Annotated in this window: 48 protein-coding genes (1 of these 48 running past the window's edge); 28 read left to right on the top strand and 20 right to left on the bottom strand. The window is 64.2% G+C overall.

Annotated elements, in window-relative coordinates:
- Positions 1-21 precede the first annotated feature (21 nt).
- Both AC5ZGW_RS14775 and AC5ZGW_RS14770 read left to right on the top strand, forming a co-directional pair.
- Positions 22-2,187, top strand: coding sequence for an anthranilate synthase component I (locus AC5ZGW_RS14775; protein ID WP_130228193.1), 2,166 nt, complete (start codon positions 22-24; stop codon positions 2,185-2,187).
- 117 nt (positions 2,188-2,304) lie between these two features.
- A complete protein-coding gene (locus AC5ZGW_RS14770) occupies positions 2,305-2,844 on the top strand; it encodes an adenine phosphoribosyltransferase (protein ID WP_028167448.1) in 540 nt (179 codons plus the stop codon).
- A 135-nt stretch (positions 2,845-2,979) separates the two neighbouring features.
- On the opposite strand, the gene AC5ZGW_RS14765 is transcribed toward AC5ZGW_RS14770, so the two are convergent.
- From AC5ZGW_RS14765 to AC5ZGW_RS14730, 8 genes are all read right to left on the bottom strand, one after another.
- Positions 2,980-3,648, bottom strand: coding sequence for a P-loop NTPase family protein (locus AC5ZGW_RS14765; RefSeq protein WP_130228194.1), 669 nt, complete (start codon positions 3,646-3,648; stop codon positions 2,980-2,982).
- A gap of 60 nt (positions 3,649-3,708) precedes the next feature.
- Positions 3,709-4,458 carry a P-loop NTPase family protein gene (locus tag AC5ZGW_RS14760; RefSeq protein ID WP_130228195.1) on the bottom strand — a complete coding sequence of 250 codons (750 nt, stop codon included), beginning with the start codon at positions 4,456-4,458 and terminating at the stop codon, positions 3,709-3,711.
- A gap of 167 nt (positions 4,459-4,625) precedes the next feature.
- Positions 4,626-5,843, bottom strand: a complete 1,218-nt coding sequence (locus AC5ZGW_RS14755) for a M48 family metallopeptidase (protein ID WP_130228196.1) — start codon at positions 5,841-5,843, stop codon at positions 4,626-4,628.
- Between the two features lie 149 nt (positions 5,844-5,992).
- Positions 5,993-6,553, bottom strand: coding sequence for a LemA family protein (locus AC5ZGW_RS14750; RefSeq protein ID WP_028167444.1), 561 nt, complete (start codon positions 6,551-6,553; stop codon positions 5,993-5,995).
- A 107-nt stretch (positions 6,554-6,660) separates the two neighbouring features.
- Positions 6,661-7,629 carry a small ribosomal subunit Rsm22 family protein gene (locus AC5ZGW_RS14745; RefSeq protein ID WP_130228197.1) on the bottom strand — a complete coding sequence of 323 codons (969 nt, stop codon included), beginning with the start codon at positions 7,627-7,629 and terminating at the stop codon, positions 6,661-6,663.
- A gap of 119 nt (positions 7,630-7,748) precedes the next feature.
- A complete protein-coding gene (smc, locus tag AC5ZGW_RS14740) occupies positions 7,749-11,210 on the bottom strand; it encodes a chromosome segregation protein SMC (RefSeq protein WP_496113928.1) in 3,462 nt (1,153 codons plus the stop codon).
- Between the two features lie 202 nt (positions 11,211-11,412).
- A complete protein-coding gene (locus AC5ZGW_RS14735; RefSeq protein ID WP_130231715.1) occupies positions 11,413-12,069 on the bottom strand; it encodes a DsbA family protein in 657 nt (218 codons plus the stop codon).
- Positions 12,070-12,188: 119 nt separating this feature from the next.
- A complete protein-coding gene (locus tag AC5ZGW_RS14730; protein WP_028167440.1) occupies positions 12,189-12,668 on the bottom strand; it encodes a DUF721 domain-containing protein in 480 nt (159 codons plus the stop codon).
- A gap of 129 nt (positions 12,669-12,797) precedes the next feature.
- On the opposite strand from AC5ZGW_RS14730, the gene mutY reads away from it, so the two are divergent.
- The 3 genes from mutY (at position 12,798) to AC5ZGW_RS14715 (ending at position 15,073) form a co-directional block, all read left to right on the top strand.
- Complete coding sequence (gene mutY, locus AC5ZGW_RS14725) at positions 12,798-13,898, top strand: A/G-specific adenine glycosylase (protein WP_130231707.1); 1,101 nt, start codon at positions 12,798-12,800, stop codon at positions 13,896-13,898.
- A 60-nt stretch (positions 13,899-13,958) separates the two neighbouring features.
- The gene (locus AC5ZGW_RS14720; protein WP_130231709.1) at positions 13,959-14,378 is read left to right on the top strand and encodes a PaaI family thioesterase; all 420 of its coding nucleotides are present in this window, start codon (positions 13,959-13,961) and stop codon (positions 14,376-14,378) included.
- Between the two features lie 77 nt (positions 14,379-14,455).
- Positions 14,456-15,073: a glutathione S-transferase family protein gene (locus AC5ZGW_RS14715; RefSeq protein ID WP_130231711.1), complete on the top strand. Its 618-nt coding sequence runs from the start codon at positions 14,456-14,458 to the stop codon at positions 15,071-15,073.
- Between the two features lie 991 nt (positions 15,074-16,064).
- On the opposite strand, the gene AC5ZGW_RS14710 is transcribed toward AC5ZGW_RS14715, so the two are convergent.
- Entirely contained in the window at positions 16,065-16,979 is a 915-nt protein-coding gene (locus AC5ZGW_RS14710) for a LysR family transcriptional regulator (protein ID WP_130225616.1), read from the bottom strand.
- A 94-nt stretch (positions 16,980-17,073) separates the two neighbouring features.
- On the opposite strand from AC5ZGW_RS14710, the gene AC5ZGW_RS14705 reads away from it, so the two are divergent.
- Positions 17,074-17,517, top strand: a complete 444-nt coding sequence (locus AC5ZGW_RS14705; protein ID WP_130225615.1) for a nuclear transport factor 2 family protein — start codon at positions 17,074-17,076, stop codon at positions 17,515-17,517.
- Between the two features lie 128 nt (positions 17,518-17,645).
- Here AC5ZGW_RS14705 and AC5ZGW_RS14700 read toward each other — a convergent pair whose 3' ends face one another.
- Both AC5ZGW_RS14700 and AC5ZGW_RS14695 read right to left on the bottom strand, forming a co-directional pair.
- The gene (locus AC5ZGW_RS14700) at positions 17,646-18,509 is read right to left on the bottom strand and encodes a tetratricopeptide repeat protein (protein WP_130225620.1); all 864 of its coding nucleotides are present in this window, start codon (positions 18,507-18,509) and stop codon (positions 17,646-17,648) included.
- A 112-nt stretch (positions 18,510-18,621) separates the two neighbouring features.
- Positions 18,622-19,281, bottom strand: coding sequence for a FecR family protein (locus AC5ZGW_RS14695; RefSeq protein WP_130225614.1), 660 nt, complete (start codon positions 19,279-19,281; stop codon positions 18,622-18,624).
- Positions 19,282-19,725: 444 nt separating this feature from the next.
- Between AC5ZGW_RS14695 and AC5ZGW_RS14690 the strand changes: the two genes are divergently transcribed.
- On the top strand, positions 19,726-22,794 hold the full coding sequence (locus tag AC5ZGW_RS14690; protein ID WP_130225613.1) for a VCBS domain-containing protein: 3,069 nt from the start codon (positions 19,726-19,728) through the stop codon (positions 22,792-22,794).
- Between the two features lie 100 nt (positions 22,795-22,894).
- On the opposite strand, the gene AC5ZGW_RS14685 is transcribed toward AC5ZGW_RS14690, so the two are convergent.
- From AC5ZGW_RS14685 to AC5ZGW_RS14675, 3 genes are all read right to left on the bottom strand, one after another.
- Entirely contained in the window at positions 22,895-23,581 is a 687-nt protein-coding gene (locus AC5ZGW_RS14685; protein WP_130225612.1) for a glutathione S-transferase family protein, read from the bottom strand.
- A gap of 135 nt (positions 23,582-23,716) precedes the next feature.
- A complete protein-coding gene (locus AC5ZGW_RS14680; protein ID WP_130225611.1) occupies positions 23,717-24,043 on the bottom strand; it encodes a hypothetical protein in 327 nt (108 codons plus the stop codon).
- A gap of 277 nt (positions 24,044-24,320) precedes the next feature.
- On the bottom strand, positions 24,321-25,454 hold the full coding sequence (locus tag AC5ZGW_RS14675) for a site-specific DNA-methyltransferase (protein ID WP_028166887.1): 1,134 nt from the start codon (positions 25,452-25,454) through the stop codon (positions 24,321-24,323).
- Positions 25,455-25,520: 66 nt separating this feature from the next.
- Between AC5ZGW_RS14675 and AC5ZGW_RS14670 the strand changes: the two genes are divergently transcribed.
- From AC5ZGW_RS14670 to moaB, 3 genes are all read left to right on the top strand, one after another.
- A complete protein-coding gene (locus tag AC5ZGW_RS14670; protein ID WP_130225610.1) occupies positions 25,521-25,790 on the top strand; it encodes a hypothetical protein in 270 nt (89 codons plus the stop codon).
- 66 nt (positions 25,791-25,856) lie between these two features.
- Positions 25,857-26,783, top strand: a complete 927-nt coding sequence (gene ypfJ, locus AC5ZGW_RS14665) for a KPN_02809 family neutral zinc metallopeptidase (protein ID WP_130225609.1) — start codon at positions 25,857-25,859, stop codon at positions 26,781-26,783.
- Positions 26,784-26,802: 19 nt separating this feature from the next.
- The gene (moaB, locus tag AC5ZGW_RS14660) at positions 26,803-27,366 is read left to right on the top strand and encodes a molybdenum cofactor biosynthesis protein B (protein ID WP_130225608.1); all 564 of its coding nucleotides are present in this window, start codon (positions 26,803-26,805) and stop codon (positions 27,364-27,366) included.
- A 152-nt stretch (positions 27,367-27,518) separates the two neighbouring features.
- Here moaB and AC5ZGW_RS14655 read toward each other — a convergent pair whose 3' ends face one another.
- The 3 genes from AC5ZGW_RS14655 to AC5ZGW_RS14645 form a co-directional block, all read right to left on the bottom strand.
- On the bottom strand, positions 27,519-27,665 hold the full coding sequence (locus AC5ZGW_RS14655) for an RSP_7527 family protein (protein ID WP_165435188.1): 147 nt from the start codon (positions 27,663-27,665) through the stop codon (positions 27,519-27,521).
- Between the two features lie 2 nt (positions 27,666-27,667).
- The gene (locus tag AC5ZGW_RS14650) at positions 27,668-28,591 is read right to left on the bottom strand and encodes a bifunctional helix-turn-helix transcriptional regulator/GNAT family N-acetyltransferase (RefSeq protein WP_130225607.1); all 924 of its coding nucleotides are present in this window, start codon (positions 28,589-28,591) and stop codon (positions 27,668-27,670) included.
- A 203-nt stretch (positions 28,592-28,794) separates the two neighbouring features.
- Positions 28,795-29,376, bottom strand: a complete 582-nt coding sequence (locus AC5ZGW_RS14645) for a glycosyltransferase (RefSeq protein ID WP_130225606.1) — start codon at positions 29,374-29,376, stop codon at positions 28,795-28,797.
- 162 nt (positions 29,377-29,538) lie between these two features.
- Here AC5ZGW_RS14645 and AC5ZGW_RS14640 point away from each other — a divergent pair, with 162 nt between their 5' ends.
- The 3 genes from AC5ZGW_RS14640 (at position 29,539) to AC5ZGW_RS14630 (ending at position 33,243) form a co-directional block, all read left to right on the top strand.
- Positions 29,539-30,702: a PA0069 family radical SAM protein gene (locus AC5ZGW_RS14640; RefSeq protein WP_130225605.1), complete on the top strand. Its 1,164-nt coding sequence runs from the start codon at positions 29,539-29,541 to the stop codon at positions 30,700-30,702.
- A gap of 204 nt (positions 30,703-30,906) precedes the next feature.
- The gene (gene rnhB, locus AC5ZGW_RS14635; protein WP_035691520.1) at positions 30,907-31,650 is read left to right on the top strand and encodes a ribonuclease HII; all 744 of its coding nucleotides are present in this window, start codon (positions 30,907-30,909) and stop codon (positions 31,648-31,650) included.
- 87 nt (positions 31,651-31,737) lie between these two features.
- Complete coding sequence (locus tag AC5ZGW_RS14630) at positions 31,738-33,243, top strand: glycosyltransferase family 39 protein (RefSeq protein ID WP_130225604.1); 1,506 nt, start codon at positions 31,738-31,740, stop codon at positions 33,241-33,243.
- Between the two features lie 173 nt (positions 33,244-33,416).
- Here AC5ZGW_RS14630 and AC5ZGW_RS14625 read toward each other — a convergent pair whose 3' ends face one another.
- Entirely contained in the window at positions 33,417-34,250 is an 834-nt protein-coding gene (locus tag AC5ZGW_RS14625; RefSeq protein ID WP_130225603.1) for a uracil-DNA glycosylase, read from the bottom strand.
- Positions 34,251-34,393: 143 nt separating this feature from the next.
- Here AC5ZGW_RS14625 and AC5ZGW_RS14620 point away from each other — a divergent pair, with 143 nt between their 5' ends.
- The 3 genes from AC5ZGW_RS14620 (at position 34,394) to AC5ZGW_RS14610 (ending at position 39,062) form a co-directional block, all read left to right on the top strand.
- Positions 34,394-36,052, top strand: a complete 1,659-nt coding sequence (locus tag AC5ZGW_RS14620; protein ID WP_130225602.1) for an electron transfer flavoprotein-ubiquinone oxidoreductase — start codon at positions 34,394-34,396, stop codon at positions 36,050-36,052.
- A gap of 308 nt (positions 36,053-36,360) precedes the next feature.
- On the top strand, positions 36,361-38,145 hold the full coding sequence (locus AC5ZGW_RS14615; RefSeq protein WP_130225601.1) for a tetratricopeptide repeat protein: 1,785 nt from the start codon (positions 36,361-36,363) through the stop codon (positions 38,143-38,145).
- Positions 38,146-38,174: 29 nt separating this feature from the next.
- Positions 38,175-39,062 carry a 4-(cytidine 5'-diphospho)-2-C-methyl-D-erythritol kinase gene (locus tag AC5ZGW_RS14610; protein ID WP_130225600.1) on the top strand — a complete coding sequence of 296 codons (888 nt, stop codon included), beginning with the start codon at positions 38,175-38,177 and terminating at the stop codon, positions 39,060-39,062.
- Between the two features lie 196 nt (positions 39,063-39,258).
- Here the strand turns inward: AC5ZGW_RS14610 and AC5ZGW_RS14605 are convergent, their stop codons facing one another.
- Complete coding sequence (locus AC5ZGW_RS14605; protein WP_130225599.1) at positions 39,259-40,269, bottom strand: polyprenyl synthetase family protein; 1,011 nt, start codon at positions 40,267-40,269, stop codon at positions 39,259-39,261.
- Between the two features lie 169 nt (positions 40,270-40,438).
- Between AC5ZGW_RS14605 and AC5ZGW_RS14600 the strand changes: the two genes are divergently transcribed.
- The 7 genes from AC5ZGW_RS14600 to AC5ZGW_RS14570 all read left to right on the top strand — a co-directional run bounded on the left by AC5ZGW_RS14600 (position 40,439) and on the right by AC5ZGW_RS14570 (position 47,578).
- Entirely contained in the window at positions 40,439-40,666 is a 228-nt protein-coding gene (locus AC5ZGW_RS14600; RefSeq protein ID WP_028166900.1) for a putative signal transducing protein, read from the top strand.
- Positions 40,659-41,435 (top strand): methyltransferase, encoded by a 777-nt coding sequence (locus AC5ZGW_RS14595; RefSeq protein ID WP_130225598.1) that lies wholly within the window; start codon positions 40,659-40,661, stop codon positions 41,433-41,435. Before AC5ZGW_RS14600 ends, AC5ZGW_RS14595 begins: the two co-directional genes overlap by 8 nt.
- A gap of 234 nt (positions 41,436-41,669) precedes the next feature.
- Complete coding sequence (locus AC5ZGW_RS14590) at positions 41,670-42,581, top strand: S49 family peptidase (protein WP_130225597.1); 912 nt, start codon at positions 41,670-41,672, stop codon at positions 42,579-42,581.
- A 214-nt stretch (positions 42,582-42,795) separates the two neighbouring features.
- Entirely contained in the window at positions 42,796-42,987 is a 192-nt protein-coding gene (locus AC5ZGW_RS14585; RefSeq protein WP_028166903.1) for a hypothetical protein, read from the top strand.
- Between the two features lie 215 nt (positions 42,988-43,202).
- On the top strand, positions 43,203-44,138 hold the full coding sequence (locus AC5ZGW_RS14580) for a glycine--tRNA ligase subunit alpha (RefSeq protein ID WP_130225596.1): 936 nt from the start codon (positions 43,203-43,205) through the stop codon (positions 44,136-44,138).
- Positions 44,138-46,252: a glycine--tRNA ligase subunit beta gene (gene glyS / locus AC5ZGW_RS14575; RefSeq protein ID WP_130225595.1), complete on the top strand. Its 2,115-nt coding sequence runs from the start codon at positions 44,138-44,140 to the stop codon at positions 46,250-46,252. Before AC5ZGW_RS14580 ends, glyS begins: the two co-directional genes overlap by 1 nt.
- A 234-nt stretch (positions 46,253-46,486) precedes the next feature.
- Complete coding sequence (locus AC5ZGW_RS14570) at positions 46,487-47,578, top strand: hypothetical protein (RefSeq protein WP_130225594.1); 1,092 nt, start codon at positions 46,487-46,489, stop codon at positions 47,576-47,578.
- A 124-nt stretch (positions 47,579-47,702) separates the two neighbouring features.
- On the opposite strand, the gene AC5ZGW_RS14565 is transcribed toward AC5ZGW_RS14570, so the two are convergent.
- On the bottom strand, positions 47,703-48,065 hold the full coding sequence (locus tag AC5ZGW_RS14565; RefSeq protein WP_028166907.1) for a DUF1236 domain-containing protein: 363 nt from the start codon (positions 48,063-48,065) through the stop codon (positions 47,703-47,705).
- Between the two features lie 351 nt (positions 48,066-48,416).
- Here AC5ZGW_RS14565 and AC5ZGW_RS14560 point away from each other — a divergent pair, with 351 nt between their 5' ends.
- The 5 genes from AC5ZGW_RS14560 to AC5ZGW_RS14540 all read left to right on the top strand — a co-directional run.
- Positions 48,417-48,572 carry a DUF3096 domain-containing protein gene (locus AC5ZGW_RS14560; RefSeq protein WP_080663951.1) on the top strand — a complete coding sequence of 52 codons (156 nt, stop codon included), beginning with the start codon at positions 48,417-48,419 and terminating at the stop codon, positions 48,570-48,572.
- Positions 48,573-48,683: 111 nt separating this feature from the next.
- Positions 48,684-51,623, top strand: coding sequence for a pyruvate, phosphate dikinase (gene ppdK, locus AC5ZGW_RS14555; RefSeq protein WP_165435187.1), 2,940 nt, complete (start codon positions 48,684-48,686; stop codon positions 51,621-51,623).
- 344 nt (positions 51,624-51,967) lie between these two features.
- Positions 51,968-54,529: an ATP-binding protein gene (locus tag AC5ZGW_RS14550; protein WP_130225592.1), complete on the top strand. Its 2,562-nt coding sequence runs from the start codon at positions 51,968-51,970 to the stop codon at positions 54,527-54,529.
- Positions 54,530-54,874: 345 nt separating this feature from the next.
- Positions 54,875-56,272, top strand: a complete 1,398-nt coding sequence (locus tag AC5ZGW_RS14545) for a cell wall hydrolase (protein ID WP_130225591.1) — start codon at positions 54,875-54,877, stop codon at positions 56,270-56,272.
- 266 nt (positions 56,273-56,538) lie between these two features.
- A protein-coding gene (locus AC5ZGW_RS14540) for an MFS transporter (RefSeq protein WP_130225590.1) crosses the window boundary here: on the top strand, positions 56,539-56,896 show its beginning. It continues 893 nt past the right edge of the window; 358 of the gene's 1,251 nt are visible here — the first part of the coding sequence; it begins with the start codon at positions 56,539-56,541; its stop codon lies beyond the right edge, outside the window.

The following is a 56,896-nucleotide window of genomic DNA, read 5'->3' as shown; positions in this document are numbered from 1 at the left end:
TAAGTCTCGTAAGAGGAACACATGAACAGGACAGTCTTCTCCCTGCCGGCGAAAAGCGAGTACCGCACCAGTGGCGGGCTTGCGGTCACCCGTGTGGTCGAACAGTTCACCGGCAATGCCGGCCGCCTCGATGACCTCATTGATCTGCTCGACCGCCGCCGCGGCGTCGTGCTGTCCTCGGGCACAACCGTGCCGGGGCGCTACGAGAGTTTCGATCTCGGCTTCTCCGATCCGCCGCTAGCGTTGGAGACGTCAGGCACGAACTTCTCGCTAGCAGCGCTGAACAAGCGTGGCGAGGTGCTGATCGCCTTCCTCGGCGACGTCCTGCGCGAGCCCTGCATCGTCATCACCGAAAAGAGCGCGGCGCGCCTCGCCGGCCATATCATCCGCGGCGAAGCCCCAATCGAAGAAGACCAGCGCACCCGGCGCGCCAGCGTGATGTCGCTGGTGCGCGACCTCGTGGCGGCCTTCTCGTCCAATGCGGATCCGCTGCTCGGTCTGTTCGGCGCCTTCGCCTACGACCTCGTGTTCCAGATCGAGGACCTCGTGCAGAAACGGCCGCGCGAGGCCGACCAGCGCGACATCGTGCTGTACGTGCCCGATCGGCTGCTCGCCTATGACCGCGCCACCGGCCGTGGCGTGGTGCTGACTTACGATTTTGCCTGGAACGGCAAGTCGACCGAGGGCCTGCCGCGCGAGACCGCCGAGAGCCGTTACGTCAAGACGGATCGGCAAGGTTTTGCGGATCACGCGCCCGGCGAGTATCAGGCGACGGTGGAGGTCGCGCGCGCGGCGTTCGCCCGCGGCGATCTGTTCGAGGCGGTGCCCGGCCAGCTCTTCGCCGAGCCCTGCGAGCGTTCCCCGGCGGAAGTGTTTCAGCGGCTGTGCCGCATCAACCCGTCGCCCTATGGCGCGCTGATGAATCTGGGCGAGGGCGAATTCCTGGTGTCGGCTTCGCCGGAAATGTTCGTTCGCTCCGACGGCCGGCGCGTGGAGACCTGTCCGATCTCGGGCACCATCGCCCGCGGCAGCGACGCGATCGGCGATGCCGAGCAGATCCGCCAGCTCCTGAACTCGGAGAAGGACGAGTTCGAGCTCAACATGTGTACCGATGTCGACCGCAACGACAAGGCGCGCATATGCGTGCCCGGCACCATCAAGGTGCTGGCGCGCCGCCAGATCGAGACCTACTCAAAACTGTTCCATACGGTCGATCACGTCGAGGGCATGCTGCGTCCGGGCTTCGACGCGCTCGATGCCTTCCTCACCCATGCCTGGGCGGTGACCGTGACCGGCGCGCCGAAATTGTGGGCGATGCAGTTCGTGGAAGACCACGAGCGCTCGCCGCGGCGCTGGTATGCCGGCGCGATCGGCTGCGTGAATTTCGACGGCAGCATCAATACCGGGCTCACCATCCGCACCATCCGCATGAAGGATGGGCTGGCGGAGGTTCGCGTCGGCGCCACCTGTCTGTTCGATTCGGACCCGGCGGCCGAAGACCGCGAATGCCAGGTGAAGGCCGCAGCCCTGTTCCAGGCGTTGCGTGGCGATCCGCCGAAGCGGCTCTCCAGCATTGCCCCCGATGCCACCGGCTCCGGCAAGAAGGTGCTTCTGATCGACCACGACGACAGCTTCGTGCATATGCTGGCGGATTATTTCCGCCAGGTCGGCGCCGCCGTCACCGTGGTCCGGCACATCCATGCCCAGGAGATGCTGAAGCAGAAGAGCTGGGACCTGCTGGTGCTCTCGCCCGGTCCGGGGCGGCCGGAGGATTTCGGGATCGGAAAGACCATCGGCACCGCGATCGAGAAGAAGCTGCCGATCTTCGGCGTGTGCCTGGGCGTGCAGGCGATCGGCGAATATTTCGGCGGCCAGCTTGGCCAGCTCGGCCAGCCCGCCCATGGCCGCCCCTCGCGCATCCAGGTGCGGGGCGGCCGGTTAATGCAAAATTTGCCGAACGAGATCGTGATTGGCCGCTACCATTCGCTTTATGTCGAGCGCCAGAGCGTGCCTGATGTATTGTCGGTGACGGCGACCACGGAGGACGGCATCGCGATGGCGATCGAGCACAAGACCTTGCCGGTCGGCGGCGTGCAGTTCCATCCGGAATCGCTGATGTCGCTCGGCGGCGAGGTGGGCCTGCGCATCGTGGAAAACGCGTTCCGGCTGGATGCGGAGGCGAATTGAGGGGACCGGTCATTGCGAGCGAAGCGAAGCAATCCATATCTCCACCTGCGGAGACATGGATTGCTTCGTCGCTATCGCTCCTCGCAATGACGGTGGAGACACGAAAGCGAGACAGCAATGACATTTGACCTCGACCTGAAGGCCGCCGTTCGTACCATTCCGGACTATCCGAAGCCCGGCATCCTGTTCCGCGATATCACCACGCTGCTTGCGGACGCCCGCGCGTTCCGACGGGCGGTGGATGAATTGGTGCATCCATGGGCCGGCTCGAAGATCGACAAGGTCGCCGGCATCGAAGCCCGCGGCTTCATCCTCGGCGGCGCGGTGGCGCACCAGGTCTCGGCCGGTTTCGTGCCGATCCGCAAGAAGGGCAAGCTGCCGCACACCACAGTGCGGATCGCCTATTCGCTGGAGTACGGCCTCGACGAAATGGAGATGCATGCCGACGCCGTGCATCCCGGCGAGCGCGTGATCCTGGTCGATGATCTCATCGCCACCGGCGGCACCGCGGAGGGCGCGGTCAAGCTCCTGCGCCAGATCGGTGCCAACGTCGTCGCCGCCTGCTTCATCGTCGACCTGCCCGAACTCGGCGGCGCCGCCAAGCTGCGCGCGATGGATGTCCCGGTGCGGACGCTGATGGCTTTCGAAGGGCATTGACGCTGCCCTCGCGTAGAGGCCGTAGGGTGGGCAAAGCGAAGCGTGCCCACCATCGCGAGCGCGGTGCTGGATGGTGGGCACGGCGCCAGTGCGCCTTCGCCCACCCTACGGCACTGTAGCCCTACGGCTACGAAGCTACGACCGCTGCAGCATCACGCTTAGTTCGAGATCGCGGAAGATCGTGTAATTGCGCCGGATCCACTGATGCAACTCGGTGGACGAGTCCTTCTCGTGCCGGAGATAGCCGGTGAAGGAGAAGTTCAGCCGGTCGATATAGGTCTTCAGGAACACCGGCAGCGCGCTGAAGCGGAGCACCCGGCCTTGGCCCATGGCCGCGGGCAGTTCGCCGCGCACCACGAATTCGTTGTCAATGGTCATCAGCGCCCGCGGCGGGATCTGCTGGCGCAGCATCTCGTAGCTGCGTGCGGAGGCACGGTCGGTATCGGCGACGAACAGGATGACCGGCGCGACGTGGCGGCGCAGCGCTTCCTTCATGAAGCCGATTTCGTCGATCATCTTGAAGAATTCGTCGAAGGCGTGGTAGCCGAGGTCGATCACCTTCGCCAGCCCGTCATTGACGATCAGCCGGTCCATCAGCTGCATCTTGCCGTAGGTGTCGATGACATCTGCCGTCTCGGTGGTCCTGGGCAGGTAATCGAGCAGCGACGGCTCCTTCAGGTTGATGTCGAAGGACATCACATCGCCGTTCTTCAGCAGCAGAAATTCGCTCAAGAGCCGCGCGACCAGGGTCTTGCCGACCTGGGGGCGGGGCGAGCAAATGATGTAGACGGGCGTAGCTGACATCGCCTGCTATATCAGGCGATTTTCCTGCCTAATCCAGCCCCGCATCCCCCGGAGGCGCGACTATTTTTCGCCGCCGCGCGTCACCGACTTGGCACCGACCAGATCGGTCAGCTTGATGCGGTCGAACTCGCTCCAGACATTGGCGAGCCAGTGCCGGACATAGCCGCGGAGCACGAACGAATAGTTCGCGGCTTCGTCGTGCGGGCCCTTGTTGGCGACGAATTTGAGGAACGGGACGGAAGCGACCTCGACCTGCTCATAGGCCATCTCGTTCAGCTTCGGGATGGTCAGGTCGGTGGCATCCTTGATGCGGTGGAAATAGGAATTGTAGGTCGACTGGTCCCACTGGAAGAACTGGGTGTCGTTGATGAAGTTCTTCACCAGGAAGTATTTCGCGCCGTTCATGAAATTGGCGGTCTCGGCGATCTCGTCCAGCGAGGCGATCGAGGGGCCGAGGATATGGAACACCGCGAAGGTGATCTGGCCGGACCGGGCCGCATCCAGGAAGCCGATGTCGCGGAGCGAGGCCAGCGCCGGCGATAGCAGGCCGGCGCGGACGTCGATCACGGTGACCATGGAGCCGGCGTTAAGCGTGTCGAAGATCTTCATCTGGTCCGCGGTCGTCGTCATATCGACGATCTCGGTGATCTCAGGATGGAAGCGCTTCAGCGTTCCCCGCGGGGATTCGGTGTCGAAGGCCCGAGTCCCGACGTTGTTCGCGTTGAAATAATCCAGAAGCGTCCGAGATACGGTCGTCTTGCCGACCCCACCCTTGTCCGCGCCCACCACAATCACGACTGGCTTTGCCATGGAAATCCCTTAAGACACGCCCCCGACCGCGAGGGCGCGATCGGCAAGTCCCCATTCCTGCTTTGGGCGCGAACATGGCAGAAACAAGGGAGAATTCAATTCCTTGAATGCCAAGTGACGCGTTTGGTAGGAATTTTCTTAATGAGTTGAAGGGCGTTAGGCCACAATCAAAAATGTCGGCCCCAAGGCCCCTGAAGCGGACCCTGACCAGGCTGTTGCTGCGAGTGGCCGGCCGGCTCGGCTGCGTCGTCCCAGGGGCCGCGCGAAGGGCCGCGCGGAGCGGGAGGCGGAAGTTCGCCTTGTGCCGACGGTTCCTGTGCACCTTCTTCGGGACTAGCTGCGGGATCGTCCGGCAGGGCGGTCGGCCCGGGATCATGGCCGCCGGCGAACTTCACCAATGCGTCCACCCGCGATTGTACCGACGGATGGGTCGCAAACAGGTCGGCGAAGCCCTCCCGCGGATTGTCCACGCATAGTTCCATCACCGCCGAAGTCGCACCCGGCAACTCGCCGCGATTTTCGATCTTGCGCAGGGCCGAGATCATCGCATCGGGGTTCTTGGTCAGTTCCACCGACCCGGCATCCGCCAGATACTCGCGCGATCGCGACAGCGCCAGCTTGACGACCTGCGACAACAGCCACGCCGCCACGATCAGGACAATGGCGATGATGATCACGATGATGGCGCCGCCACCGGAGCCCTTGCGGTCGGATGAAGACGACGAGGACGAGGATGACGAAGACGAAGAAGACGACCAGCCGCCGCCGGTTGAATTCCAGGACAGGTTGGTGAACATCCGGAAGAACAGTTCGCCGAAGAAGCCGACCGCGCCGGCGATGATGACCGCGATCACCATCAACTGCACGTCGCCGTTGCGGATGTGGGTGAGTTCGTGGCCGAGCACGGCCTCGATCTCCTGGTCGTTCAACGCCTGCAACAGCCCCGTGGTGACCGTGACGGAATATTGGCGCCGGTTCAGCCCGCTCGCGAAGGCGTTCAGCGCGGGGCTGTTCATGATCTTCAGCTTCGGCATCGGGATGCCGCGCGAGATGCAGAGATTTTCCAGGAGATTATAGAGCCGCGGCTCTTGCTGCCGCGTCACGCTCTGGCCGCCGGTGACGGCGTCGATCATGTTCTGGTGGAAGAAATACGCGATCGCGATCCACAGCGCCGCGCCGATCGTGGCATAAGGGGAAGCCGAGATCAGGTCGTGCAGCGCCCGCGTCAGGTAATCGTCGACTGAGCGGCCGCCGTCGATCATGACCTCCGCGACCAGCGCGCCGGCATAGACCAGCACGTAGATCAGGACGAACAGCCCGGCGAGCAGAAGCATCGAACGAAACTTGTTCGACGCGATATGGGTGTAGAGACCGTAGGCGGCCATGCTGGACGTCCGCTAACCACCGTCATTCCGGGGCGCGCGAAGCGCGAGCCCGGAATCCATCGTGCCGCAGGCGATGCGGTGAAATGGATTCCGGGCCTGCGCCTTGCGGCGCATCCCGGAATGACGGAGAAGATGTAGTGTCATCTCGCCTAGAACTTCACGCTCGGCGCGGTCTCGACTTCGGCGCGGCTGGCGCCTAGGTCGAAGAAATCCTTGCGGGTGAAGCCGAACATGCCGGCGAACAAAGCGGCCGGCATCTGCTGGATGCCGGTGTTGTACTCCTGGACCGCGTTGTTGAAGAAGCGGCGGCTGGCCGCGATCTTGTTCTCGAGGTCGGAGAGCTCGCTTGCGAGCTGCTGGAAATTGGCGTTGGCCTTCAGGTCCGGATAGGCTTCCGACAGCGCGATCAGGCGGCCGAGGGCGCCGCTTAGCTGGTTCTCGGCGGCGGAGACCTGCGCCGGTCCCTGCGCTGAGATCGCGGAGTTGCGCGCCTTGATCACATCATCCAGCGTGCCGCGCTCGTGCGACGCATAGCCCTTTACGGTCTCGACCAGATTCGGCACCAGGTCGTGGCGCTGCTTGAGCTGGACGTCGATGTCGGCGAAGGCTTGGTTGACGCGCTGGCTCAGCGCCACCAAACGGTTGTAGGCGGCAAACGCAAACAGCACGAGGACGACGATGACGCCGAGAACGATCCAGCCGGTCGACATGGAAAAACTCCTGATGGGATTGCGCGCAGAGCCTAGACGAAAATCGTGGCACGCGTCAGCCTGCCCAGCGACAGGCATGCTTTGGTCGGATCGGGCAGGGAATTAGTTCAAGCGTTCGGCACGGCATCGCCCCATCGCCAGCGCCGGGCGTGGGCATAGTCGGCCTTGGCGCGGCGGGGGATCTTTGCAAACGAGAGGCCGGCCGGTGTGCAGAGCTTTGCAGTCACTTCCGCTTTGCCGACTACGGGTTGCGCCAGTACGCGGGACGGGCGGTTCGCGCTGGGTGTCCGCGTCAGCGCGACATAGGCAAACCGCTCGTCCTCGAACGGCACCTCGGCGCCCTTTACCTGCATGTGCGCGCGCGAGCGGGAGAGCCGCTGGCTGAAATGGCACCAGTCTGGCGCCTGAAGCGGGCATTGTTCGTCGTGCGGGCAGGGCGCTGCGACATGTGCGCCGGCCGCGATCAGTTCCGCCCGCAGCGCGATGATCCGCGCATAGCCCGCGGGCGTGCCAGGTTCGACGATCACAAGCGCCTCGCCCGCCTTTTCCCACATCAGGCGTGCGAGCGCGGCTCGCTCGGTCTCATCGATCTCGCCGACCATGTAGCTCGCGACGACAATATCCGCCGGTTCGGCGTCGGCGAGCAGCTTCCGCGCCGGCCCCAACTCATAGCGCGCGTCGCGCAGCCGCGTGCCGGCGAGCCCAAGCGCCAGTGCGCGCAAGCTGGCGTTGGCATCGAGCAGGGCGAAGCGTTGCAGCGACGAGAAGGCTTGCGCCGCCGCCCAGCTCGCCGTAGCCGGCCCGGCGCCGATATCGAGCAGCGACGTCGGCGCGAAATCCGGCCTGATTTCGACGAGCGCATTCAGGCTGGCGGCGACGGCCGCGTAGGTCGCGGGCATCCGCGCCAGCGCATAGGCGAGCGCATCGGTCTCTGATTTGATCGTGCCCGAGCCGCCGCCGTCGCGGTAGGTCCGCGAGATCGCGGCGGCGCGACTTGCTGCCTCATTGCGCGAAACCCCCTGCAGCCTCGCGTCGAGTGCCGCTTTCAGTTCGGCGGGAAGGTCGGGCGAGATCATTTCTAGCGCACCATCCCTCCGTCATTGCGAGCGAAGCGAAGCAATCCATGGCGCCGCTTGCGGAGAGATGGATTGCTTCGTCGCTGTCGCTCCTCGCAATGACGAAGCTGACGCTCCGCTCACGCCACGTGCTGATCCAGGATGCCGACTGCGCCTTCGAGGTCGACCGAGACCAGTTGCGACACGCCGCGCTCGGCCATGGTGACGCCGAACAGCCGGTTCATGCGCGCCATGGTGATCGGGTTGTGCGTGATGACGATGAAGCGCGTCTCGGTCGAGGCCGTCATCTCGTGCAACAGGTTGCAGCAGCGCTCCACGTTGTGGTCGTCGAGCGGCGCGTCGACCTCGTCCAGCACGCAGATCGGCGAAGGGTTGGTCAGGAACACCGCGAAGATCAGCGCCAGCGCGGTCAGCGCCTGCTCGCCGCCCGAGAGCAGCGACAGCGACTGCGGCTTCTTGCCAGGGGGCTTTGCGATGATCTCGAGACCGGCCTCGAGCGGATCGTCGCTCTCGATCAGGTGCAGCGCGGCCTCGCCGCCGCCGAACAGCTCGACGAACAAGCGCTTGAAGTGGCTGTTGACGGTCTCGAACGAGGTGAGAAGCCGCTCGCGTGCTTCGCGGTTGAGGCTCTGGATGCCCTGGCGCAGGCGCTTGATCGCTTCGACCAAGTCGTCGCGCTCGGTGGTGAGCCCGGTGTGCTGGGTCTCCACCTCGCGTAGCTCTTCCTCGGCGCGCAGATTGACGGCGCCGAGGCGTTCGCGATCGCGGCGCATCTTTTCGAGCTCTTCCTCGATCTGGCCGACCGGCGGCAGTTCGGCGCCCGGCTCGATCTCGGCGAGGCCGGCCAACGCCTGCGGCTCAACCTCGAGCATGTCATGGACCTCGCGCTCGATATCGGCGAGCCGACGCCGAGTTCCTTCCATCCGCTCCTCGGCGCGGGCGGTCGCCTCGCGGGCGCTCGACAGCGCTTCCAGCGAGGCCTTGGCGGTGCGGTCGGTCTCCGCCATCGCGGTCTCGGCAGCGGCGAGCGCGTCGGCGGCGCCGCGGCGATCGTTCTCGGCGTACTCGATCTCGCTGATCAGCGCGCTGCGCTTCTCCGCAAACACCTCCGGCGCATTGACGAGCTCCTCGCGCTCTGCGGTCAGCTCGGTGATGCGGGCCTCAATCGTTCCGATCTGCGAGGCGCCGCTTGCTTTGCGGTTCTGCCACTCGCTGCGCTCGGCGAGGATCGCCTGCACGCGGCGGTCGGCGAGCTCGGCTTCACGAGCCAGCGCCTGCGCTTCGGCGCGCACCTGGGCGGCCACGCGGCGCCGGTTCTCGATCTCGCTGCGGACCGCGCCAAGTTGGCTTTCAGCCTCGATGCTCGGCGGTAATTCGGCGAGCGCCGCATCGGCATTCTCGTGCGCGGCCTCGGCTTCGGCACGGTCGGCGGCGAGGCGGTTGTGCGCTTCCGTCAGCGCGGATTTGCGCGCGGCGTGGCGGTTGATCTCGCGCTCGGCTGCGGCATGGCGCTCGCGCGCGGCATCGCCCTCGCGACGCGCGGCACGCACCGCCTCGCGCGAGGCGGTCTCGGCGGCGGAGGCGGCGCGCAATTCGGCTTCCGCATTCTCCAGCGCCTGCCGCTTGGTGATCACCTCGTTGCGCGCCTGCTCGAGTTCATGCTCGATGTCGACGAGGCGGGCACGCTCGGCGAGGCGCCGCGCCGCGCCGGTCGGCGCGTGAGCGGCGGTGACAAAACCGTCCCAGCGCCAGACGTCGCCCTCGAGCGACACCAGCCGCTGGCCGGTCTTCAATTGCGACACCAGCTCCGCGCCGCGCTCCTTTGCCACGACGCCGATCTGGGCGAGGCGGCGCGCCAGTTCCGGCGGTGCCTGCACATGATTGGCAAGGCAATCGACGCCTTCGGGCAGCGCCGGGTCCTCGCTAGCGGGGACATTGGTCCAGCGCATCGGTGCCGAGGGATCGACGGGAGCATCGAGATCGTCGCCGAGCGCGGCGCCGATCGCCTTCTCATAACCCTTGGCGACCGTGATGCCGTCGATGATCGGTGGCCACAGATTCTTGGTCTCGCCATTGAGGATCTTGGAGATGGTGCGCGCCTCGGTCTCGAGCCGCTGCACGCGCTTCTCTGCTTCGGTCAGCGGGCTGCGCGAAGCTTCGAGCGTCTGCCGCGCGACCACGTGACCGGTTTCGCTCGCCTGCACGGTGGCTTCGGCCTCGGCCAGCGTCTGCTGCGCGGTCTCGACCGCGGCGGCGAGCACATCGATATCGCCCAGCGAGCCGGTTTCCTGCGCGAGGCGCTCCTCCTCGGCCTGGACGCTTGCGATCTCATGGTCGAGCCGGGCGAGCCGGTCGCGATGGGTGCGCACGCCGGCTTCGAGCTGGTTGCGCTTGGCGGTGAGGTCGGCAAGCTCCGTGGTCAGCTCGGCGAACCGGCGCTCGGTTTCGGCAAGCATGGCTTCCGCTTCCGCGACGCGCTCGTCGACGCCGGAGCGCTGCTCGACCCGAGACTTGATCTCTTCCTTCAGCTCGGCGTCCTCGGTGTCGAGCCGCTGCAGCGCGACGTCGGCGTCTGCCGTCTGTTGTTGCTCGCGCGCGATGTCGGCAACGAACTGCGCCAGGCGCCGGTCGAGTTCGGAAACGCGTTCCTTGGCACGCTCCTCCTCGCGATCGAGCATCTCGCGCGCATTGTTGAGCCGCTGCAGGCCCGCGGCGGCGCGGGCTTCCGCCTCGCGTAGCGCCGGCAGTTCGGCCGCGCGGATTGCCTGGATGCGCGCGGATTCCGCCTGCTCGCAGGTGCGCTCGGCCGCCTCGCGAACGGCGAGATCATGCGTCTGCGCGGCATCGTTGACGTCAGCGTGAGCCTCGATCCAGCGCAGGTGGAACAGCATCGCCTCGGACTTGCGGACCTTCGCGGCGACCTCGCGGTAGCGGATTGCCTGCCGCGCCTGCTTCTTCAGCCCGTCCATCTGGCCGGTGAGCTGGCCGATCACGTCCTCGACGCGGGTGAGGTTGGTCTCGGCTGCCTTCAACCGCAGTTCCGCTTCATGGCGGCGGGCATGCAGGCCGGCGACGCCGGCGGCATCTTCGAGGATGCGGCGGCGCTGTTCCGGCTTGGCCTGGATGATCTCGCCGACCTTGCCTTGGTGCACCAGTGCCGGCGACCGCGCGCCAGTCGCGGCATCGGCGAACAGGAGCTGCACGTCGCGCGCGCGCACGTCACGTCCGTTGATGCGATAGGCGGAACCCGCCTCGCGCTCGATGCGGCGGGAGATTTCCAGGAGCTGGCTGTCATTGACCGCGGCCGGCGCCGTGCGATCGGAATTGTCGATCGTCATCACGACTTCGGCGTGGTTGCGCGCCGGGCGATTGCCGGAACCGGCGAAGATCACCGCGTCCATGTCGGCGGCGCGCAGTGACTTGTGCGAGGTTTCGCCCATCGCCCACCGCAGCGCTTCCACCAGGTTGGACTTGCCGCAGCCGTTCGGTCCGACCACGCCGGTCAGGCCCGGCTCGATCATGAAGTCAGTGGGTTCAACGAACGATTTGAAACCGTGGAGGCGTAGGCGCGTGAGCTTCATGAACACAAATCTCTGTTGGCCGGGCGCGAATCTCCCAGCCGTGACAGTACCATGAAAGGCAATGTCGGTAATGCAGGCGGACCGCTCGCTGCGGCTGTGGCCGCGACAATGGCGAGGCCGGAGCGCACCGGCAACCGCCGCCTCGGGCTTTTCCCAAGGCTTTTGCTTGGTTTATCTGATGTTGCGAATAGCTGTGGACGAATCAGCTTTTCAACAATGAATTGATGCGCTTGCTGAATTCATCGAACGAGGTCTCGCCCTTCAGCATCTCGCCGTTGATGAAGAAGGTCGGGGTCGAATTCACCTTCAGCACGTCGTTGGCGTATTTCTGGTCAGCGGCGATCTTGTCGAGCAGCGCCTGGTCCTTCAGGCAATCCTCGACCTGCTGCTGGCTGAGGCCCGCCTGCTTGCCGATTCGCGTCAGCGTCTCCGTGGTGTTCTTCATCACCCAGTCGTTCTGCTGGCGGAACAACAGGTCGATGACTGCGAAATATTTCGGCGCGTCATCCTTGGCGATGCAGCGCGCCAGCATCGAACCGGCGGCGGCCTTGATGTCGAGCGGGAATTCGCGGAACACGTAGCGGATCTTGCCGGTGTCGATGAATTCCGACTTGATCTTCGGGAATACCGTGTCGTTGAAGTTCGCGCAGTGCGGGCAGGTCATCGAGGCGTATTCAGTGATTGTCACCGGGGCGTTCTGCGGGCCGAGCGCCATGTCCGGTAGTGATTGCGGCTTGGCGACATCGGCGGCGGTCTGCGCCATCGCCTCCGAAATCAGGCGCAGCGGCGAGAGACCGATCAGGGCGGCAAGACCAGTCAGTGACAGAGCGGCGGTAAAGGCGCGGCGCGTGATGATCAAGGTCGGCTCCCGGATTGGCGCATGCACGCCTAAAAGAGGTCTAAAAAAGCGAGCTTTCGCTAGCTTGAAATGGTGATTGTGGCAATGCTGCGCTCCAAGGCCCGCCACGCAAAAAAGTCTCAATTTCGCTTGATCGAGGCCCCCAATCGCGCCAGTGCGGCACGCAGCGCCTCGTCCTCCACGGCGGACAGGGTCTTTTCGACCGCCGCCACCGCCTTGGGGTCCGGCGGCCGCGGCCGCACCGGGCGCTCCCGCCGGGACAGAGGCGCCTGCCGCAGCGCCAGCCGGCCGACCGCGTGCCAGCCGAAGAAGCGGTTGACCCGCTCCAGAATGCGGTCGGAGGAATGCTGGATCTCCAGCGCCATCGGCCCCTCGACCCGGAGCACCAATGTTGCCGGCTCCTGCGGCTGCCCCTCCACCGGCCGCGGCCATTGCATCTTCATCGGCTCCGAATACCGCGCGATCTCGGTCCCCGCGATCTCCGCCCACCGCGTTACCAGCTCGCGCGCGGCGAATCCCTGCTTGGCATAGGCGTCGGAGAAGACGTCGTTGAGCAGGATAGAGAGCGGCTTTGCGCTGATCGGGCCGGGTTTTGACATGGGTCCTTATAGCACTTTGGGATTGACCCCAGGAACCACCCCGATTCCGGTACGAAGAAAGGCGTGGATGGCCGGGCCAAGCCCGGGCATGACGTGGAGAGATTCGGGCGCCAACATTAAAGTCATCGCATGAGGTCTCGCGCAGCCACCACGACAAAATCACGACAACCGCCTGACGCGGTCGCCGCACGTCCCGCCCTGCTGCTGGCCTGGTATGACCGGCATCGCCGCCGGCTGCCGTGGCGCGCGCCTGCCGGTGAGCGGGCCGATCCGTACCGGGTGTGGCTGTCGGAGATCATGTTGCAGCAGACGACGGTCAAGGCGGTCGGGCCGTACTTCGAGAAATTCGTCTCGCGCTGGCCGGATGTCGGTTCGCTGGCGCGCGCCTCGCTGGACGATGTGCTACGGATGTGGGCCGGGCTCGGCTACTATTCCCGGGCGCGCAACCTGCACGCCTGCGCGGTGGCGGTGCTGCGCGATCATGGCGGCATCTTTCCCGATGATGAGGAGGGGCTTCGCACGCTACCGGGGATCGGGCCGTACACGGCCGCCGCAATCGCTGCGATCGCCTTCGACCGCCGCACCATGCCGGTCGACGGCAATATCGAGCGCGTGGTATCGCGGCTGTTCGCGGTCGAGGAGGCGTTGCCGCAGGCCAAGCCGCTGATCCAGCAATTGGCGAGCACGCTGCTCGGTCCTTCTCGCGCCGGCGACAGTGCACAAGCGCTGATGGATCTGGGCTCCTCGATCTGCACGCCGAAGAAGCCGGCCTGCGCGCTGTGCCCGCTCAACGACGATTGCGCAGCGCGCGCCCGCGGCGACCAGGAGAGCTTTCCGCGCAAGACACCGAAGAAGACCGGCTTGCTGCGCTCTGGCGCGGCCTTTGTCGTCACCCGCGGTGATGAGCTCCTGGTCCGCACCCGCCCCGAGAAAGGCCTGCTCGGTGGCATGACGGAAGTGCCGACCTCCGAATGGCTGGCCGGACAGGACGACGCGGCTTCACTCGAGCAGGCGCCATCTCTGAAGGGCGTGACGCGCTGGCACCGCAAGGCCGGCGTCGTCACTCACGCCTTCACGCATTTTCCACTCGAGCTTGCGGTCTATACCGCAACCGTTCCGCCGCGCACGCGGGCGCCAGAGGGGATGCGCTGGGTCCCGGTCGCCACCCTCGCGGACGAAGCGTTCCCGAACGTGATGCGCAAGGTCGTCGCGCATGGGCTCGGCACGTGAGTTGCTGACAGCATGCTGGCAGTAGCCTTGCGTTAGGGAGGAGCACCAACGGAGGCTCCCATGATCGCGACCGCGCTTGACCGACTTGCCACGCCGCCCTGCTCGAAGCTGCTTGGCTGGCACCTGCTCGATGCGCGCCCGGACGAAGGCTGGATCCGGATCGGCTTCGAGGGCAAGCTGGAGTTTTGCAACCCGGCCGGCTTTATCCAGGGCGGCATGTTGTCGGCGATGCTCGACGACACGATGGGCCCGGCGGTGTTCGTCATGACCGATGGCAAGCTCTACACTGCAACCATCACGATGACGGTGAATTTCCTGGCGCCGGCGAAGCCGGGACCGATCATCGGCGAGGCCAGGGTCACCCAGCTCGGCAAGACCGTCGCCTTCGTGGAGGGCAGGCTGATGGCCGAAGACGGCGTCGTGCTCGCGACGGCGTCGACCAGCGCGCGCCTCGTGGAGGCGGCAAAGGCCGTTCGCTGAGCCAGCCAGTCGGCGCGGGGATGGACGGGGCAAGAGCGCGCCGTTAACTTCGCATCCCTCTGAATGAGGGATGACACATGCTCAAGCTCTATTACACCCCCGGCACCTGCGCGCTCGCCTCGCACATCGCGCTCGAAGAGTCCGGTGCGCCCTATACGATCGAACGGATCGACTTCAAGACCAACCAGCAGAACAGCCCGGAATATCTCAAGGTCAACCCGAAGGGACGGGTGCCGGCGCTGGTCACCGATCATGGCGTCCTCACCGAGACACCCGCCCTGCTCGCTTTTATCGCGCAGAGTTTTCCGCAGGCGAAACTGGCGCCGCTCGAGGACGCCTTTGCGTTCGCGCAAGTGCAGGCGTTCAACAGCTATCTCTGCTCGACGCTGCATGTCGCGCATGCCCACAAGATGCGCGGTTATCGCTGGGCTGCGGACGAATCCTCCTTTGCCGACATGAAGCGCATGATCCCGAAAACGGTCGGCGCCAGTTTCGCGCTGGTCGAACGCGACATGCTGAAAGGCCCGTGGGTGATGGGCGAAACCTTCACGATCTGCGACATCTATCTCTTCACGATGGCGCAGTGGCTGGAGGGCGACGGCGTCGATCTGGCGGCATTGCCGAAAGTGGTCGATCACCGGAGCCGCATGGCCGCGCGGCCCGCGGTGAAGAAGGTGCTGGACGCGGAGGCGTGAGCGGTTTGTAAGAGTGGCGAGGCTTTGTCGTAGGATGGGTAGAGCGCAGCGAAACCCATCGCGACGGAGCAAGCCGCGCGAATGATGGGTTTCGCTCCGCTCCACCCATCCTACGATTCCAGTGAACCTCGCACCGGTGTCGTCCCCGCGAAGGCGGGGACCCATAACCACAGGGAGTTGTTGTGGGGCGAGCAAGCGGTTGCAGCGGAGCACAATACAAAGGCCTGCGGTTATGTGTCCCGGCTTCCCGGCTACGCCAAGGGGCTTCGCCGCGGCGCGCAAGCCCGGGACGACGGGGGTGAGTGCTGATTCAAATGTCAAACAGCAGTGAGGATGTGAGGTCGCGTTCTCGCGGCGCGTTGCGTCCGAGCTTTGCGCTACTTTCCGTCCTCCTCGATATCAGAGGGCGCAGGGAAAGCCGGGTGCCGGTTGCACCCATGGGTCCCGTGCAACAAAAAGCACGGGGGTAGGACCACAGGTTCAACCGAAGCATTCCGGCTTTCCCTGCGCGATGGTTTACGGCTTCCTTCGTGCTCTCCCCGGTGACCGGGCTTTTTTGCCACCGTCACTCTGCGGATGCTTGATCCACAAAACTTAGCGCCGGCGTCGGGGCGCCAGGACCACACGACTTCGCCGTCCGTGATGTGTGCGCTCGTCAGTCGCACGCATCGCGTCCACCGCATCTCACCGCAACGTTCGTGACGATCGCGAGCCGCCCCTCATTCGGATAAGACGCGCGGAGTTAAATCATTGATTTGCCCGACGGCGGAAGCGGAATGTTTTTCGCGCGAGGGCTGGACGAGGCAAATCACGTTGATTGGATTAAGGAAAATCGCGCCACTGCACTCGTCATTCCGGGGCGCGCGAAGCGCGAGCCCGGAATCCATTTCTCCTCCTCCGCCTGCGGCCCAATGGATTCCGGGCTCGCGCCAAGGGGCGCGCCCCGGAATGACGGAGGGCGGGGTGACTCGCTGCGTTCCCCAATGCGGACCTACATTTTTCGCCTGTCCAACTCCCGTCCCGTCTCCAGCATCAATTGGCGGAGCCAGATCGAGCCGGGGTCCATCTGGGCGCGGGTGGGATAGAACATGTATTGTTCGTCCATGCCGGGATCGAGCGGCGGCGTCACGGCCAGCAATGACAATTGCCGGGCGAGCGCTGCGATCAGGCGGCGCGGCACGAAGGCGACGAGGTCGGTGCGGGCTGTGACATGCAGTGCCTCGATGTAGCCTGGCACCACGAGCGCGATGCGCCGCTCGATGCCTTTGGAGCGCAGCCAGCTATCGATCAGGTCCTCGTTCTGGCCGCGGATCACGACGGCGACATGCCTTGCTGAGAGGAACGCTTCGCGCTTCTTCAATCTCGCGCCGACCGGATGGCCGCGGCGCACCGCGAGTGCGTCGCTGTCGACATAGAGGCGCTGGCGGTGAAAGCCCTTGAAGGCGTCGCCGATCGAGATCACGAGATCGATGGTGCGGGCGAACTCGGCGGTGAAGATCGCGGGCCCCCGCCACGGCACCACGTCGATCGTCACATGCGGCGCAACGCGCGTGATCTTCTCCATCAACGGCGGCATCAATAGTTCGACCGCAAGGTCCGGCATCATCAGCCGGAAATGCCGATCGCTGCTGATGGCGTCGAACGCGTCGGGAACGAACAGCGCGCGCACCTGGTCCAGCGCCTGCGCCAGGGGCGCGCGCAACGCCTGCGCCCGCGGCGTCAGCTCCATCCGCGCGCCGCTCCGCACCAGGAGTGGATCGCCGATCAGGTCGCGCAGGCGCTGCAGCGCGTGGCTTGCGGCCGGCTGCGACAGACGAAGCCGCATCGCAGCGCGGCTGACACTGGCGTCCCGCAGCAGCGCGTCGAGCGCGATCAGGAGATTGAGGTCGAGCGAATTCAAATTCATCCGACGAATAGATATCATATCGGCTATCGATTTGAAGAATGATCTCTATCGCGGCACAAGGAGGCGTATTCAGTCAGCCACCGGAGAAGCCGCCATGAGCGCAGCCGATAACAAGAAATTGATGCAGCGGATCTTTGCCGCCGCCGGAAATCCCGATCCCGCGGCGCGCGACCGCGCGCTGTTCGCCGCGAGCCTTGCCGAGGATGCGACATGGACGGTGACCGGACAGTATTCCTGGTCGCGCACCTTCAGCGGCAAGCAATCGATCCTCAACGATCTGCACGGCCACGTCCGTTCGCTATTGGCGGAACGGGCGCGCACCGTCGCCCACCGCTTCATCGCCGACGGCGACCATGTCGTGGTCGAAGCCAAGGGCGACAACGTCACCAAGGACGGCGTTCGCTACGACAATGACTATTGCCTGGTGTTCCGGCTCGAGGACGGCAAGATCAAGGAGATCAGGGAATATTGCGATTCGGTGTTGACCGAGAAGGCGTTGGGGCAGTTTCCGGCGCCGCAGGTTCGTGCCGTGCGTTGAGGCTTCCTCCGCCGTCATTCCGGGTTCTCGCTTCGCGAGCCCCGGAATGACGGAAGCAATTGGTTGGGGTGGCAGGGCACGGCGCGGTGCGCCTTTGACCACCCTACGATGCTAACCGTCGCTGGTGCCTACCGCACACCATAGCGCGTGAAGTCGCTGCCGATCTTGACCTGGATCGTCTTTGCCGATGCGATATCGGCGTTGCTGCCCGCTTTGTCGCCGGTCTTCAGCCTGGCCAGCCCGCGCCCATAGAGTGCGCTCGCCAGCTTCGGATCGAGTTGCAGCGCGGAGCTGTAATCATCGATAGCCGCGTCGAATTTGCCCATTTTGAGGTAGATCAGCCCGCGTGAGTCATATGTCGCGGCGTTGTTCGACGCTAATTGAAGCGCCTTGTTGCAGTCCTCCAGTGCCGCCTCCAGTGCGCCGAGGATGGCCTGCGTCCAACAGCGTCCGCTCCACACGGCTTCCAAATCGGGTTCGAGACGAATTGCCTCGTCATAGTCCCGCGCCGCGCGATCGTATTCGTGCTTTTTCAGGTAGGCTCTGGCACGGTTGGCGAAAGCGCTGCCGTAGCTGGGATTGAGCTGGATCGCGCCATCGAGAGCTTTGATGGCGAGATCGTATTCGCCTTTCTTCAAATAAGCCGCGCCGCGATTGTTGAAGGCCTTGACGTAGGTTGGATTGAGCTGGATCGATTGATCGAAATCCTGGATGGCGCGGTCGTAGTCTCCCTTTGCCGCATAAGCGTTGCCACGATTGTTGTAGGCGATTGCCAAGGCAGCTGTCTTGCCGTGACCGGAAGCGATGAGCGCCGTGCAGCCATTGACACGGGCTTCAAGCGAGGCGTGATCCGTGCCGTTGCACAACGCAATGTCGGTCAGATAGTTGCTCTTCTTCGCATCCTCCTGCGCCGCCGCGGGTGAGCCGAGCAGCAGCAGGATGAGCATGCATGCGACGCCGTCAACGATGCCTCCCCTCGTGCTGGCGTCCATATCAGACTTCCTGATTTTGGAAATTGAGGAATCCGCGGTCATCAGTTTTCCGCGGAAAGGCGTCACGTTTTGCTGGGGCCCTGCGCCGAGACTGACTTCGGAATAAATCGGTCTAGCACCCTCGGCAGATATTCAGATTGGACTTGCGATTGGCTTTCTGTTCGGACTGCTGCGCTGCAGATGGGCCGGACTTTTTCGTAAGCTTGTTCTTGCCCTCTTCGATAAGGGTTGAAAACTTGACTGTCCCGTCATCCGAAATTTCGACATGTGGAGTCGTGCCCCGAATACCCATCGTTGCGACGGGGGTATCGACCTTCATGTCGCCGGACTTCGCGATATTGCCGGCGACAAACGTAAGTGTTCCGTTGGTCAGATTGAACAAGGTCGAGTTGGATTTCCCATTCGGGTCGTACACGAATTCGTCCAACGCCATGCGGGCGTTGCTCGATAGTTTGAACGAACTGCCGTCGGCAAAGTTGATACCGACCCGGCCATCGGCTCCGGTCCGGACCACATCGCCGAGGTAAACGATATCACCCACCTTCGTCTGGACGATCTGGCCGGCGACATTTGCCTGAATGACCATCGCACCCGCATGCTCGATCGTTACCGAGCCGGTCGTGGTTACAACTGTTCCGATGGGTTTTGCTGACGCGAGATCCTGAACGGCGGGCGCGGGAGGATTGGTCTGCGCATGGGCCGCATCAACCAAAAGGCTGGCCAACGCCAGAGCCAAACTCGCCACCGACGCGATAATCGTATGCGTGCGCATGATCCCCTTCCTGAGAAGATCCTTTTTGCCGCGTGACAGTCCGCTGACTTCAATGGTCAGCCAGGTCGCTACAATCCATGCAGTAGGTACGGTGTCAGGGCGGCCATGGCTGGCCACCTCATTTAAATTTTCGTCATACTAGGCCCCGAGCCGGTTCAATGCTACCAAAAGGTTTCATCTTGAGGGGCAGCCCGCCAGAGCAGGAAAACGACGCGCTCCCGGGAAAAGTGATTTAATTCCTGCACCGGAAGATTTAATTCATGCATTGAATGGGTCGGATGTTACGGATAGGTTTGATTAAATTTGGATCAGGATGTTGCGGCGGGCTAGCCTAGGGTTGCCGACGCCAGGATTGTTTTGACTTGATGGCGTAGGCAAAGCCAGAGCAAGAAAAGTGCGGCACCACGCTGGGCCTGAAAGTACTCAGCAGGCGAGGTCGAAGCCATGTTCGTTGCGTCTTGCGTCGAGTCCGGGGGCGACCGCAACGCCATTGTCGCCCAGCTTCGCCAGATCATAGGCCATGTTCAGATCGCGATCGGTTGCTGCACCCTCAGCCGTGCGACCGGCACCGCCGTTCAACTCACGGCTGGCGATCCCGTCTATCAGGGGGACGTGATCGAGACGGCGGACGACGCGCAGGTCGGACTTCGCTTTATCGACGGCACTGTGTTCAACCTCTCTCCCGGCACCCGTCTGGTGTTGAACGAATTGATCTGTGATGCCGATGGCACCTTGCATTCGGCCCTGTTTGGCGTGACCAGAGGCACTTTCGCTTTCGTTGCCGGACGGGTGGCAACGACCGGTTGCCTCACGGTTGATACGCCTGTTGGAAGCATTCGGGGCCGCGGTCATGCTGGCGGGATCGGCACGTTGACGCTCGCGGCGCTGGCCTTCGCCGTTATGAAAGAAGTCCATGCCGCAGAGCCGGACGTCACATATCTCGATGACGACAGCATCGCATACAAGGATCTCGAGCATGGCGTATTCGAGCTCGTGACCAAAGAGCCGATCCCGCGACACATCATTGTCGAGGATCCCGGAGAGACGACCACCCTGAGCAGGAGAGGGTCCTCGGTCAGCGTCAACCAGACCGCGAATAGTGCGACTCGCATGGAGGAGTTGCATGCCGCCCAGCAGGACGTGCTTGCCAATTTCGCGAAGGAACAGGTGGCGCCCGGGTCGAGCACGCCTCCCTCGACGATCAATGTGCTGCCGGTGCAGCCGATCAATTTTATTCAGACCGACATTCTCCAGATCCATAATTCGCTCCCGCCGCTGCCATCGTCGACGGTAGTTCCTGATCTGTTTGTCCTGCGTTCGCCGCCGGTGTTCACCCTCGCGGCGGGACCGACGGAAATCGATACATCGGTGTTTGACCACTTCTCCGCAACGAGCGGAGCTTTCGTTGCCAGCAGCTCCAACGGTGCTGCCCTGACCTTCGGCATCAGTGGCGGAATCGCCGGCAGCACGGTGCTGGGAGGGGTGACATACGATGTATCGAGCGCCGGTCCCTATGGCAGGCTCTACCTCAACAGCGCGACCGGCGCCTACAGCTTCGTTCCGGACAGCGGCGCGATCAATGCGCTGACCGCGCCGACGACCGCGAGCTTCATTATCACGGTGTCAGACGGCACACTCTCGTCCAATCAGGTCTTCACGATCGCCATCGATGGCGTCAACGACGCGGCCATCATTTCGGGCTCCACGACCGGCGCGGTGATCGAGGCGGGCAGCGCTGGGTCCGGTATGCCTGCCGCAACCGGCACGCTTACCGACGTTGACGTCGACAATCCGCCGAATACCTTCACGGTGGTCAGCTCGAAGGCGAGCGCCGGCGGCTACGGCACCTTCACGGTGACGGCGGCCGGCGTGTGGACCTACACGGTCAACGAGGCCAACCACGCGGTGCAGGCGCTCAATGTTGGCGACCATCTGACCGACACCTTCATCGTGACCACCGTGGATGGCACCCCTCAGGTGGTGACGATCACCATCAACGGCACCAACGACGCGGCCATCATCTCCGGCGCGACGGCCGGCTCGGTGATCGAGGCGCCGGGCAAGCTGACCACGACCGGCACGCTCACCGATAGCGATGTCGACAATGCGCCCAACACCTTCACGGCGGTCACTTCGCCGACGGCAAGTCATGACGGCTATGGCACTTTCACGATGACCGCGGCCGGTGTCTGGACCTATACGCTCAACGACGCCAACCACGCGGTGCAGGCGCTCAATGTCGGCGACCACCTGACCGACACCTTCACGGTGACCACCGCGGACGGCACCGCGCAAGTGGTGACGATCACCATCAACGGCACCAACGACGCGGCCGTCATTTCCGGCGCCACCACCGGCTGCGTGATCGAGGCCGGGGGCGTCGCCAATGCCAAGCCGGGCGTGCCGACCGCGACCGGCGCGCTCGTCGCCACCGACGTCGACAATCCGCCCGATCTTTTCACGGCGGTCAGTTCGCCGACGGCAAGTCATGGCGGCTACGGCACCTTCACGATGACGGCGGCCGGCGTGTGGACCTACACGCTCGACAACGCCAACGGCGCGGTGCAGGCGCTCAACGTGTGCGACCACCTGACCGACAGCTTCACGGTGACCAGCATCGACGGCACCGCGCAGGTGGTGACGATTACCATCCACGGCACCAACGACGCGGCCGTGGTTTCGGGCACGACGACCGGCACGGTGATCGAAGCTGGCTGCGATACCCCCGGCACGCCAACCGCGACCGGTACGCTTACCGATACCGACGTTGATAATCCGGCGAATACCTTCACCGCGGTGTGCTCGCCGATGAAGAGCGATGGCGGCTATGGCACTTTCACGATGACGGCGGCCGGCGTGTGGACCTACACGCTCGACAATAGCAACTGCACGGTGCGGGCGCTCGACGCCTGCGACCACCTGACCGACACCTTCACGGTGAAGACCATAGATGGCACCACGCAGGTCGTGACGATCACCATCAAGGGCGCCAGTGATGCAGACCCCAGGGATTTCGACCATTTGGCCACGGGGAAGATCGAGGCTGCACTGAGTTCCACGGTTGCATTGAATGACCAAAACGACAAGGAGCTGCCGACGAACGGCGGCTCTTCTAATGCCGCCGCGACTCATGGCGATGCAATCGATGGCGGCTCAACCAGCGGGCCCTCGGGAGTCGCGAAAGCATCGGAGGCGAAGGGGCCAACGGCCGCGAGCCTGAATGCGAATGGGGCTGCCTTCGCCAAGCATGGCGGCCCCCTTGCAGATTCGTTCCACTTCAAGGAGACGAGCTACGATCCTGGAGCTTCGAAGGGCTTCGACCTCGGAAATGTGGGCCACGGCCCGGCATCGAGCAGTCATCCCGGAGACGCTGCAGCAATTCACGGGCCAGAGGCAGCACAAGCAATCGAGGCGTTGCTGCATGGACAACACACGGCCGATCATTATGGCCCGGCTTCCGAGCTTGTCGGGAGCGCCGCGGTCACCCACGGGATGCTCGATCTGATGATCTGACGGAATTAGGTGGGCACGGCGCGCGGTTTCCTTGCTCCCGCACGCCTGTCCACCTGGCCGACCTCGCGCGCCGGCTTACGCCGGCACGCCGGAAGGGCGGTTAAGCCACCTTGTTTTTGAGGTGGCCGAACATGAAGTTCTTCGCTTCCTCGTCCAGCTCGGCCTTGAAGGTGAACTTGTCCTTCAATGCGATCGCGCGGGTGGCCGCCGGCCGCGCGGAGATCTCGTCGACCAGGCGCTTGACGTTCGGGTACTTGGCGTAAGCTTCCTCGCCGAGCACGAACGACCCCAGCCGCGCCCAGCCCCAGAGCGCCATGTCGACGATGGTGTAGGTGTCGCCGACCATGTAGCGGCTCTTGGCGAGGTGGTCGTCAAGAATCTTGTAGTGGCGGTTCGCCTCGTACTGGTAGCGGTTATGTGCGTATTCCAGCTCCTTTGGCGCCACCGTCTTGAAATGCACCGCCTGACCCGAATAGGGGCCGAGGCCGGTGGCGATGAACATCAGCCAGGACAGCATCTGCGCGCGGCTCGCCGGCGTATTGGCGGGCAGGAATTTTCCGGTTTTCTCGGCGAGGTAGAGCAGGATCGCGTTGGAATCGAACACGAACACGCCGTCATCGTCGATCGCCGGCACCTTGGCGTTCGGGTTGACCCTCAAAAATTCCGGCTTGAACTGCTCGCCCTTGCGGGTGTCGACCGGTATTGCCTCGAAGGCGAGGCCGGACTCTTCCAGGAACAGTGCGACCTTGTTCGGGTTCGGTGCTCCGTTGAAGTAGAATTTGAGCATCTCAAAGGCTCCGTTTGTTTTGTTGCCGACCAAATCGGGACGCTAGCCGCATGGGCCGCGGGCCGCACTCATGCGCCACATCGGGCGGAGCGCGCAAGCGATGAATTTGTGAAAGCGCCTCGGGCGGCTTGGCGATCAGCCGAAGTACATAAAGCCAACCGCGCTGGCGACGATCAGCGCAATCCCTGCTGCGTCCAGCAGCGCGGCGAAGCGCGTCGCGGTTTGCAGATCGGTGGCGTGAGCGGCACGCTCGGCGCTGCGCCCATAGCCGTGCGTAATGATGTCCTCGGTGAACTGGCCATGCGCCTCCAATGCGCTTGTCAGTCCGACGGAGACGAGAAGGACGCCGAAGATGCCGAGGCCGAAAAAGCCGAGCAGGCCAAAAAGCAATATCGGGAACATGCCGACAAAGAATATCGGCAACAGCGGCACAAGCAGCAACGTCTCGGATTGTCTGCGCATCGGGCAATCCAATCGAAACAGCGACCGATAGCCGGACTCTAGGCGCTTTGTTCGCGCCGAATCAAGGCAAGAGCGTTCAACACGGCGTCATCGTGGCTTGCTGTGCAGCTTAGCTTGTTGGCCCGGAAGCAAAGAAGTGAACAGGACTTCTTTCGTCATTCCGGGATGCGCCGTCAGGTGCAGGCCCGGAATCCATTGTGCCTCAGGCGCAGGTGGTGAAATGGATTCCGGGTTCTCGCTTCGCGAGCCCCGGAATGACGGAGGATATTGAGGAGGCTCAGCCCACGGCCATCCCGGAGCGGATTTCGGCGCGCAGTTCGTCGATCAGCCTGAGGCCGTTCTTGGTCTCGACGTGCCAGAAGGTCCAGCCGTTGCAGGCACCCGAGCCTTGGGCGACCGCGCCGATGCGGTGGATCGAGCCGACCTTGTCCCCTAGCATGATGGCGCCGTCGGCGCGCACGAGGGCACCGACCCGCTTCTTGGCGTCGACGAGTTTCGCGCCCGGCATGATCATGCCGCGCTCGATCAGTTCGGAGAAGGCGACGCGCGGCGCCTCGCGCGCAGTCATGAACGGCGCGAGCGTTTCCTGCGGCAGCGGCTCAATGGCGGCGATGCGCGCTTCGGCGGCGGCGGCATAGGCGGCGTCGCGCTCGATGCCGAGATAGCGGCGGCCGAGACGTTTTGCCACGGCGCCGGTGGTGCCGGTGCCGTTGAAGGGATCGAGCACGAGGTCGCCGGGCTTCGAGGAGGAGAGCAGCACGCGCGCGAGAAGCTGTTCGGGCTTCTGGGTCGGATGCACCTTCTTGCCGTCCTTGCCCTTGAGGCGCTCTTCGCCGGTGCAGAGCGGGATCAGCCAGTCGGAACGCGCTTGCACGTCCTCGTTCGCTGCCTTCAGCACTTCGTAATTGAAGGTATAGCCCTTGGCCTTCTCGTCACGCGCGGCCCAGATCATGGTCTCGTGCGCATTGGTGAAGCGGCGGCCGCGGAAATTCGGCATCGGGTTCGACTTGCGCCAGACGATATCGTTCAGGAGCCAGAAGCCGAGGTCCTGCATGATGGCGCCGACGCGGAAGATATTGTGATAGGAGCCGATCACCCAGATCGTGGCCGACGGCTTCATGACGCGGCGGGCGGCGAGCAGCCAGGCGCGCGTGAAGTCGTCATAGGCGGCAAAGGAGGAGAACTTGTCCCAGTCGTCATTGACGGCATCGACATGGGATTCGTCGGGGCGTTTGAGGTCGCCCTTGAGCTGCAGATTGTAGGGTGGGTCTGCGAACACGACGTCGACAGAACCGGCTGCGAGCTTCGACATCTCGGCGACGCAATCGCCTATGACGATTCGACTCGGAGACGTGGATTCAAATTTAGTGCGGGGCGCCCTTGCAGACGCCCCGCGACGCGACTCAACCATGACTCATAACTCTGACTCAGGCGACGCTGTCGGCGACGCGGGACTAAACAACCGACTGGCGCCACCATGACCCGCCAAAGTAAAAAACGACTTAATCGAAAATGGCACGCGACAAGTTCTGCTCATTTCGATCGCGCGGCGTTTTCGGATTTTGAAATCGAGTGCTGCCTCGCAGCATGCGTTATGCGAATTGCGCCAGCGACGGCGGGATCGGAAGAATCGGAAATCGAGTTCGTTGCAGGCAAGCTCATGCGATTCGTGAAGACGTTGGCCGCATCAGCCATGCGCGGATGGCGCGCCGTCGCACTAGGCAATAATTGCCGGGCAGGCTATTGATTAACGGAACGGAAATTTTACGTCTGTTCCGCGTTTACACAGGTTAGGACTTAAGGGAAAACCGCCATGCGTTACGATGATTTCCGTCGCAGCGACGATATCGAGGATCGTCGCGACCAGGGTGGCGGCGGAGGCGGCGGCTTCGGCATCCCCATGGGCGGCGGCGGGCTCGGCATCGGCACCATCATCGTGCTCGGCCTGCTCGGCTACGCCTTCGGCATCGACCCGCGCATCCTGATCGGCGGCGCCGAAATCCTGACCGGCGGCGGACAGGCGCCGACCTACCAGACCGATCGCCGGACCGCGTCCGGCAAGACCGGCGCGCCGACCGACGAAATGGGGAGCATGATCTCCGGCATCCTGGGCGAGATCGACGATCGCTGGACCGAGATCTTCCAGGCCAATGGCCAGACCTTCACCGGTCCGAAGATCGTCTTGTTCCGCAACGCCACCAATGGCGGCCGCTGCGGCATGGCGCAGTCGGCGATGGGGCCGTTCTACTGCCCGCCGGATAAGACCATCTATCTCGACACCGCCTTCTTCCGCGAGGTCGAGACGCGGTTCCGTGGCTGCTCGGGCAGCGCCTGCCAGTTCACCGCGGCCTATATCATCGCCCATGAGGCGGGCCATCACGTGCAGAACCTGCTCGGCATCATCCCACGCGTGACGCGGCTGCAACAGGCGGCCGACAGCAAGGCCGAGGCCAATGCGCTGCAGGTGAAGGTCGAGCTGCAGGCCGACTGCCTCTCCGGCGTCTGGGTCAACCGCGAGGAGAAGAAGCGGCCGGGCTTCCTCGAAGCCGGCGACATCGACGCGGCGCTCAAGACGGCAACCGCGATCGGCGACGATACGCTGCAGCGCCAGGCGACGGGCAGGGTGGTGCCGGACTCCTTCACCCACGGCTCGGCGCAGCAGCGGCGGCAATGGTTCATGACCGGCTACCAGCAAGGCACGGTGTCGGCCTGCAACACCTTTGGCCAAGGGGCGCTGTGAGATTTGGATAGCGATTGTCATGGCCTCCACAGATGAAACAAAGCCGTTCATTCCGCTCAACATCGCGGTGCTGACGATTTCCGACTCAAGGACGCTCGCCGACGACAAGTCCGGAACGACTCTGGCCGATCGCATCACGGCCGCCGGCCACAAGCTTGCGGCGCGCGAGATCGTCACCGACGACGTCGAGGCGATCCGCACGGTCGTGGCGCGCTGGATCGCTGACGCCGGCGTCGATGCGATCATCACCACTGGCGGCACCGGCTTCACCGGCCGGGATGTGACGCCGGAAGCGATCGAGCCGCTGTTCGAGAAACGGATGGACGGTTTCTCGATCGCCTTCCACATGCTGAGCCACGCCAAGATCGGCGTCTCGACGATCCAGAGCCGCGCCACCGCAGGCGTTGCGGGCGCGACCTACATCTTCTGCCTGCCCGGCTCGCCCGGCGCCTGCCGCGACGGCTGGGACGGGATTCTGGCGGCGCAGCTCGACTACCGCACGCGCCCCTGCAATTTCGTCGAGATCATGCCGCGGCTGGATGAGCATTTGCGCCGGCCGAAGGCGCAAGGCGCAACTGTTTAGGTTCACCACGGCCGTCATTCCGGGGCGCGACGAAGTCGCGAGCTATGATGTGCAATTGCACATCAGAGAATCCATTGGGCCGGTTGCGCAGGCGGCAAAATGGATTCCGGGTTCGCGCTGACGCGCGCCCCGGAATGACGCTGGTGGCAACATCAACGCTTGTGAATGACCTTCATCAGCCAATCCCACGACGCGCGCATCATATCGCGATAAGCCTCGGCACGAAGCGCGTGCGCTCGCTTGATATAGAAGGCAAGCAGCTCCGGCGTGATGCGCCGCGCGGGATCGCGGCGCGTCAACTTCACAGCGCCCGCTCCCAGGTTTCGCCGACGAGGTCCTGCCCAAAGCTGCGGTGCGGCTCGCTTTTCACCAGCGCGAAGCCCGCGTCCTGATAGATTTTTCGCGCGGCGATCAGGATGCTCTGGGTCCAGAGCGTGATCTTGCGGTAGCCGCAGGCCCTGGCGAAGCTGATGCATTCGCCAACCAGCCGCTTGCCGAGCCCCTGGCCGCGCCCGGCCGGGTCGATCAAGAGCAGCCTGAGCTTGGCGACGTCGTCGGAATGCCTGACCAGGAACACCGAGCCGACCGGCGCACCTTCGAGATCGGCGATCCAGCAGCGTTCGCGCGAGGCGTCGAACGAGGTCAGGAATTTTGCGACGATCTCGGCGACCAGCGCCTCGAAGGATGAATCGAAGCCGTATTCGCTGGCGTAGAGCGCGCCATGGCTCTGCGCCACCCAGCCCATATCGCCCGGCCGCGGATCGCGCAGCACCGCGCGCGACGGCTGGGTCTCGCCAAGCAGCCGCTCGATCGTGCCCATTGCTCCGGTCAGGCGGACGCGATCGTCCGGCTGAAGCCGTGTCAGCATCGCCGCCACCTCGTCATGCGAGGTGCGGTTGATCCTGGTAAAGGTCTGCCGCCCCTTTGCGGTGAGGCCGAGCTGGTATTGCCGGCGGTCGGAAGCGAGCGGGCGTCGGGTCAAAAGCCCGTCCTCGTCGAATTTCTGCAGGATGCGGCTGAGATAGCCGGGATCGAGCCCGAGCTCGGTCCCGATCTCCTTTGCCGATGTCTCCTCGCGATGGGCCAGCTCATAAAGCACCCGCGCCTCGCTGAGCGAGAACGGGCTTTTCAATAAATGCTGGTCGAGGACGCCGAGCTTGCGGGTGTAGAAGCGATTGAACGCCCGCACCGCGGCGATTTGGGTTTCGGAATCCGGCTCTGACATAGGGGCACCTCAATAGTTGCCATTGTCAAATAATTATTTGACTTTGGCAAGTATCAGGCGCTGTCATTCCGGGGCGCGCGAAGCGCGAGCTATGATGTGCAATTGCACATCAGAGATTCCATTTACCCACTTGGCTTGCGGCCCGATGGATTCCGGGCCTGCGCCTTTGGCGCATCCCGGAATGACGAGGGAAGCGTAAGGAACTACGCCACGATGATCCGGCTGCGCAGCATGGTGCGGGAGGAGCGGCCGAGCTGCCGCAATAGTCGCGCCTCGGAGCGGGGGGCATCCGGGCGGTAGCCGCCGAGCTGCTCATAGTGATCGCGCGCGATCAGGAGGCCCTGTTCGGCAGTCGGGCCGGTCAGCATGCGGGCGACGAACTTGAAGCTGTCGCGCAGGCGTGCGTCGGCGTAGGGCGAGCGGGCGTAGCGGAAGATGCCGGCGCGCGGCCGGCCGCTCATCGCGACGCCCTGGATGAACTGGGCGGTCTCCTCGATCCAGCCGCTGTCGAGTACGGCGCCGGCATGCAGGAACATCAGCCAGGGCGAGCGCGCCTGACGGGCGCCGGCCGCCAGCGCTGCGGCGCGACTGCCGTCGAAGGCCATGAAGCGGCAGCCGGCGACATCGGCGACGCGCTCGATCACGTCGGTCTTGGCGCCGTCCTTGGCGCGATCGACCAGCAGTACCTCTTTCACGACCCCGGCCGCGGCGCCCGGAACCAGCGCCGCAAGAGTCGCGACCGCGGTCCGCTCGTCGCCTTCAGTCGGAATAATCACGCTCAGCATCAACAGCGGCTTCGTTGGCTCAAAACAGGTGGAAAGCTCAAAATTGTTATCACCTTGTCACAATCAAAACAGCCGTAAGGGTGCAGTTTTTTGCGGCAGCGCCTCTGTGGAATTTCGCGAATGTGTTCTTGATTTGTTCTTACGACGTGCTAGCTTCAGAGCATGAGCCGAGCATCCTCTCATGCCCTCAAGCACCCGCCGGTGACGGCGCCCTCCACACCGGCGGGTGCGCCCTCCGCGTTTCCCGAACTCGCGGTCGCGATCGAGCGCGAACGGCGGCGCGGCCGCGGCGCGCAATCCAATGCCAGCGGCCGTTACGAGGCCGAGGCGCGCGTTACGTTCGACGACGGCTGGCAGAGCCTGGAAGACCTGCCGCCGTTCAAGACCACTGTCTCGCTCGACACCTCGCGCAAGGTGATCGCGCGCAACGACTCGCCCGATATCGGCTTCGACCGCTCGATCAATCCGTACCGCGGTTGCGAGCATGGCTGCGTCTACTGCTTCGCGCGGCCAACCCATGCCTATCTCGGCCTGTCGCCAGGACTGGATTTCGAATCGAAGCTTTTGGCAAAACCTGATGCGCCGGCGCTGCTCGAGAAGGAGCTCGCCGCGCCGGGCTATGAGCCGCGCATGATCGCGATCGGTACCAACACCGATCCGTACCAGCCGATCGAGCGCGAACACAAGATCATGCGCGGCATCCTCGAAACCCTGGAGCGCGCCGGCCATCCGGTCGGCATCGTCACCAAATCGGCGCTGGTCGTGCGCGACATCGACATCCTGCAGCGGATGGCGAAGCGCAACCTGGTCAAGGTCGCGCTGTCGGTGACGACGCTCGATGCCAAATTGGCGCGCACCATGGAGCCGCGCGCCTCGACGCCGCCGAAGCGGCTAGAGGCGATCAAGCGACTTTCGGATGCCGGCATCCCCACCACCGTAATGGTGGCGCCCGTGATCCCCGCGCTGAACGATTCGGAGATCGAGCGCATCCTCGATGCGGCGGCGCATGCCGGCGCCAAGGAAGCAAGTTACGTGCTGCTGCGGCTGCCGCTGGAAGTGCGCGACCTGTTCCGGGAATGGCTGCTCGCGAACTACCCGGATCGCTACCGTCACGTCTTCACCCTGATCCGCGATATGCGCGGCGGGCGCGACTACGACTCGCAGTGGGGGACGCGGATGAAGGGCACCGGGCCGATGGCCTGGATGATCGGCCGCAGGTTCGAGATCGCCTGCGAGAAGCTCGGCCTGAACAAGCGCCGCTCGAAGCTGACGACCGACCATTTCGTCAAGCCGAAGCAGAGCGGCGAGCAGTTGAGCTTGTTTTAGGACCGTCATTGCGTCCCTCTCCGTCATTGCGAGGAGCGTAGCGACGAAGCAATCCATATCTCCGCAAGCGGAGAGGTGGATTGCTTCGCTGCGCTCGCAATGACGGAGGAAAGATCGGAATGTCTGCCTCAAAAAGCTGAATAATGGGGACGAGCGCCGGGTTCCCGGTTGCGCGGCGGCGGCTGCTTCAGCACAGTCGCGCCCATGAGTCGGGACAAGTCTGAGAAGAAAAAGCCGGTCAAACCGGCAAAAGGCGTGATCGCGGTGACGCCACCGAGCTTTCGGCGCGAGCGCGCGCTGATCAAGCGCGGGGTGTGGCCGATTGCCGGCTGCGACGAGGCCGGACGTGGCCCGCTGGCAGGTCCCGTGGTGGCCGCGGCCGTGGTGCTCGACCCGAAGCGGATCCCGAAAGGCATCGACGATTCGAAGCGGCTGACGGCAGAACGGCGCGAAGAGCTGTTTGAGCAGATCTGCGCGACGTCGGCGTTTGCGGTGGCTTTCGCTTCGCCGGCGCGAATCGATCGCGACAATATCCTGCGCGCCTCGCTCTGGGCGTTGGCGCGCGCCGTGCAGGCGCTGCCGGAGGCACCCAAGCATGTCTTCGTCGACGGCCGCGACAAGGTCGCCGTGACTTGCGACTGTGAGGCCGTGATCGGCGGTGACGGCATCGTGATGTCGATCGCAGCCGCTTCCATCATCGCCAAGGTGACGCGGGATCGGCTGATGTGCGCGCTGGCGCTGGATTGTCCCGGCTATGGCTTCGAACAGCACAAGGGCTATGCGGTGCCGGAACATCTGGAGGCGTTGGATCGCCTCGGCCCGAGCGCGCATCACCGCAGCTTCTTCGCGCCCGTGATCGCCGCGCGGCAGAAGCATTTTCCGGAAACGATCGAGCCCGATCTCTTCACGGTGGACCCGACCATCGAGGCCGAGGCGACGGCTGCCTAGCCCCGTTGCCTCCATCGCGTCGGCCCTTTATCAATCTCGGGATCGATTGAGGCCGCACACAGGGCTGGTTCCGGGCATTTTGGGCGCATGCGTTTCACCTCCCTGGTCGTCGAACTGATCCGCGCCCGGCCGCGGCTCGTGGTCTGGATCGTGGTGCTGGCGCAGGCCGCGCTGTGGCTGCTGGTGCCGCTGTTGATCTATCGCAGCCCGCCCGGCGATGTCGCGACCGTGCTCGCCTTCGGCCGCGAATACCAGGTCGGCACCGATCTCGGCCCGCCGCTCGCCTTCTGGCTCGCCGACATCGCGTTCCGCGCCGCCGGCAATCACGTCTTCGGCATCTATCTGTTGGCGCAGATCTGCGCGATCGCGACCTTCGTGAGCCTCTATCACCTTGGCCGCGCCATCATTGGCGGACAGCAGGCGGTGCTCGCGGTGCTGCTCACGATGACGGTCACCGCCTTCTCTTCGCCCGGCCTCGAGTTCGGCCCGCTGGTGCTGGCGCGCCCGCTCTGGGCGCTGTTGCTGCTGCATTCCTGGCAATTGTTCGGCCAGAACCGGCGCAGCGCCTGGTTCGCGTGGTCGATCGATTGCGGCCTGTTGTTGCTGACGACACCGGTGGCGATCGGGATGATCCTGCTGGTCCTGGCCTTTGCGCTGGCGACTGCACGCGGACGCCGCACGCTGGCCTCGCTTGATCCGCTGTTTGCGCTGCTCGTGGTGATCGTGCTGGCGCTGCCTTACTTGATCTGGCTGATGCGCTCGGATGTTGTGACGCTGCCGCCGCTGCCTGATGTCGCGGATTTGCGCGCGCGGGTGACGCGCTCTGGCGTGCTGCTCGGCGGCTTGGTGGTGTCGATGGCCGGCATCGCGCTGCTCCTCGCCCTCAATTCTGCCTGGTTCGCCCGCAAGCCGGAGGAGGCGCCGATCATCGGCCGGCCGCCGCTCGATCCTCTGGGACGGCAGTTCGTCTATTTCTTCGCCTTCGCGCCGGCGCTGATTGGCAGCCTGCTCGCCGGCCTGTTCCATCTCGACCACGTGGTCGGCGGCGCCGGCGTCGCGCTGCTGCTGTCGGGATTGGCCGTGATCGTCAATGCCGGCGATCTCATCCATCTCTACCGCCAGCGGTTGTTGCGCTCGGCCTGGGCGGCGGCGATTGCCGCGCCGGCCTTGGCCGTCGTCGCTGCGACGCTGTTCGTGCCCTGGACCGGCACAGCCGAAGTGAGGACTTCCATGCCGGCGGCCTCGATCGGGCATTTCTTCGCCGACAGTTTTGAGCGGCGCACCAACCAGCGGTTGCGCGCGGTGGCCGGCGATCCCGAGTTGGCGCGTCTGATCGCGATGGACCCACGGCGCCCGCATCTGTTGCTCGACGGAAGGCCGCGGACGCCCTGGCTCTCGCCGGCGAAGCTTAATGAGACGGGCGGACTGATCGTCTGGCGCGCGTCCGATACGTCGGGCGCGCCGCCGCCCGAGATCGCGCAACGCTTCCCGGACCTGGTGCCGGAAGTGCCGCGATCGTTCGAATGGCTGGTCAACGGCCGGCAGCCGCTGCTCAGGATCGGCTGGGCCATCGTGCGGCCGAAGGGGCCGTAGGCCTGTTTCTCGCCGTCAGCCCCTCATGGTGAGGAGCGCGTCTTCGCGCGTCTCGAACCATGAGGCCCCAGTCTCGCCCGTGGCCATCCTTCGAGACGCCTGCTGCGCAGGCTTCTCAGGATGAGGGGAAAGCGTGGGGTGGGCAAAGCGCAGCGTGCCTATCCTACGGTCTCTCAGGATGAGGACGAACTCTGCTGCCCCAGCGCCTTCGCGATGGCGCGGAGGTCTTGCCATGACATCCGCTTGTAGGAGGGCGAGCGCAACAGATAGGCGGGGTGGAAGGTGGCGATGGCGCGGATCGTCCGGGTACCGGTGTCGTAGTCGAACCATTTGCCGCGGGTGCGCATGATGCCCTCGCGCGTGCCGATCAGCGCCTGTGTCGAGGGATTGCCGAGCGTGACCAGCACGTCGGGATTCACCAATTCGATCTGGCGCTGGATGAAGGGCAGGCACACCTGCGTCTCCTGCGGCGTCGGCGTGCGGTTGCCCGGCGGCCGCCACGGGATCACGTTGGCGATATAGGCCTTGCTGCGGTCGAGCCCGATCGCCGCGATCATCCGGTCCAGGAGCTTGCCGGAGCGCCCGACAAAGGGCAGGCCTTCGATGTCCTCGTCACGCCCAGGCGCTTCGCCCACGAACATCACCCGCGCCGCCGGATTGCCGTCGGCGAACACAAGCTTGGTCGCGGTATGCTTCAGCGCGCAGCCGTCGAAATTCGCCAGTAGCGTCCGCAGCGCGTCCAGCGTCGGCGCGGTCCGTGCCGCCTCGCGTGCAGACGCAACCGCCGCATCCGGCGCGATGGTGATTTCGCTGCGCGGAACTGTCGGAGCCGCAGGCGGCATCTCGCGCTGAGGACGCGGCGACGCCCCCTCGCGCGGCGGTGCGGCGGGAACAGGCTCGGCCTCCGCAAGCCGGTTGATCGGCTCGTCAACAAGCGCGCAATCGACCCCGGCCTCCAGGTAAAAGGCCAGCAATTGCTTTAAGGTAGGGGCAGGCTCGGGCGTCATGGTGGGATACAAGTCCTCCGCCCGCAATTTAGGATGCATCGCGCCGTCGCGAAATGCATTTCAATGGTTGTCCTCGCGACAAAAATCGGAAACAACGCAGCCTAACGAATTAGAAGCGTTCTCAACCGGGCTGAGAAGAGACCATGAGCACCGAAGAATTACCGCCCCGCGAATCCATGGAATTCGACGTCGTGATCGTCGGCGCCGGACCGTCGGGCCTCTCGGCTGCGATCCGGCTGAAACAGCTCAATCCCGATCTCAGCATCGTCGTGGTGGAGAAGGGTTCCGAGGTCGGCGCGCATATCCTCTCCGGCGCGGTGATCGATCCGGCGGCGCTCGACAAATTGATTCCGGACTGGCGCGAGGATGCCGACTGTCCGCTGAAGACCCAGGTGAAGGACGACCGCTTCTACTGGATGACGGCCGCCGGCGCGATCCGGCTGCCGAACTTCATGATGCCGCCCCTGATGAACAATCATCACTGCTACATCGGCTCGCTCGGCAATGTCTGCCGCTGGCTGGCGCCGAAGGCGGAAGCGCTGGGCGTCGAAATCTATCCGGGCTTTGCTGCCGCCGAAGTGCTCTATGACGACAATGGCAATGTGCGCGGCATCGCCACCGGCGACATGGGCATCGCCAAGGACGGCTCGCACAAGGACTCCTACACTCGCGGCATGGAGCTCGTCGGCAAATACACGCTGTTCGCGGAAGGCGCGCGCGGCAGCCTGTCGAAGCAGCTCATCGCGAAGTATCAGCTCGATGCCAAGAGCGAGCCGCCGAAATTCGGCATCGGCTTGAAAGAGGTGTGGCAGATCGATCCCGCCAAGCACCAGAAGGGCCTGATTCAGCATTCCTTCGGCTGGCCGCTCAACAATTCCACCGGCGGCGGCTCGTTCCTCTATCACTACGACGACAACCGCGTTGCGGTCGGCTTCGTCGTGCATCTCAACTACGACGATCCGTATCTGTCGCCGTTCGACGAATTCCAGCGCTTCAAAACGCATCCCTCGATCCGCGCCGTGCTCGAAGGCGGCAAGCGGCTCGGTTATGGCGCGCGAGCCATCACCGAAGGCGGCTACCAGTCGGTGCCGCGGCTGACCTTCCCGGGCGGCGCGCTGATCGGCTGCGCGGCCGGCTTCGTCAACGTGCCACGCATCAAGGGCGTCCACAACGCAATGGGCAGCGGCATGCTCGCCGCCGAGCATGTGGTGGCGGCGATCGGCGCCGGCCGCGCCAATGACGAGCTCGTGGAGTATGAAAACGCCTGGCGCGAGTCCGCCATCGGCAAGGACCTCCATCGTGTCAGGAACGTCAAGCCGCTGTGGTCGAAGTTCGGCACCATCCTCGGCGTGGCACTCGGCGGCTTCGACATGTGGTGCAACACGCTGGGCTTCTCGCTGTTCGGAACCCAGTCGCACGCCAAGCCCGACCGCAAGACGCTGGACCCGGCGAAACAGCACGCGCCGATCGCCTATCCGAAACCGGACGGCAAGATCTCGTTCGACAAATTGTCCTCGGTGTTCCTCTCCAACACCAACCATGAGGAGGACCAGCCGGTCCATCTCAAGGTCCCCGACATGAACCTGCAGAAGATGTCGGAGCACGACGTCTATGCCGGCCCGTCCAACCGCTATTGCCCGGCCGGCGTTTATGAATGGGTCGAGGAAGCCTCAGGGCCGCGTTTCCAGATCAACGCGCAAAACTGCGTTCACTGCAAAACTTGCGACGTGAAGGACCCGAACGGTAACATCACCTGGGTTCCGCCCGAGGGCGGCGGCGGGCCGAACTATGAGGCGATGTGACCTTGGTGGTGCAAGCAGCGATATAAAGCCGGGGGTGACCACAATTGCGTGAGTGGATGCTCCGATAATCGGGCCGCACCGGCCACGATACCGCCACACTGGAAGCGTTTTCCGGTATTGTTGGCTAAATCGGCGGCTTCGAAGGCCAATCTGCCAATCGATTCGCCACCCGTGTCCTTGCGGTTGAAGGCCAAAAACGGCATTGTCGCTGGCCGGGATGCCGCCGCTTGGGTTTGCATTCGACACTGATCCCGAGAGATCGCCGCCGTTAATCCCGCCGTAAATCCCTTGGAGCAAGGCGAACCGTGATGCTTTCTACACGCTTTAACCGCTGGACGATTGCTGCTCTCAGCCTGGCCATGCTCGCCGCACCTGGCGCGCTCTATGCGCAGACGCCGGATCATCCTGCCGACAACGCGGCGCAGTTTCCGACCAAGAACGACCTGAAATCGCTGACCACGGCCGGCAGCTATCTCGCCGCCCGCCACGCCAGCGTCGAGCGCGATGCGGCCTCCGCTGCGGCATTTTACCGCTCGGCACTCCGCACCGATCCGAAGAACAACGAACTGCTCGACCGCGCCTTCATCTCCTCGCTGGCCGAAGGCGACATCGACGAGGCCGTCAAGCTTGCCGACCGCATCCTCGCGCAGGACAAGTCGAACCGCGTCGCGCGGCTCGTCGTCGGTGTGCGCGACCTGAAGCTGAAGAAGTACGCGGCCGCGCAGGTCAACGTCAACCAGTCGATCCGCGGACCGATCACCGACCTGGTCGCGACGCTGCTGGCAGCCTGGGCGAGCTATGGCGCGGGCGATGCCAAGGTGGCGGTCGCCAACATCGACAAGCTCACCGGTCCGGAATGGTATCCGCTGTTCAAGGATCTCCACGCCGGCATGATCCTGGAGCTTTCCGGCAAGGAGAAGGACGCGGGCACCCGCTTCGAGCGCGCCTACAAGCTCGATGATTCCATGTTGCGGATCGTGGACGAATATGCGCGCTGGTCGTCGCGGAACAAGGATGCGGCTGCCGCTACGTCCCTCTATGAGGCCTTCGACAAGAAGTTGCCGCGCCATCCGCTGGTGCAGGAGGGCATCCGCGAGGCCAAGGCCGGCAAGAAGCTATCGCCGCTGGTCGATTCGGCGCAGTCCGGTGCGGCCGAAGCGCTCTATGGCATCGGCGCGACGCTGACGCGCCGCGGCGGCGAGGATCTGGCGCTGGTCTATCTGCAGCTTGCGCTGTACCTGCAGCCCAATCATCCGCTGGCGCTGCTTTCGCTCGCTGACCTCTATGAGAGCGTCAAGAAACCGCAGATGGCGATCAAGATCTATGAGCGGATGCCGGCCTCATCGCCGCTGAAGCGCAACGCGCAGATTCAGCTTGCGACCGATCTCGACGCCGCCGACCGCAGCGACGAGGCTATCAAGATCCTGAAGGAGCTCACCGCCGAATCGCCGAAGGACATCGAGGCCATCATGGCGCTCGGCAATATCGAGCGTGGCCGCAAGAAGTTCGCCGATTGCGCCGGCACCTACACGCAGGCGATCGATGCCATGCCGACGGCTGGCGACAAGAACGCCTGGGTTACCTACTACTACCGCGGCATCTGCGAGGAGCGCTCCAAGCAGTGGACCAAGGCCGAAGCTGACATGCGCAAGGCGCTGGAGATGCAGCCCGAGCAGCCGCACGTGCTGAATTATCTCGGCTATTCCTGGATCGATCAGGGCATCAATCTCGACGAAGGCATGAAGATGATCAAGCGTGCCGTCGAGCAGCGCCCCGACGACGGCTACATCGTGGATTCGCTCGGCTGGGCCTATTACCGCATCGGCAATTACGATGAGGCAGTGAAGCAGCTCGAGCGCGCCATCGACCTCAAGCCGGAAGATCCGACCATCAACGACCATCTCGGCGATGCCTATTGGCGGGTCGGCCGCACGCTCGAAGCCAAGTTCCAGTGGGCGCATGCGCGCGACCTCAAGCCGGAGGCCGACGAACTGCCGAAGATCGAAGCCAAGATCGAGAACGGCCTGCCGGAGGACGCCTCTAACAACGCCGCCGCCGTCGAGAAGAAGAAAGAAGACGGCAAGGGCGGCTGATCCAAAGCTATTATGGGGGCGGTTTGTCGATGCCGGCGCTGATTGAGGACGCACGTGCCAAGGTCAACCTGACCCTGCGGGTGATCGGGCGGCGCGTCGACGGCTATCACGACCTTGAAAGCGTGGTGGCGTTCGCCGATTGTGCCGATCGCCTGACGCTGACGCCGGGCGAAGAACTCACGCTCACGACGTCAGGGCCGATGGCGGAGGCCTGCGGCGAGACCGCTGATAATCTCGTGCTGAAGGCCGCGCGCCTGCTCGGCGAGCGCGTTCCCGGCCTGAAGGCCGGCAGCTTTGTGCTGGAGAAAGTGTTGCCGGTGGCCGCCGGGATCGGCGGCGGTTCGGCCGATGCCGCGGCGGCGCTGCGGCTGCTCGCGCGACTGAACGATCTCGCCCTCGACGACGAGCGTCTGCGTGACGTTGCGCTGAAAACCGGTGCCGACGTGCCGGTCTGCGTCGCCTCGCATGCCTGCGACATGACCGGGGTCGGCGAGACGCTGATGCCGCTCAACCTGCCGAAGCTGCCGTGCGTCATGGTCAATCCGCGGATCCCGGTGGCCACCAAGGACGTGTTCGCGGAGCTTGGCTTGCGCCCCGGCGACCTCCTGGTCGGCGCCACCGACGTGATGCTGCAGGCGCCGTCCTGGCCGGAGCAGGGCGGCTCGCTCGAAGAATGGGTCGAGGCCCTTGCCGGCAGCTCGAACGACCTGGAAGCGCCGGCGGCGCGCATCCAGCCGGTGATCGGCGAGGTGATCGCCGCGCTCAACGCCACCGATGGCGCCTGGCTCGCGCGGATGTCCGGCTCCGGCGCCACATGCTTTGCGATCTACGAGAACACCGCCGACGCCCAGCGCGCCGCCGAGAAGCTGCGCCGCCAGCACCCCATCTGGTGGGTGCATTCGGGCGTGCTGAGCTGAGACTGATTTGTAGATCTTGTAGGGTGGGCAAGGCGAAGCGTGCCCACCATCACGAGCGGAGTGCGGATGGTGGGCACGCTGCGCTTTGCCCACCCTACGATTCCAGCTTCGTAGGATGGGTAGAGCGAAGCGAAACCCATCATCGTACCGCAAGTACCGATGGGTTTCGCTGCGCTCTACCCATCCTACGCGTCGCTCAATGCGAGCGCGCCAGGCAGAAGGCTACGACCTGCTCCAAGGCGGTCTTCATCGGTGAGGGCGGAAACAGCGCCAGCGCGTCGACGGCCATGGCGCCGTAGTGGTGGGCGCGGGTCAGCGTGTCCTCGAGCGCGCGGTGCTTGGTCATCAAGCCGATGGCGTGGTCGAGATCGCCGCCGCGGATTTCGCCTTGCTCCAGCGCCCGGACCCAGAACTCGCGTTCGCTATCATTGCCGCGGCGAAAGGCCAGCACCACCGGCAGCGTGATCTTGCCCTCGCGAAAATCGTCGCCGACATTCTTGCCGAGTTTGGCGGACTTGCCGCCATAGTCGAGCACGTCGTCGACGAGCTGGAAGGCGATGCCGAGATTCATGCCGACCGAGCGGCAGGCGGTCTGCTCCGCCTTCGGCCGGTTGGCGATGACGGGGCCGACCTCGCAGGCGGCGGCGAACAATTCCGCGGTCTTGCCGCGGATCACGGCGAGATATTCATCCTCGGTGGTCGCGGTGTTCTTGGCGGCGGCAAGCTGCATCACCTCGCCCTCGGCGATGGTGGCGGCGGCGGAGGAGAGGATGTCGAGCGCGCGCAACGAGCCGACCTCGACCATCATGCGGAAGGCCTGGCCGAGCAGGAAGTCGCCGACCAGCACGCTGGCCTCGTTGCCCCAGAGCATCCGTGCCGACAATTTGCCGCGCCGGAGCTCGCTTTCGTCGACCACGTCGTCATGCAGCAGGGTTGCGGTATGCATGAACTCGACGGCGGCGGCGAGCTTGATATGGCCGTCCCTGGAATAGCCGGAGAGCTGGGCCATCGCCAATGTCAGCATCGGCCGCAGGCGTTTTCCCCCGGAGGAGATCAGGTGGTTGGCGACCTCCGGGATCATGGTGACCTCGGAGCCGGTCCGCGTCAGGATGGTCGCATTGACGCGTTCCATGTCGGCGGCGACCAGGGTGACCAGCGGGTCTATCGAAGCGTTCGACGGGTTTTCAAAGGGGACAATAACCGCCACGCTGGTCTCCAAATTTGCCGAATTCACACTATCCTAGGGCGTGATCCGGCAACTCGATCACCGCGCCTGAAGGCTACAATAGAAACTGCGCGCTGGGGCGGCAATAGTACGAAGCTGTTGACATCTGTCGCATGGTCTGCGCTGGGCATGAAACATGGAGAACGAACACTTGCGGGAATTGGTCCGAACCAATGACATGGTGCTGGTGTCTGCGATCACAGCATTGCTCGACAGCGCCAATATCCATCATCTGGTGCTGGACCAGAACATGAGCGTCATCGAGGGATCGCTCGGCATCCTGCCGCGGCGGATCCTGGTCCATGAGGACGACAACCGCGCCGCGCGCGAGTTGTTGGCCGATGCGGGTTTCGCGCATGAATTGCGCGCCGATGAGTGAAGACGTCACCGAGCACGGTGACGACGTCAGCGAGGACGCCTTTCTCGGCGGACGATTGCTGCTGCGACAGCTCAAGTCGGGTCACCGCGCCGGGCATGACGCCATGCTGCTCGCCGCCGCGACGCGCGCGCGTCACGGCGATTGCGTGGCCGATCTCGGCGCGGGCGTCGGCGCCGCCGGCCTTGCGCTGGCCAAACGCGTTGCCGGCATCGGTCTGGTGCTGGTCGAGATCGACGCGCAGCTTGCGGCACTGGCGCGCGCGAACGCCGCCGCCAATGCGATTGCCGCTGAGGTGATCGTGCTCGACGTCGAATCGTCAGCGGAGGCCTTTGCCGCCGCCGGCCTGCCGCCCGATAGCGTCGATGTCGTGCTGATGAATCCGCCTTTCAATGATTCCAGGCGCCACCGCGCTTCGCCGGACCGGGCCCGCGAGGTCGCGCACATCGCGTCGGCGAAAACCCTGCCGGGCTGGATCCATGCCGCGCGGCGCATCCTGAAATCCGGGGGAGAATTGACGCTGATCTGGCGCGCCGATGGCATTGCCGAGGTATTGGCCGCGCTCGATCGCGGATTCGGCAGCCTTGAAATCCTGCCCGTTCACGCCGATGTGACCGCGGCGGCGGGCCGCATCCTGCTTCGCGCGGTCAAAGGTGGCCGCGCGCCGACGCGCCTCCACGCCGCTCTCGTGCTCAATGACGAGTCGGGCGTGCCTAATAAAGAGGTACAGGAGAGCTTGATGGGGAAGGGGATATTGCCGCTCGCCGGATGAAGATGCCGGACCGCGGACGTGTCGTGTTACTGCTGCGGGAGCCTGTCCGATTGCCGTTCGGGTGCTGCGGTAAAGTGAACCGCCGCGAGCAGGGTACCGATCAGCAAAATCAGCAGATAGATTTTCATCTTGCTCTCCGCTGCGCGATTGCAGCTAGAACACCGCGATGCAAGGGGCGTTCCATCACTGGATGACAGTGGTGCGATAAAAAACGGTTAATTCGAGGTAACGGGAATGAGTGAACAAAGAATTGATCGCCCCGGGCTGCCGGGCTTCCTCGAGAGGCTCGAGGGCTGGCTGCCGGCGCGGCTGCGGCGTGGCATGGCTGTGGTGCCGGTGGTGCGACTGTCGGGCGTGATCGGCGCGGTGACGCCGCTGCGGCCTGGCATGACGCTCGCCGGCGTCGCCAAGACGCTCGAACGCGCGTTCGCGATCCGCAACGCCAAGGCGGTGGCGCTGGTGATCAATTCGCCCGGCGGCTCGCCGGTGCAGTCACGCCAGATCTATTTGCGGATCCGGCAGCTCGCCACTGAGAAGAAGCTGCCGGTCCTGGTGTTCGTCGAGGACGTCGCGGCCTCCGGCGGCTACATGATCGCCTGTGCCGGCGACGAGATCTTCTGCGATCCGTCCTCCATCCTCGGTTCGATCGGCGTGGTCGGCGGCAGCTTCGGCTTCCAGGAACTGATCCGGAAGATCGGCGTCGAGCGGCGGCTCTATACCGCCGGCGAACACAAGGCGATGCTCGATCCGTTCCTGCCCGAGAAGCCCGAGGAGGTGGCGCGGCTGAAGTCGATCCAGCGCGAGATCCACGAGATTTTCATCGCGCTGGTCAAGCAGAGCCGCGGCGCGCGGCTGAAAGGCGCCGACGATGTGCTCTTCACCGGCGAATATTGGGCGGGCGAATCCTCTATCACCCTCGGCCTAGCGGACGGGATCGGAGACCTCCGCTCGACGCTCCGCGCCCGCTACGGCGAAAAGGTGCTGACGCCGGTGATCGCGCCCGCGAGCGGGCTGTTGTCGGGGCTCCTGGGCAGGCGGGCGCCGGGCGCGGGTTCGCTGGCGGCGCTGGACCCGCTCGGAGGACTGCCGGACGATTTGATCTCGGCGCTGGAAACGCGGGCGATCTGGGCAAAATTCGGGTTCTAGACCTTCGGTTCTGATTGGAATCAGAACCGAAGGTCCAGATTCTTTATTTTGACGCGTTTTCTTCACGCGAACCGGTGTCCACTTCGCTCGAAAACGCTTTGAAGCTGCTGCCGTTTGCCGCACCCGATACCAAAAGGTTGATTGCGGGCCGCCCCAGCTTAAGCGAAAATACTAGGTATTGGGGGCCTGAGAGGTGAACGACAAGGATCGACCGATGCCAGCCATGATCGCATTTGCGGGCGTTTTGGGAGGGCTCGCCGTGGTCCGCTGGGCCTATCGCACGGCCGTGCGGATCAACGAGGAACTGGAAGAGGCGCGTCGCGCCCACATGGCCGAGGCCGTCAGCCGCAACGAGATTCCGACCCTGCGCCGCGACCCCGTCACCGGCGCCTACCGGCCGGGCTAGGCCTCGCATACTCGTCATGCCCGGGCTTGACCCGGGCATCCACGCCCTTCCTGCGGATGCCAAAGACGTGGATGGCCGGGACAAGCCCGGCCATGACGGCGCACGTGGGACGCGTCTTTCGCGCAGTCGGCAGGTGCGTTCGCCTTGATTCCCCGTCTTCGCGCCGATACGGTCCGCGCGCTTTCAAACCCCTCATCGCGAGACCGATGCCGACGATGGATTCTCTGCCTGCCCATATGCGCCCGGAACGCTCGTTCCAGGGACTGATCCTGACGCTGCAGCGCTACTGGGCGGATTACGGCTGCGTGATCCTGCAGCCCTACGACATGGAGGTCGGCGCCGGCACGTTCCATCCCGCCACGACGCTGCGCGCGCTCGGCCCCAAGCGCTGGAACGCGGCCTATGTGCAGCCCTCGCGCCGGCCGAAGGACGGCCGGTATGGCGAGAACCCCAACCGGCTCCAGCACTATTACCAGTTCCAGGTGATCCTGAAGCCGTCGCCGCCTGACATCCAGGAGCTTTATCTGAAATCGCTGGCTGCGATCGGCGTCGATTCGGCGTTGCACGACATCCGCTTTGTCGAGGACGATTGGGAGAGCCCGACGCTCGGGGCCTGGGGGCTGGGCTGGGAATGCTGGTGCGACGGCATGGAAGTGTCGCAGTTCACCTATTTTCAGCAGGTTGCGGGCGTCGAATGCGCGCCTGTCGCGGGTGAGCTCACCTACGGGCTCGAGCGGCTGGCGATGTATGTACAGGGCGTCGACCGCGTCTACGACCTGAACTTCAACGGCCGCGAGGGCGCCGAGAAGGTGAGCTATGGCGACGTGTTCCTGCAGGCCGAGCAGGAATATTCGCGGCACAATTTCGAGATTGCCGATACCGCGATGCTGTTCGAGCAGTTCAGGATGGCCGAGGAAGCCTGCAAGAAATATCTCGCGGCCGGCTGGCGTGAGGGCGGCAACCAGCGGGAGCACCTGATGGCGCTGCCGGCCTATGACCAGTGCATCAAGGCAAGCCACGTGTTCAACCTGCTCGACGCGCGCGGCGTGATCTCGGTGACGGAGCGGCAGAGCTACATCCTGCGGGTGCGCGAACTGGCGAAGGCCTGCGGCGAAGCCTGGATCCACACCGAAGCCGGCAGGGCCGCCTGATGCCTGATCTTCTGCTCGAACTGTTTTCCGAGGAAATCCCCGCGCGCATGCAGGCGAAGGCGGCGGACGATCTGCGCCGCATGGTGACCGACAAGCTCGTCGCCGAGGGATTGGTCTACGAAGGTGCCCGCGCGTTCGCGACGCCGCGGCGGCTGGCGCTGACCGTGCACGGCATTCCGGCGCGGCAGCCGGACTTGAAGGAAGAGCGCCGCGGCCCCCGCGTCGGCGGGCCTGAGCCCGCGATCCAGGGATTCTTGAAGGCCACGGGTCTTGCCTCGATCGACGATGCAAAAATCCAGAGCGACAAGAAGGGCGATTTCTACATCGCGCTGATCGAGAAGCCGGGCCGGCCCGCGCTCGACGTGCTCGCCGAGATCCTGCCGGTCATCGTCAGAACCTTCCCCTGGCCGAAATCGATGCGCTGGGGCGCGCGTTCGGCGAGGCCCGGCGCGCTGACCTGGGTGCGTCCGCTGCACGCGATCACCGCCACCTTCGGTCCGGAGACCGAGGAGCCGGATGTGGTGAATTTCTCGGTCGATGGCATCGAGGCGGGGCAGACGACGTTTGGCCACCGCTTCATGGCCCCGGCTGCGATCTCCGTGCGCCATTTTCATGACTACGAAGCCAAGCTGCAGGCGGCCAAGGTCGTGCTCGATCCGCAGGCGCGCAAGGACGTGATCCTGGCGGATGCAAAGACGCTGGCGCAGGCACAGAACTTTGAATTGGTCGAGGACCAGGGGCTGCTGGATGAGGTCGCCGGCCTCGTCGAATGGCCGGTCGCGCTGATGGGCGCGTTCGACAAGGAATTCCTGTCGATCCCGGACGAGGTGATCCGCGCCACCATCCGCAACAACCAGAAATGCTTCGTGGTCAGCGATCCCAATACGGGCAAGCTGACCAACAAGTTCATCCTCACCGCCAACATCGAGGCCACCGACGGCGGCAAGGCCATCGTCGCCGGCAACGAACGCGTGATCCGCGCGCGGCTGAGCGATGCGAAGTTCTTCTACGAGACGGATCTGAGGACAAAGCTCGAGGACCGGCTGCCGAAGTTCGACCAGATCGTGTTCCACGAGAAGCTGGGCACGCAGGGCGCGCGCATCAAGCGGATCGAGCGATTGGCCGCGGAGATCGCGCCGCTGGTCGGCGCCGATGTCGAGAAGACCAAGCGCGCCGCGCATCTCGCGAAGGCGGATTTGCTGACGGAAGTCGTCGGCGAATTCCCCGAGCTGCAGGGGCTGATGGGCAAGTACTACGCACTGGCGCAAGGCGAAGATGCGTCGGTCGCTGCAGCGAGCGAGGAGCATTACAAGCCGCAGGGGCCGGCAGATCGTGTGCCGACTGATCCCGTGAGCGTCGCGGTCGCGCTGGCGGACAAGATCGATACGCTGGTTGGCTTCTGGGCGATCGATGAGAAGCCGACGGGGAGCAAGGACCCGTATGCGCTAAGGCGCGCGGCGCTCGGGGTGATCAGGCTTATCCTCGAGAACAATATTCGTACCAGCCTCATCAAGACGATCACGACCTTTGTCAGCACGTTGCTTGAGAGTGATGCTGTAAAGGCCTCTGAGAGTCCGATTGCTATCGCGCCGTCGCTGTTGGTCTTCTTCGCCGATCGCCTGAAGGTCCAGCTTCGCGACCAGGGCGCGCGGCACGATCTCGTCGACGCCGTGTTCTCGCTCGGCGGACAGGATGATCTCCTGCTCGTGGTCCGTCGTGTCGAGGCGCTCGGCAAATTCCTCGACACTGATGACGGCAAGAACCTGCTCGCGGGCACCAAGCGTGCGGGCAACATCCTTGCGATCGAGGAGAAGCGGGACAAGCGGACGTTCGACGGCGCGCCCGATCCGTCGCTCTATCGGCAGGACGAGGAGAAGGCGCTGGCGCAGGCGATCGATCAAGTCAAGCGTGAGGCAAGTAGCGCGGTAGCTCGTGAGGACTTTGCCGGTGCGATGAGCGTGATGGCGACGCTGCGGCCGGCGGTCGATGCGTTCTTCGACAAGGTCAAGGTCAATGACGACGACCCGCAGGTGCGCGAGAACCGGCTGAAGCTGCTGAATGAGATCCGTGCCGCGACGCGCGCGGTGGCGGATTTCTCGAAGATCCAGGATTGATCCTGACGCTGTCATTCCGGGGCGCGCGAAGCGCGAGCCCGGAATCCATTTCGCCGCGTACTCTGCCGCCCGATGGATTCCGGGTTCGTCCTTCGGACCCCCTGGAATGACGGCGACAGGGGCGGCGGAAATATCCCGCAACATTTACGCCCTGTTAACCACGTCCTGCCAAGGTCGCGACGTGTGAACGGTTTCTTAAGGAAATCGCCCGCGCGCAAATGCAGGAATTTCCCGATGACCTCCATCGGCACGGCGCTCAATCCTTACGCCCAATATGGTTCGGCCTATGCGCGGGCGGCGGCGACGCCGTCGCTGGCATCGACGCTGTCCAATGACAGCGCGACCAACGATCCGCTCGCGTCCAACAGCGCGACCAACCTGACCTTGTCGGAAGCGGCCCGCGCACAGCTCGCAAAAGGGGCGCCGCTCGACTTCACGATAGTCACGAACGACGCACGCGCGACGCTCGACCGGCTCTATGCGGCAGCCGGCGTGAAGGGGCCGCTGGTCGACGGCAAGACCACGATCGATCTCTCGAGCCTGGATCGGCGCTCGCTGTTTGCGATCTCGACCAACAATGGCGGCAAGTTCAGCCCCGATGAGCAGGCGGTGGCAGCCGGCGCGTTGAAGCAGCGCTTCGATGCCGCGCTTGCGCCGTCGCTGGCGACCACGCGTCTGACCGGCGACTACAATGTCAGCTACAAGGCAGCGCTGGATTATCTCGATGGCGCGAGCCCCGAAGAGAAGGCGACGGCGACCTGGGCCGCCCAGCGCGCCGCGGTGTTCAAGGGCTATCAGGCGACGCAGACGGACCCGACGGTGGCGCCAACGGGAATTGCCGGCGATCCGATCGCGGCGGCGCTTGCCGGCACGGTCACGCCTACGCCGAACAAGAGCCGTGACTTCAGCGATATCGCCGGCGACGTGCGCGGGTTTCTCGATCGTCAGAAGAGCGAGGCGGCCAGCAATGGCAAGGAGCTGGTCTATGATCCCGGGCGCAAGACCGGGCAATTGGCCGATCTGTCCCCACTCGACAACCGCTCGCTGTCGGCAATCACCCTGAATCAGGGCAATCGCTTTTCCGGCGAGGAGGTCTATGCGGCCAAGCAGGAATTGAATGCGCGGACCCGCGCCTCGATCCTCGACGCGCTGAAGCAGAGCCAATCGACCGGCGATCCGCGCCAGCTCAGCCTAGGCATCCTGAAAGCCTATTCCTCGATGAGCACCGAAGAGCGGCAGGCCGCGAATTGGACGCCCGAATTCCAGGATGCCGCGATCAAGAACTACAAGTCGACATCGACGCTGCTCTCGATGCTGCGATCGTAATTTGACAAAGCAAAGCCCCGCCTGGAGGGGAGGGCCAGGCGGGGCTCTTGGGTCCGGTCGCTGTCGCGCACATCCGCTTGCACGGCGCCCGGACTACTCGCTCAAGGCGAAAGCTGGTTGATCGCTAGTCGATCACCTGAACGATACGGCGCGAGCGCGGCTCGACCAGCACGGTCTCGCCGTTCACGACGGTGTAGCGGAACGGCGTTGAGCCGAAGCGCTGCGGTACGTCGTAGACTGTCACGCCGGTTTCCGGCAGCACGGTGCCGACTGCCACGCGATCGGAAATCGTATAGTCCGGCACGCGTTCGCGGACGACATATTCACGGAATGCCGGCCGCTGGTCGACCGTGATCCCGCCACCTTCTTCGACTACGACGGTGTTGCCGCCGACGACGCCGGTGGTGGTCCTGCTCTGCGCCTGCGCCGCGACCGGTGCACTGATCGCGCACGCCATCGCTGCAACGGCAAGGAATCGGTTTCGCATGGCTCACTCCTTCGCGACGATTTTGCGTTAAGGCGGGTCTCCTTTCGAGACGCCGCGAGTGCTGGCTTTTTGCCGATGCACAATGTGAGGCCAATGCATCGCGAGCGTCGATGTTCCGCAAAAAGCGCGGCCATATCCGCGGCAATTTTGAGCAATTTTCGTGGATAGCGGAACCGATTGAAGCGTCAAACGTCGCAAATAGCTGGCCGTGCTGGCGGGTGGGGCGGATCCTAGGTTTGACGCGTTTCCTTCATGCGAAACCGGTAACACTTCGCTCGAAAACGCGATGCCAGTACAATACCCGCCTCGATTCGATTTCCTTTCCGAACAAATCCGCTGGAGCTTCCTCAAATGGTCATCACCGCTGCGCATGTCCCTGCCATCGTGGCCCTGATCGCAGGCATTCTGATCCTGGTCATGCCGCGGCTGCTGAACTTCATCGTCGCGATCTACCTGATCTTCGTGGGCCTGGTCGGCATGGGGCTTTTACGCTGGCTGCATTTGTAGGATCGAAACGCCGTTTGTAGGATCGAAACGCCGTTCGCAGCTTGCGCCCGACACACCAAAGTGGTGTAAGGCGCCCATCTTCTTGCCCCTCACTCCGGATTGTTGAAAGCCATGGCCAAAGCCGTCGCCAAGTCCAAGAAAGCAGCAGAGAAAAGCGCAGCGAAATCAAAGCCATCCGCCCCGGCCCGCAAGGCCGCCCCGGCGGCGCGAAAGGCGCTGAAGAAGAGCGCGCCAAAGGTGGCGGCAAAAGCTCCCGCCAAGGCTCCTGTTGCCAAGGCTCCTGTTAAGGCTGCTGCTAAGGCCCCCGCCAAGCCGGTGGCAAAATCCGTGACGAAAGCGCCGGCGTCAAAGCCGGCCGCGGCGGCGATCAAGCCCAACAAGTGGGTCTTCACCTTCGGCGACGGCAAGGCCGAGGGCAAAGCCGAGATGCGTAATCTGCTCGGCGGCAAGGGCGCCAACCTCGCCGAGATGGCCAATCTGGGCCTGCCGGTGCCGCCCGGCTTCACGATCCCGACCTCGGTCTGCACCTATTTCTACGAACACGAGAAGACCTATCCGAAGGAGCTGAAGACGCAGGTCGAGAAGGCGCTCGATTATGTCGGCAAGCTGACTGGCAAGATCTTCGGCGACGCCAAGAACCCGCTTTTGGTCTCGGTCCGTTCTGGCGCGCGGGCCTCGATGCCGGGCATGATGGACACCGTGCTCAATCTCGGGTTGAACGACCAGACCGTGGAGGCGCTGGCCGATCTCTCCGGCGACCGCCGCTTTGCCTATGACAGCTACCGCCGCTTCATCACGATGTATTCGGACGTGGTGCTCGGCTTCGAGCACCATCACTTCGAAGACATCCTCGACACCTTCAAGGACAGCCAGGGCTATTCGCTGGACACCGACCTTACCGGCGACGACTGGGTCGAGCTGGTCGGCAAGTACAAGGAAGCGGTGGAGCGCGAGACCGGCCATCCGTTCCCGCAGGATCCGCACGACCAGCTATGGGGCGCGATCGGCGCGGTGTTCTCCTCGTGGATGAACGCGCGCGCGGTCACCTACCGCAAGCTGCACGACATTCCGGAGTCCTGGGGCACTGCCGTCAATGTGCAGGCGATGGTGTTTGGCAATATGGGCGAGACGTCGGCGACCGGTGTCGCCTTCACCCGCAATCCCTCGACCGGCGAGAGCAAGCTCTACGGCGAATTCCTGATCAACGCGCAGGGCGAGGACGTCGTGGCTGGCATCCGCACGCCGCAGGACATCACCGAGTACGCGCGTCAGGAGAGCGGCTCCGACAAGCCCTCGATGGAAACCGCGATGCCCGACGCTTTCAAGGAGCTGACGCGGATCTACACGCTGCTCGAAAAGCACTACCGCGACATGCAGGACATGGAGTTCACGGTCGAAGAGGGCAAGCTGTGGATGCTGCAGACCCGCGGCGGCAAGCGCACCGCGAAGGCGGCGCTGCGCATCGCCGTCGAGCTCGCCAATGAGGGCCTGATCTCGAAAGAAGATGCGGTGACGCGGATCGATCCGGCCTCGCTCGATCAATTGCTGCACCCGACCATCGATCCGGCGGCGACGCGCGATATCATCTGCACCGGCCTGCCGGCTTCGCCGGGTGCGGCGTCCGGCGAGATCGTGTTCTCCTCCGACGAAGCTGCCAAGCTGCAGGCTGACGGCCGCAAGGTCATTCTCGTCCGTGTCGAGACCAGCCCAGAAGACATCCACGGCATGCACGCGGCCGAGGGCATCCTGACCACCCGCGGCGGCATGACCTCACATGCCGCGGTGGTGGCGCGCGGCATGGGCAAGCCCTGCGTCTCCGGCTGCGGCGCCATCCGCGTCGACTATGGCCGCGGCACGATGAGCGTGGGCTCGCGCACCTTCAAGGCGGGTGACGTCATCACCATCGATGGCGGCATCGGCCAGGTGCTGGCCGGGCGCATGCCGATGATCGAGCCGGAGCTGTCGGGCGAGTTCGGCACGCTGATGGGCTGGGCCGATGCCGTCCGCAAGCTCGGCGTTCGCGTCAACGGCGACACCCCTGATGATGCGCGCACCGCGGTGAAGTTCGGCGCCGAGGGCATCGGGCTCTGCCGCACCGAGCACATGTTCTTCGAGGAGACGCGCATCCGCACGGTGCGCGAGATGATCTTGTCGGAAGACGAGCAATCGCGCCGCGCCGCGCTGTCGAAGCTGTTGCCGATGCAGCGCGCCGACTTCGTCGAGCTGTTCGAGATCATGAAGGGCCTCCCCGTCACGATCCGCCTGCTCGATCCGCCGCTGCACGAGTTCCTGCCGCACACCCAGGCCGAGATCGAGGAAGTCGCGCGCGCGATGAACACCGATCCGCGCCGGCTCGCCGATCGCGCCCGCGAACTCGCCGAGTTCAACCCGATGCTCGGCTTCCGCGGCTGCCGTCTTGCGATCGCCTATCCTGAAATCGCCGAGATGCAGGCGCGCGCGATCTTCGAGGCCGCGGTCGAAGCCGGCAAGCGCACCGGCAAGGCCGTCGGCCTCGAGGTGATGGTGCCGCTGATCGCCACCAAGGCCGAGTTCGACCTGGTGAAGGCGCGGATCGACGCCACCGCGCATGCGGTGACGAAGGAGACCGGCGCCAAGCTGACCTACCAGGTCGGCACCATGATCGAGCTGCCGCGCGCCTGCCTGATGGCCGGCAAGGTCGCCGAGACCGCCGAGTTCTTCTCCTTCGGCACCAACGACCTGACCCAGACCACTTACGGCATCAGTCGCGATGACGCCGCGAGCTTCCTCGGCACCTACATCGCCAAGGGTATCCTCGAGATCGATCCCTTCATCTCGGTCGATCGCGACGGCGTCGGCGAGCTGGTCAGGATCGGCGTGGAGCGCGGCCGCAAGACGCGTCCCAACCTCAAGGTCGGCATCTGCGGCGAGCACGGCGGCGATCCCGCTTCCGTCGCGTTCTGCCACGAGGTCGGGCTCGACTATGTCTCGTGCTCGCCCTATCGCGTGCCGATCGCGCGTCTGGCCGCAGCGCAAGCGGCGCTCGGCAAGGCGATCGCGAGCCAGGCGTGACGCTTAGCGCCGGCTGACAACTAAGAGCATCTCGTCATGCCCGGGCCTGTCCCGGGCATCCACGTTTTGGACGCGCAGAAGGACCTGGATGGCCGGGACAGGCCCGGCCATGACGACGGTCGCGGGAATGGAGCGCGGCAACGCGCGCTGCCAAGGGAAAACGCATTACAGGCGTAACCCAACTTTCCGCGTGCTGAAATCGAACTGTAACCCGCGCTCACAATCCTGTGCCAGTAGAGTGAGGTTGGTATGGGATGCTTCAGATTGTTTGTGCGTATTCAATTGAGATCAGCGCAGCGACGGCGCGATGGCGGGCGAGCGTCAGGATTGGGGCCTGATGGGAAGTGACCCTTCTATCCCGGCTGCTTGTGCTGGTGGCTGTCGCTCTGCTGCCGGCAATAGCGATCCAAGCGTATAATGAATTCGACCTGCGTCGCGCGCGCCAAATCGAGGTGCAGAACCAGGCGCTCAATCTGGCTGAACTTGCCGCCGCGGAGCAACGGCAGATCGTTCAGGGAATTCATCAGGTCCTGATCACGCTGTCGGAGCTTCCGTCGATCAGGGCGAAGGACAGCGAGTCCTGCAATGCCTATATGGGCGCTATCAAGCAGCGATTCCCGGCTTTTCTCACCCTTGTCGTCACCGATTTGAACGGCGTCACGTTCTGCACTCCCGACAATAATCGCAAGCCGGTCGATGTCTCGGGCAGGGCCTATTTCGCAAACTTGCGGAAAACCGGCGCATTCTCCGTCGGCGAGTTCTCGCTGGGCCTGTCATCGGGTCGAAAGGCCATCCAGTTTGCGTTGCCCTTCTACGAACAGGACGGGCAGATGGGGGGTGCCATCATCGCAACCCTCAGCCTGGATTGGCTCGCCGACTACATTGCGCGAAAGGGCGCTCCGGCGGGAGCTGCGCTCGGAATCATGGACCGCAATGGGAGGTATCTTGCCCGCTATCCCGACAACGCGCACTTTGTCGGGCGGACCCTGAGCGAAGGGCATGAACCGCACCTTGAGAAATCGGGTGCGGCCGACATCACTGAGCTGGACGGCGTGGAGCGGATCGTCGGCTATGCAGCCCTGCCGGATAGTTCCGGAGGCCTTCTCATCAGCTTCGGCCTGGACAAGGACCGGGCATTCACCGCAATCCAGCACGGCACGCAGCGCGGCGTCTTCCTGATCATCCTGAGTACCGCGCTGGTGCTGATCCTGACATCCTTGGGCGCCCGTCGGTTCATCCGTCGCCCGCTTGGGCAATTGGTCGACGCTGCCAACCGATGGCGGCTCGGCGATTTTACCCGGCGGGTCGATATCCATGGCACTTCCGAAATCGCGCGGGTCGCCGATGCATTCAACACCATGGCCGATGCGCTGGAACACCGCGAGCAGGAATTGTCCGACGCGAGGAAGAAAGCGGAGGAAGCCGCGGCCCGGATCACGATGATCTTCGAGAGCACCACCGACAGCGTGCTGATCATCGATCAGGACTGGCGCCTCACCTATCTCAACGGACCCGCCTGGACAGACCTTGCGGAAGGACAGGATGTCAGGGGTCTGACGTTGTCGGAAGCATTTCCGGACGCCGACGACCTCGATATCACCAACCAGATCCTGGAGGTGACGTCGACGCAGCGACCGGCATTCCTCGAAGTGTTCTGCACGCGTCGACAGGTCTGGTACGCAGTCAATGCGTTTCCCTCCAGCCAGGGTCTTGCGATCTTTCTCCGCGACATCACCGATCACAAGCATGCGGTGGAGGCGCGCCGGCTGATCGAGGAGCAATTCCACCAGAGCCAGAAGATGGAGTCGGTCGGTCAGCTCACCGGCGGTATCGCGCACGACTTCAACAATCTGCTCACGGTGGTCGCGAACAGCCTCGACCTCATCGAGGATGCCGCCGACATCGGCAAGGTCCGGCAGTATGCCGCGGCGGCGCGTCGCGCCACCCAGCGAGGCGAGAAGCTGACGTCGCAGCTTCTGGCCTTCTCGCGGCGCCAGATACTGAATCCAAAACTGGTCAACGCGAATCAGCTCATCGCCGAATTCCAGGGGCTGATCCAGCAAGCGGTCGGAGGAGGATGCGAGGTCAGGCTGCGGACCGACGAGCAATTGTGGCTGTGCCATGTCGATCCTTCATCGCTGGAAACCGCTCTCCTCAATCTTGCACTGAATGGGCGCGACGCGATGCCGGACGGCGGCGTGCTCGAGATCGAGACGCGGAATGTCGAACTGGAGCAGGGGGCCGTGGACGAGTGTCGGGCCGGACAGTATGTCAGGCTGGCGGTCACGGATTCCGGCTGCGGGATGCCGCCCGAAGTGCGCGAAAGGATCTTCGAGCCTTTCTTCACGACCAAGGAAGTCGGCAAGGGGACCGGGCTCGGCCTCAGCATGGTCTACGGCTTCGTTCGACAGTCCGGCGGGCACGTCACTGTCGAAAGCACGCCGGGAGCAGGGACTACGGTCGCGCTGTACCTGCCCAAGGCCGACAAGGCGCCGGAGGCGCCGGTGCAGGAACGGAAGCCGCGAGCCATACCAGGAGGTTCGGAGCGGATCCTCGTCGTCGACGACAATGAGGATCTGCTCGAGGTCACCGCGGCGATGTTGAACTCGTTCGGCTACGAAGTTGTCTGCGCCCGCAACGGGCTTGAGGCCCTGAACACGTTGAGGAGCGACGGGCACTTCGCGCTCCTGTTCAGCGACATCGTGATGCCGAGCGGCATGAATGGCATCGAGCTGGCGCGCGAAGCGAAGCGGCTGTGCAAGGACATCAAGATCCTGCTCACCTCCGGTTATGCCGGCGATGCATTGGAACGGCATCACGCCGTGGACGAGTTTCCGATCATCGAGAAACCCTTCCATGTCGCGGACCTTGCCCGGCGCCTGCAGACACTCCTGCACGAAGACTAGAGCACTTTCGGTTCTGATGGAATCAGAACCGAAGCTCTAGATTCTAGTTTTGACGCGTTTTCTTTACGCGAACCGGTGCCCACTTCGCTCGAAAACGCTCTAACCTCGCGTTCGCGGTCGCAAGAAATTCTTCACCATGTTCGTTGACCGTATATTTACCACTTTCGTCCGCAAGGCATTTACCAATGCATGCGTGCGTCGCGCAAAATCTCTGCGATCTCTTGTGTGTAGCGGACAAGCCACGTCGATTAACTTGGCGGCAACCTAAATTCGATACCAACAAATTTGGTCGAATTGCACGGAAGCACTGCGTTCGGTCGTTGTAAGCGTTGCGTGAGCGTATCGATGTTAGTGTTGCGTAACCATCCGAAGGGCGCACGGTTCGCGCTCTTCGGACTCGGTCTTAGCATCTTCGCATTGATGCCGACCGAGATCGGATATCAGGACATCGCGTCACTGCTTGCCCGTCAGCCCGGGGTCGCCGAGCGCTGGCAGACGCGCATGTTCTCCGCCATGGGCACGATCCAGGTCGCCGCCTACAGTTTCGGCCGACCGATCGGAACGTCCTCGCCGCAAGTTGCGACCTACCGGCTGGCGCGGCTCGACAGCCAGGGCGGCGATCTCACCGGTTCCATCACCCGCAATCCGATCGTCGCGCAGCCGCCGCGCTATGTCGCCTCCGATTTCCCCAAGGTTGATCGCACGCTGAAGGGCGATCGCCTCGCCGTCGCGCCCCCGGCTGAAGCTGCGCCCAGCGAGTCGGTGCCGGCGAGCGAAGATCCATCGACCTCGAACTTCTCCGTCCGGGGCATGAAGACCGCTGCGCGCGCGCCCGCCGAGCTCGATCCGGAATTGCAGGACGCGCTGAACGCGCCGCCATTGCCGCAATATGCGCCGTCGCAGCCGTCGGCAGCGACGGCCGCTCCCGAGACGGCGCCTCCGGCGCGCGATGCGTTCTCGCTCCAGACTTCGAGCCTGTTCTTCGGCTCGTCGCTCGGAGCACCCGAGACAATGGAGCGCTGGCAGCCGGGTGAGGAGCCGACGATCGTCGTGCCCGATGCGGCGCTGGATCCGGACATGAAGGCGATGGCCTCGCTTCCGGTCGATGCCGACGGCCCGGTGCGCGCCGGCGACATGGGCGAGAGCATCGCGCCGAAGGGCGAGGTCAATGCCGATGACCAGCACGCCAAGACGCCGGCCGAGCGGCTCGGCCTGTTCGACGAGAAATCGCGCGCCAAATCCGAAAAGTGTCTCGCCGAAGCCGTCTATTTCGAAGCGAGAGGCGAGGCGGTGCGTGGCCAGATCGCGGTGGCGCAGGTGGTGTTGAACCGCGCCTTCTCCGGCAAATATCCGACTACGGTCTGTGGCGTGGTCTACCAGAACAAGTATCGCCACTTCGCCTGCCAGTTCACCTTCGCCTGCGACAACGTCCGCGACGTGATCCGCGAACCTGACATGTGGGATCGCGCGAAAAAGATCGCCAAGGCGATGCTCGATGGCCGGCTCTGGCTGCCCGAGGTCGACAAGTCGACGCACTATCACGCCTATTGGGTGCGCCCGTCCTGGGTCAGCGAGATGAAGAAGACGTACAAGTTCGGCGTCCACACCTTCTATCGCCCGCGCGCCTGGGGCGATGGCAGCGACGCGCCGAGCTGGGGAAACCCGGCCGAGACCGCGGAGATCTCGGCAGAACTCGCCGAGGCCGCGCGAAGCTCCGCCGAGCAGGCCAGCGCGAAACGCTAGCTTCCCGAGCGATAGGTCCTGCGCCGAGACGACGAAGTCGTCATTGCGAGCGGAGCGAAGCAATCCATGCCTCCCGCGCGGCACTATGGATTGCTTCGCTTCGCTCGCAATGACGGGGGAGAGAGTTCGCATCATTTTGCAGGGCTGCCCTGCGTTGAAATTTTTTTCTCCGGCCCCCTTGGGCTTTTCATGCAGATGCATTAACTCCCCGTAACCTTTCGTCCGGCGGGTCGGGCCGCCAGTAACGCAGCATGCAGGGGGAATTGATGGCTGTGACCACCGGCGACCTTCGGCCTTCCTCCGGCGCCGATAGTTGGCGCACGCCGCTGATCATCATCATCTGCGGCTGCGCCATCGCGCTGCTCAGCTTTGGGCCGCGCTCGGCGCTCGGGTTTTTCGTGCAGCCGATGAGCCGTGAATTCTCCTGGGGCCGCGACGTCTTCGGCCTCGCGCTGGCGCTGCAGAACCTGCTCTGGGGACTGGGCCAGCCGATCGCAGGCGCGATCGCGGATCGCTTCGGCATCATGCGCGTGATGATCGTGGGCGCGCTGCTCTATGCCGCCGGCCTCTACATGATGCGTTATTCGACAACGTCGCTGTCGCTCGACATCGGCGCCGGCGTCC

Source organism: Bradyrhizobium sp. Crot121 (assembly GCF_059512385.1).
This window is presented reverse-complemented; position numbering and strand designations above follow the sequence as displayed.

Excerpts from the sequence above, each read along its gene's own strand:
- AC5ZGW_RS14585 (WP_028166903.1), top strand. The coding sequence starts at position 42,796 with ATGCCAGCCATGATCGCATTTGCGGGCGTTTTGGGAGGGCTCGCCGTG.
- glyS (WP_130225595.1), top strand. The coding sequence starts at position 44,138 with ATGCCTGATCTTCTGCTCGAACTGTTTTCCGAGGAAATCCCCGCGCGC.
- AC5ZGW_RS14670 (WP_130225610.1), top strand. The coding sequence starts at position 25,521 with ATGACCCGCCAAAGTAAAAAACGACTTAATCGAAAATGGCACGCGACA.
- rnhB (WP_035691520.1), top strand. The coding sequence starts at position 30,907 with ATGAGTCGGGACAAGTCTGAGAAGAAAAAGCCGGTCAAACCGGCAAAA.
- AC5ZGW_RS14775 (WP_130228193.1), top strand. The coding sequence starts at position 22 with ATGAACAGGACAGTCTTCTCCCTGCCGGCGAAAAGCGAGTACCGCACC.
- AC5ZGW_RS14595 (WP_130225598.1), top strand. The coding sequence starts at position 40,659 with ATGAGTGAAGACGTCACCGAGCACGGTGACGACGTCAGCGAGGACGCC.
- AC5ZGW_RS14590 (WP_130225597.1), top strand. The coding sequence starts at position 41,670 with ATGAGTGAACAAAGAATTGATCGCCCCGGGCTGCCGGGCTTCCTCGAG.
- AC5ZGW_RS14630 (WP_130225604.1), top strand. The coding sequence starts at position 31,738 with ATGCGTTTCACCTCCCTGGTCGTCGAACTGATCCGCGCCCGGCCGCGG.
- AC5ZGW_RS14620 (WP_130225602.1), top strand. The coding sequence starts at position 34,394 with ATGAGCACCGAAGAATTACCGCCCCGCGAATCCATGGAATTCGACGTC.
- AC5ZGW_RS14545 (WP_130225591.1), top strand. The coding sequence starts at position 54,875 with ATGTTAGTGTTGCGTAACCATCCGAAGGGCGCACGGTTCGCGCTCTTC.
- AC5ZGW_RS14710 (WP_130225616.1), bottom strand. The coding sequence starts at position 16,979 with ATGAATTTGAATTCGCTCGACCTCAATCTCCTGATCGCGCTCGACGCG.
- mutY (WP_130231707.1), top strand. The coding sequence starts at position 12,798 with ATGAGGTCTCGCGCAGCCACCACGACAAAATCACGACAACCGCCTGAC.
- moaB (WP_130225608.1), top strand. The coding sequence starts at position 26,803 with ATGGCCTCCACAGATGAAACAAAGCCGTTCATTCCGCTCAACATCGCG.
- AC5ZGW_RS14580 (WP_130225596.1), top strand. The coding sequence starts at position 43,203 with ATGGATTCTCTGCCTGCCCATATGCGCCCGGAACGCTCGTTCCAGGGA.
- AC5ZGW_RS14625 (WP_130225603.1), bottom strand. The coding sequence starts at position 34,250 with ATGACGCCCGAGCCTGCCCCTACCTTAAAGCAATTGCTGGCCTTTTAC.
- AC5ZGW_RS14610 (WP_130225600.1), top strand. The coding sequence starts at position 38,175 with ATGCCGGCGCTGATTGAGGACGCACGTGCCAAGGTCAACCTGACCCTG.
- AC5ZGW_RS14730 (WP_028167440.1), bottom strand. The coding sequence starts at position 12,668 with ATGTCAAAACCCGGCCCGATCAGCGCAAAGCCGCTCTCTATCCTGCTC.
- AC5ZGW_RS14615 (WP_130225601.1), top strand. The coding sequence starts at position 36,361 with ATGCTTTCTACACGCTTTAACCGCTGGACGATTGCTGCTCTCAGCCTG.
- AC5ZGW_RS14770 (WP_028167448.1), top strand. The coding sequence starts at position 2,305 with ATGACATTTGACCTCGACCTGAAGGCCGCCGTTCGTACCATTCCGGAC.
- AC5ZGW_RS14560 (WP_080663951.1), top strand. The coding sequence starts at position 48,417 with ATGGTCATCACCGCTGCGCATGTCCCTGCCATCGTGGCCCTGATCGCA.
- AC5ZGW_RS14645 (WP_130225606.1), bottom strand. The coding sequence starts at position 29,376 with ATGCTGAGCGTGATTATTCCGACTGAAGGCGACGAGCGGACCGCGGTC.
- smc (WP_496113928.1), bottom strand. The coding sequence starts at position 11,210 with ATGAAGCTCACGCGCCTACGCCTCCACGGTTTCAAATCGTTCGTTGAA.
- AC5ZGW_RS14765 (WP_130228194.1), bottom strand. The coding sequence starts at position 3,648 with ATGTCAGCTACGCCCGTCTACATCATTTGCTCGCCCCGCCCCCAGGTC.
- AC5ZGW_RS14750 (WP_028167444.1), bottom strand. The coding sequence starts at position 6,553 with ATGTCGACCGGCTGGATCGTTCTCGGCGTCATCGTCGTCCTCGTGCTG.
- AC5ZGW_RS14705 (WP_130225615.1), top strand. The coding sequence starts at position 17,074 with ATGAGCGCAGCCGATAACAAGAAATTGATGCAGCGGATCTTTGCCGCC.
- AC5ZGW_RS14570 (WP_130225594.1), top strand. The coding sequence starts at position 46,487 with ATGACCTCCATCGGCACGGCGCTCAATCCTTACGCCCAATATGGTTCG.
- ypfJ (WP_130225609.1), top strand. The coding sequence starts at position 25,857 with ATGCGTTACGATGATTTCCGTCGCAGCGACGATATCGAGGATCGTCGC.
- AC5ZGW_RS14650 (WP_130225607.1), bottom strand. The coding sequence starts at position 28,591 with ATGTCAGAGCCGGATTCCGAAACCCAAATCGCCGCGGTGCGGGCGTTC.
- AC5ZGW_RS14640 (WP_130225605.1), top strand. The coding sequence starts at position 29,539 with ATGAGCCGAGCATCCTCTCATGCCCTCAAGCACCCGCCGGTGACGGCG.
- AC5ZGW_RS14745 (WP_130228197.1), bottom strand. The coding sequence starts at position 7,629 with ATGATCTCGCCCGACCTTCCCGCCGAACTGAAAGCGGCACTCGACGCG.
- ppdK (WP_165435187.1), top strand. The coding sequence starts at position 48,684 with ATGGCCAAAGCCGTCGCCAAGTCCAAGAAAGCAGCAGAGAAAAGCGCA.
- AC5ZGW_RS14680 (WP_130225611.1), bottom strand. The coding sequence starts at position 24,043 with ATGCGCAGACAATCCGAGACGTTGCTGCTTGTGCCGCTGTTGCCGATA.
- AC5ZGW_RS14675 (WP_028166887.1), bottom strand. The coding sequence starts at position 25,454 with ATGGTTGAGTCGCGTCGCGGGGCGTCTGCAAGGGCGCCCCGCACTAAA.
- AC5ZGW_RS14700 (WP_130225620.1), bottom strand. The coding sequence starts at position 18,509 with ATGGACGCCAGCACGAGGGGAGGCATCGTTGACGGCGTCGCATGCATG.
- AC5ZGW_RS14720 (WP_130231709.1), top strand. The coding sequence starts at position 13,959 with ATGATCGCGACCGCGCTTGACCGACTTGCCACGCCGCCCTGCTCGAAG.
- AC5ZGW_RS14565 (WP_028166907.1), bottom strand. The coding sequence starts at position 48,065 with ATGCGAAACCGATTCCTTGCCGTTGCAGCGATGGCGTGCGCGATCAGT.
- AC5ZGW_RS14685 (WP_130225612.1), bottom strand. The coding sequence starts at position 23,581 with ATGCTCAAATTCTACTTCAACGGAGCACCGAACCCGAACAAGGTCGCA.
- AC5ZGW_RS14715 (WP_130231711.1), top strand. The coding sequence starts at position 14,456 with ATGCTCAAGCTCTATTACACCCCCGGCACCTGCGCGCTCGCCTCGCAC.
- AC5ZGW_RS14755 (WP_130228196.1), bottom strand. The coding sequence starts at position 5,843 with ATGGCCGCCTACGGTCTCTACACCCATATCGCGTCGAACAAGTTTCGT.
- AC5ZGW_RS14690 (WP_130225613.1), top strand. The coding sequence starts at position 19,726 with ATGTTCGTTGCGTCTTGCGTCGAGTCCGGGGGCGACCGCAACGCCATT.
- AC5ZGW_RS14695 (WP_130225614.1), bottom strand. The coding sequence starts at position 19,281 with ATGCGCACGCATACGATTATCGCGTCGGTGGCGAGTTTGGCTCTGGCG.
- AC5ZGW_RS14760 (WP_130228195.1), bottom strand. The coding sequence starts at position 4,458 with ATGGCAAAGCCAGTCGTGATTGTGGTGGGCGCGGACAAGGGTGGGGTC.